We start from the raw sequence: 57671 nt of genomic DNA, 5'->3' as shown, positions 1-57671 counted from the left end.
CTCTGAATTGTTCAAGTAGTTGTGCGCTGTTTAACGTTTGCTCTCGAGTCATCTCCAATAACAGTGGCAGCAATTCTATGCCTGGCATCTGCAAGTGGGCGAGTGCGGGTTGTGGGGGTAAGCCCATACCCAGTTTAGGATGTTGTACTAGCAGTGCGATGGCGAGTCGCAATGGTGTACCGCGTCCTTTTAATCCATTATTTGCCATTGGTTTAGCTTGTTTCACGCTAAAGCCTAGCTTCTTTTTCATATCTTCTGAGCTGTTCATTCCTAACTTGTGAGCTAAGTTCTCAAGCAGTAAGTTTTGCAGCACAGTGTCTTGAATTTTTTCAATTAAGATAAAAGCTTGTTTCGCTAAGTTGCCTTTATCTATACCGTATTTTGTCGCTAATGTATCAAACAGAAACTCGGGTAGTGCTATGGCTGAATCCATTAAGGTTTCAAATGCATCTTTACCAATTTTACGTACCATAGAATCAGGATCTTCGGCCTGAGGCAGGAACATAAATCGCACTTGATCGCCTGGCTTTAATAATGGCAATGCCGTTTCTAGTGCGCGCCAAGCCGCTTCAGTACCCGCTCTGTCACCGTCGTAACAGCAAACCACTTCTTTAGCGCTGCGCAGCAAAAGCTGAAATTGCTCCGCTGTAGTCGAAGTGCCTAATGACGCGACGGCATAATCGACACCAAATTGCGCCAATGCCACCACATCCATATAGCCTTCAACGATCAGTACTTTGTCTGGATCGCGATGGCGTTGTTTTAGTTCATAAAGACCATAAAGCTCATTGCCCTTATGAAATATGGGCGTTTCTGGAGAATTCAAGTATTTGGGTGTGCCATCACCTAAAACTCTGCCGCCAAAACCAATGACTCGTCCGCGCCTGTCGCGGATAGGAAACATCAGGCGGTCACGAAACCTGTCGTAACGTTTACCACTGTCGTTACTAATTAACATACCTGCAGTGAGTAATTTATCCTGCGCATCCTGATTCTGACGATAGCGGCCCAATAAGCCGTCCCAACCGTCTGGCGCAAAGCCAATACCAAAATGTTCGACTACATCATCGGATAAACCGCGATAGGCAAGATAATCGATAACTTTTTGTTTATCTTGGTGTTGTCTAAGTTGGTTTTGAAAGTAAAGGCTCGCTTCTTCCATGAGTTGGTATAAGTCACGACTTAAACCGTCATCATGTCGCTTGCCTGTGCCTTGTTCTCTGGGAACCTCTAATCCAAGCTGGCCCGCCAAATCTTCAATGGCATCAATAAAATCGAGTCGGTCATACTCCATCACAAAATCGATGGCATTGCCGTGAGCACCGCAGCCAAAGCAATGATAGAACTGTTTATCACGGCTGACGGTAAACGAAGGTGATTTTTCGCTATGAAAAGGACAACAGGCCGAGTAGTTCTTACCCGCCTTTTTCAAGGGCACCTTACGATCGATAAGTTCGACTATGTCAGTGCGAGCGATTAGCTCATTGATAAAATCACGAGGTATTGCCATTGAGTGCTTAAAATCCCGCCTTGCGCGAATTTAAACAAACAAGCCGCGCATAGGCACGGCTTGTTCATACAGTGAAACGCTAATTATTGCAATTTAGCACGGATCATAGCGCCGATAGCGCCCATGTCTGCACGTCCTTGCACTTTAGATTTCAATGCTCCCATTACTTTGCCCATATCCGCCATGGCGGATGCACCTACTTCTATAATAGTTGCATCGATGAGCGCCGCGACTTCCGCCTCAGTAAGAGGGGTAGGCAGGAAAGCTTCAATAACTTGAATCTCTGCTGCTTCCACGTCGGCCAACTCGTTACGACCCGCTGCTTCAAATTGAGCAATCGAGTCACGACGTTGTTTCACCATTTTGGTTAAGACCGCTATAACCTGTTCATCAGTCAGAGATTCGCGGGTATCCACTTCAATCTGTTTGATGGCGGCTAATGCCATACGAATAGTGCTCAAGCGCGCCTTCTCTTTGGCGATCATGGCCTGCTTCATGTGGTCTTTTAGCTGATCAATTAGGCTCATATGAGATTAATATAAACGTACGCGACGTGCGTTTTCGCGAGAAAGCTTCTTAGCTAAACGTTTAACTGCAGCTGCTTTTGCGCGCTTACGTGCAGTAGTTGGCTTCTCGTAGAATTCACGAGCACGCACGTCGGCTAAAATACCAGCTTTTTCACAAGAGCGCTTGAAACGACGCAGAGCTACGTCGAATGGTTCGTTTTCACGTACTTTAATAATTGGCATACGCCATCACCCCTTAGGTGTAGGTTGTTCTGGTTCAATTACTCGAACCAAGTCTATTTAAAATGGTGCGGAATTTTATACCGAGACACCTAGGCTTGTAAAGCCCTAAAACTGAGCTCAGTCCTATAGTGGACTCAATATGGTCTGCGCGACTGGAGTAATCGAGCGCTTGCAGGTAGAATTAGCACCCTTTTGTTAGCAATTGATGAGACACCATGCGGGTTCTAGGTATTGAAACATCTTGTGACGAGACAGGTATCGCCGTCTATGACGATGAGCTGGGCTTATTGTCGCACACTTTATACAGTCAGGTTAAGCTGCATGCCGACTATGGTGGTGTGGTGCCTGAACTGGCGTCACGTGACCATGTGCGCAAAATTGTGCCGCTTATTCGTCAAGCGCTGAAAGATGCGAATACTGAAATGGCTGATCTCGACGGGATAGCCTACACCAAGGGCCCAGGTTTAATTGGTGCTTTACTTGTCGGCGCCTGTGTGGGGCGGTCACTGGCGTTTGCTTGGGACAAGCCTGCAATCGGTGTGCATCATATGGAAGGACATCTACTGGCGCCTATGCTCGAAGATGACGCGCCTGAGTTCCCCTTTGTGGCCTTATTGGTCTCTGGTGGCCATTCTATGTTGGTTAAAGTCGATGGAATTGGCCGCTATGAAGTATTAGGCGAGTCTGTTGATGATGCCGCGGGTGAAGCATTCGATAAAACAGCTAAGTTAATGGGGCTGGATTATCCCGGCGGTCCGCGCTTAGCGAAACTGGCCGCTAAAGGCTTACCTGCAGGCTATAAGTTCCCGCGTCCTATGACCGACAGACCCGGACTCGATTTTAGCTTTTCGGGTTTAAAAACCTTCACCGCCAATACCATTGCCGCTGAACCTGACGATGAGCAAACGCGCGCCAATATTGCTCGTGCCTTTGAAGAAGCCGTGGTTGATACGCTAGCGATTAAATGTCGCCGTGCGCTGAAGCAAACTGGTTATAACCGCTTAGTAATCGCCGGTGGCGTGAGCGCGAATACACGCTTAAGGGAAACCTTGGCTGAGATGATGAACTCGCTAGGTGGACAAGTATTTTATCCCCGCGGTGAGTTTTGTACCGATAACGGCGCCATGATTGCCTTTGCGGGATTGCAGCGTTTAAAGGCGGGACAATACGAAGATTTAGCGGTAAAAGGTCAACCTCGATGGCCATTAGATACCTTGCCACCTGTGGCATAACACGCCTTTGATGCCGATGTATTGATGCTGAAATAAAAAACTGCGCTTTTAGCGCAGTTTTTTATTGGGGTAATTTTATTGGGCGTAATGTCATCTCAAGATTTTTTAGGACGCTTCTTGCGTGACACTTTAGATTCTTCACCCTTGAGTAAGCGCTGAATATTGTCTTTATGGCGAATGATGATAAGTGTCGACAACATGGCAACGGGAATGGTGAATCTATCGTCTAGCCACCAAGTATAAAGGGGCGCCAGTAAAGCGGTAAGAATGGCGGCAAGGGACGAATAGCGGCTAATTAACAATAGGACGACCCAAGATGCCATTAGGCAAATCGCTAGATCATCACCAATGGGGGCCATAGCACCAAAGGCAGTAGCAACGCCTTTGCCACCTTTGAATCCAAAAAATACCGGATAAATATGTCCAAGACAGGCGGCGATGGCTATGAGCCCGAGTGACACTGCATCTATGCCCATGAGATAAGCTAAATAAGAAGGCACTGCACCTTTCAGCATGTCGAAAAAGAGCACCATGGCAGCCGAACTCGCGCCGCCAATTCGCAGTACATTGGTGGCTCCTGGATTGCCTGAACCTTGCAATCTTGGATCGGGTAGACCTCTCATCCTACAAACCAGCACGGCACTTGAGATTGAACCCGCCAAATAGGCGGCCAAAATCATCAAAAGTGTCTGTGTTAATGGACTCACATTGGTTTCCTTACGCGTCTTAAGGTATTATCGCGCAACAATTTAAAAAGCTGACTCAGTTGTCAATCCCGCTATAGGTTTGTGCGATAACTCGCCTAGTTGGGGCTGAGATATTTTCTGAATGAGCAAATCCTTTTAGGGCGTTATCCTACTGTGGATTGGCTCGAGTAGAAAGTAAATTAGTTATCTGTCAGAAGATTGCGGATTATACAGCTAGGATCGCTTTTAGCTTATCAGACCTCATAGTAGTCAGTTAGTTGGAGAAAGCATGGATAAGGTACTTATACGGCAATTACGCATTGATACTGTGATTGGTGTCTATGAGTGGGAAAAGACAATCCATCAGAGCCTGTTATTAGACTTAGACATGGCGTGGGATAATAAACCTGCCGCAGCGACGGATGATTATCAATATGCGCTGTGCTATGAGACAGTTTCCAATCGATTAACCCAACTTGTTACTGAGCATCCAATCGAGTTAATCGAAACGGTTGCCGAGCGAGTGGCCGATTGCCTACTTCAAGAATTTAACGTGACTTGGGTGAAAGTTGTCGTGATGAAGCCAGGCGCGGTAGCAACTGCAGCTTCGGTTGGCGTCGAGATTGAACGTTCACGTTAGATGAGTACTTGATCAACTGCGCTATTGATTGAGAAATAGTGTTTATCTTCAGATAAATCGGACATTAGCATGGCACGTATTTATATCAGTCTGGGTAGCAATATCGAGCCTGAACAGCATCTGCAAGCAGGATTAACATCGCTGCGAGCGTGTTTCGGGCCGCTGCGCCTCTCTTCTATGTATGAAAGTGAAGCGGTAGGTTTTAGTGGCACTAATTTTTTGAATATGGTTGCTAGCGCTGAAACGGATCTTAATATAGCGGCGGTAGTTGCACAGTTTAAGCAAATCGAGCAGAATCACGGCCGGCTTGCCGGGGCGAAGAAATTTAGCCCAAGAACCTTAGATTTAGACCTGCTGCTTTATGACCATGTGGTATGCCAAACGCCTGTTGTGCTGCCCCGTGCTGAGATAGTCAATAATGCCTTTGTGTTATGGCCATTAGCCGAGTTAGCGCCGGAATTGATTCATCCCGTGGTAGACAAAAGCTATGCACGTTTGTGGCAAGAGTATGACAAAGATTCACAGCGACTTTGGCCTGTGACGTTTGAATGGCCCCCAGGGCTGACGTTTTAATTTATTGATAGGATTGTCATGGATACGTTTCAGGTCATTATTTTAGCGCTTATTCAAGGGCTAACCGAGTTTTTACCTATTTCTAGTTCTGCCCACTTAATTTTACCCGCACAGCTTTTAGGCTGGGAAGATCAAGGTTTATCCTTCGATGTGGCGGTGAATACCGGTTCGTTATTTGCTGTGGTAATTTATTTCAGACACGAGTTATGGACTATGTTTAATGCTTGGATTGCGAGCATTTTCAGAGGTCAACAATCCGAAGACAGCAAGCTGGCGTGGTGGATTATTCTGGCGACCTTGCCAGCGGTGTTTTTTGGTTTTCTGGCAAAGGATTTTATCGCGACTCACCTACGTAATGCTGAGGTCATCGCGGTCACTACCGTCGTATTTGGTTTATTGTTGTGGTGGGCCGATAAGATGTCGCGCCGCGATTTAACGGTTTATCAGACGGGCTGGCGTAAAGCCTTGTTAATTGGTTTCGCGCAGGCATTGGCCTTGATCCCGGGGACTTCGCGCTCTGGTGCCACTATGACAGCGGCGCTAATGTTAGGCTTAAGTCGTGATGCAGCGGCCCGCTTTTCATTCTTAATGTCAGTTCCTGTGAGTTTAGGTGCGGCGATTTTAGTGGGTAAAGATCTGGCGAAAAGTGAGCTTCCGATTGATTATCAAGCGTTAATCCTAGGAACTCTGATTTCGTTTGTAGCCGCTTATGCCTGTATTCATTACTTCTTAAAAATCATCAGCCGCATGGGAATGACCCCGTTTGTGATCTATCGTTTAGCACTCGGTGCAGTCTTGTGTGGATTTATCTTCTTCTAGCCACGCGAGTTTGGTCATCATAGTGAGATAATAAATAATAGAATCGGGTCATGTACCCGATTTTTGTTTTTGGAGCTTCCTCATTTTCTGAAGCTTAACTTATTTTTGGAGCTTTATATGGGTCTCGAATATCAATGTCCAACCTGCGGACTTGCGTTAAAACAACACAAAGCCTCCCAAGGTTTTTATTGTGTCAATAAGCATCACTTCGATCGGAATGAGCAAGGCTATTGGGTTTTTACTAAACCACAACGCCAAAAGCCGACGGGTGATTCGCGCGAGCAAGTTAGAGCTAAGCGTTTTCTGCTCGAATCAGGCATCTTTTCGCCTTTGATCGATAAACTGGCTGAGATAATCACTGGATCTATCAAGCCTGATGCTTGTTTATTGGATTATGAATGCGCTGAGGGCTTCTTCTTGCGTGCTTTAGCTTCCAAGCTGGCTGAGGTCGAAAATCCGCTAAACGTCCAGTACGTGGGCGTAGCGGACGCAGAAAATGCTATTTTTGCTGCAGCGAAGGCGCAGACTCCTGGGATCTTGTGTTTAAGCTCTTCTAAGAAATTACCCTTTATCGATAATTGTGTGGATTTTATTACTGTTATTGATCGGCCGTTAAAGGGAAAAGAGTCTGTTAGGATATTGAAAGATGATGGGACCATGTTACTGGTTATGAATGGGCCACGACACCTATGGCAACTCAGGGAATATATTTATTCTGACTTAGTAGAAAAACCTTTCAAAGTGAATTTGCCCTCTGCATTATCGGTAAAAGACACTCAGGCATTGAGCTTCACTTTATCAGTTACCGGTGAGCAAGCATTAACGCTATTGGATATGGCGCCTTATGCGTGGCGGGCAAATGACAAGATGAAGCACGATATTCAAGCTAATCATTTTGAGTCGCTGGAAATTGACTATGTATTAGTCTTAGCACATAAACGTGTAAGTGAGTTGCTATAGGTTAAAACCTGCAGTTGATGCGGTTAATTTTAAACCAATTCATAGGCTTGGCTCGATGGTTTTGAGATGTCTAATAAGGCAGTTTTACTCAAGTCTATGATTCTGTTTGACGTTTTTATGTTGTTTTTATGTTGGATGGGCTGAAGGTGTTATTATTTTTAACTTTAGGCCTATTTGTTCTGTGACAAATACAACTTTCTTATTGCCTTTGTTTCCCATGTAGCCTCGATTTTTGTCAATAGTTCTTCTTTAGAGGAGCCGTATTATTCTTTTATAAAAAACATTTTTTAAGATAAGCGAGACTGACCTTTAAGAATGCTTAAAAGTTTTAATGAGAAGCTTAGATAAATAACGAAGGTTTTAATTAAAAGATGAATGGGATCCGTTTATAAAGGCGCATACGAACGTTAACTTTTTTAAGGGGATTGGGGGTAGGCTTTAAAGATGCGTTTGGAAATTTAAAGTCAATTTAGCGCTTTTGTATTAGTGGACTGACAATCTAGAGTACCAATGTATTGAATGACAGGTATAAAAAAAGGCTTAGATTGATGTGCTTATCGCTTTCATCTTTCTTAAGCCTTTTGTCTTAACTTACTAAATAGTAAGCTAAATTACCTTTCATTACTTCTTGTAACGAGAAGCAACGTTATCTAAACGGTCGTTTGCGCGTTTAGCTTCTGCTTGTGCGTCCATAGATGCTGCTTTTGCATCTTTAACGTCTGCAGACAGTTTGCTTTGCTCTGATTTCAGAGAACCAACATCAGCTGACAATTGATCAACTTTGTTGCCCAGAGTTGCAACGCTTTCTTCCAGAGCAGTAGTGTTCGCGCAACCACCTAGTAGGGCAGTCATTGCTAAACCAGCAATCATCAGTACTTTTTTGTTCATTGTAAAAAATCCCTTAAAATAGGTTGGATTTGAATGTTTCGTTACTTTGTAAGCGAAACTGCCTAATTATGACATAGCTATTTTAATTTGCTACGAATATTAATGTGTTTAACCACTATAGGCATATAAATTTTTTTTAAAAGCTTTTTTTATATGTTATATCGCCATTTCTAATCGTAAAGGAGGCTATTTTTCACTATAAAGTGATGCGGCACTTACAAAGTCTTTACAAATTATCGTCCATCCTTCCCCAGTGTAGTTTGCACTTTTTGCTTAAACTGACTGACGGCTTCAATTCGCCGTAAATTTAATGCCTGCTTTATCTCTGCGCCTTGGAAACCTGCGGCAATGATAGCGGCGATATCGACATTATTGGCGGCAAGGAAGCATTGAGATAAATACTCGCCTTGAGGATAAGTAGTGTTTTCAAATCCTGTGCGGCCACGCATATCGGCGGTGCAAGTTAATATAAGTTGTGTTAAGCGCTCTGGCTTACGCCAAAAGTCAGCTTTATCGAATATTTTTACGATAGTTTCGGCTCTAAGCTCGAAGGCCTGATGGACGTTCTGATGTTGGTCACTGACCAGTAACGCCAGATCGCGCGTTTCGTTCGGCACTCGTAAACGTGCACAGAGTGCTTTTATCAGTGGCAAGCCCTTTTGGCCGTGACCGTGATGTTTAGGTAAATGCTCTTTTGGGCTGAGGGCTTTTCCTAAATCATGTACGAGAGCGGCAAACCGAACGCTTTTGTCCTCTGTCAGAAGCGCAGCTTGGGCGAGGACCATTAATGTATGCACGCCTGTATCTATTTCAGGATGCCATTTCTCAGGTTGAGGGACGCCAAATAAGGCAAATATCTCGGGAAAGAGCACTTCAAGGGCGCCACATTGGTGCAGGACCTCAAAAAAGATCTCTGGATGAGGTCCGCCTAAACTTTTATCGACTTCTTGCCAGACTCGCTCTGCTGTTAACGCGTTAAGTTCATCGCTTGCGCTAATTTGGCGCATTAGTGCCAGAGTTTCTGCGGCAATGTGAAATCCTAAGGCATGAAACCTTGCGGCAAAACGGGCGACACGCAATACACGAAGTGGATCTTCAACGAAAGCATCCGATACATGGCGCAATAGGCGCGCGTTAATATCCTCAATGCCATTAAAAGGATCGTATAAGTTGCCCTTTTCATCTTGGGCGATAGCATTGATGGTCAGATCTCGGCGTAACAAGTCTTGTTCTAGAGTCACATCGGGACTGGCATGGCAGCTAAAACCACCATAACCTAGTCCAATTTTTCGTTCTGTTCGGGCTAACGCATATTCTTGTTGGTTTTTAGGATGCAGAAATACTGGGAAATCTTTACCGACTTGACGGTATCCCAGTTGCAACATTTGTTCTGGAGTCGCACCAACGACGAGGTAATCTTTGTCCTTGATAGGGAGATTGAGCAGGCTGTCACGCACAGCACCGCCAACGAGAAATATTTTCACAGGCAAGATTCGGCTAATGTGTCATAAACATAGCTTATCATGCCCATTAAGGTGATAGATAAAGTCGTCGCGAGATATTTGCGCACTGATGTGTCACATTGATGTTGCGGATATTTTGACAATAACATTGGGACGCTTTAACGTGGGGCGTTATTTTTAAATTAGGATGATTGGTGGTATGTACAAGGCCTTTTACGGACTCAGCGATAACCCTTTTTCGATTGCACCCAATCCCCATTATTTGTTTTTGAGTGATAGGCATAGAGAGGCGTTGGCCCATTTAACCTACGGGTTGGGGGAAACGGGCGGCTTTGTGTTGCTAACAGGGGAAGTTGGCACGGGTAAAACGACGGTATCTCGCTGTTTACTTGGGCAATTGCCCGATAATACCGACACTGCATTTATCCTTAATCCGTCGCTAACAGAGCTCGAGTTGCTCGCCACGCTTTGCGATGAACTTAAGATTGCCTACGGAGATAATCCCACACTCAAGCAGTTGACCGATCACTTGAGTCGGTTTTTATTGGATAATCACAGCAAAGGCCGAAATACCGTGCTCATCATCGATGAAGCGCAGCATTTACGCCCTGAGGTGCTGGAGCAACTGCGTCTTCTGACTAATCTTGAAACGGACACTAAGAAGTTATTGCAGGTGATTTTAATCGGTCAGCCAGAATTACAGCTGTTATTGAAGCGCCAAGAGCTGCGCCAGTTAGCCCAGCGGATCACCGCTCGCTACCATTTATTACCGCTAAATGAAGATGAAATCGCCCTCTATGTGTTGCATCGTTTGCAAGTCGCGGGACGATTTGAGCCTTTGTTTACCCGCAAGGCTGTTAAGGAGTTGCAGAAGTACAGTGGCGGCATCCCTCGATTAATTAACCTCTTATGTGAACGCTCGCTGATGGCGGGCTATGCGCAATCTCGGGTGCCTATCGATCATCATATGGTGCGACAAGCTGCGGCTGAAGTATTAGGTGAAGAAGAGCCGACTCAGAATCGATATCTTTGGCCGACAGCGACCGCAGCGGCGTTATTTGTCGCTTTTGGTGTTTCCTATTGGCTATTTACCGATAAGCCTGTCAATGCCGCGTCAGCGTCTAGTAGGGGTCTTGAGTCTACGCCAACAAATGTTGCTCCTTTAAACATGCAAACTTTGAGCGCGACCGAAGAAACGAGTAAGTTCGTGCAACCCGCTGATCAGCAAAACAATCAGACGACTCAGTCGTCTATTCCAGATCCTAGCCAGCGTTTACTTAATGATGCGATTAATCAGAGTCGTGATATCGATACCGCCTTTGCGGGTTTGTTTAGCGTGTGGGGCAAAGTACCCTATAAAGGCTTAACCGCCTGTCAGTCTGCGGTTGAGCAAGGATTGTCTTGTTATCAGCAGCAAGGTAACTGGATGTCACTGACTCGGCTTAATTATCCGGCTGTGGTGTATTTGGTTGATGACAACCAACAGGATTTTTATGGCGCTGTGATTGCGGTGGATGGTGAGCAGTTACTGATGCAGTTAGGTGAACAACAACTTTGGGTTGATAGAGCTTGGTTCAATCAACATTTCAGTGGCACCTTCGAAATTTTATGGCAAGCCCCTAATTTGCCTATGATGGATATCAGTCAAAAATCGAGTCCAGGTCAACTGCAGTGGTTAGAGAATGCCTTGGCCCATGTGAATAATCGCAATGCTCGCAGGGTCAATCAATTCGATGTGCAGCTGGAAAACGATCTTAAAAGCTTCCAGAGTCAGCATGGCTTAAAAGCCGATGGTATTGCCGGAAATCAGACATTAGTGAGATTAAATTTGTATTTAAGTCAGCAAGGTCCACGTTTAACCGATAATGGGGTGCGCAGCTGATGTCCATTTTACTCGATGCCGTGACCCGCAATAAACAACAGCAACAATCTCCTTTACCCGATGCTGTGATGACGCCAAGGGCGAATTACCCTCAGCCACGTAAATCAGGCGTGCCGATAGGCAAACTGTCTTTACTTGTCGTCGCAGTCGCCGCCGGAATTGGCGTCGCTTGGGGATTAAGTGTGTGGGACCAAACTCGTCATATTTCAACCGAACAAACTTCAACTCACAATGTGGCGGTGACAAAGGTATTGCCACCAACTGCATCTTCATTAGCCGTAGCGACAGCGGCTAAAAATGCGCTTCAGACTGTCTCGATAGAAACGGTTACTCAGCCGCAACCAGAGGGCAGTGCTACAGCAGGTGTTCGACTCGCAGGAAAAGTGGCGCTGCCTCGGGCACAGACTTTGCCTGAGTTTACTTCCTTATCGCAATATCAGGGCGGGGCGCTAGCAAACTCGCCTCAAGCTTCTAGCGCGAATATGAACAGCAATGCAGCTCAAAGTTACAATGTTACTAACAGCAATGCTGCTCAAAACAGTGACCCTAGCTATAGTGATTCCAGCTACGGGGACTATATGGCAACGTCTGCCCAAGTGGATGCGGCAAGTCGTGAAGTTGCCTCTATGCCTGCGGACACGCAAACACAGCAAACTATGATGTTAGGTGCTAATGCCAATGAGTCGGGTCTTGCGAGCTTGGAGGCGCTGCGTCAGCAAGTGAGTGCGGCGGCGGAAGATGTCGGTTTAGAGACCAACAAAAGTCGCGATGAAGATAAGTTAGTGGCTTCCTTTCAAAATGCGTTAAAGGATGTGGAATACACCAATGCGGCGGAGACAAATGTCACTGAAGCAAAATTAGATCCTATTCCTAAAACGGCTGCAGATGATATCCCCAAATACGGTCAACTACCTGCTGGGCTGCAATTACAAGTGCCTGAATTTAATATTGTCGCCCATGTTTATTCCAGCGATCCGACCCAAAGGTGGCTGAATGTGGACGGTGCAGAGTTACAGGAAGGGGATATGATTGCGGGTAAGCTGAAGATTATCTCTATTCGTCCGCGGGACATAGTGTTAGATATTCAAGGTACCCAGTTTAAAGTACCTGCAATCTAACCAGGTTATACGAAATTGACTCTGGCACTATGAGCAATGCTTGCGGTTATTTGTGCTAGCCATAGCTAAAGAGTAAAAATGAAAAAGGCGCCCTAGGCGCCTTTTTTGATCTTAATGAATCTCTACTTAATTATACAGTCTGTAGGCTAAGAATAAGGTCAATGCGTAACCGACGCTGTAGCAAAGGAAAAGTGCTGGAACGTATTTCAAATAACTCACAAACGTTAGCTCTTTTACTTTACTCATGGCCACAATACCCGATGCTGAACCGATAATCAGCAGTGAACCACCCACGCCGACGCTATAGGTCAAGCCAAGCCATTCAGGAGTATTTAGCACTGGGCTTGCTTTTAACAATGCCGCTGTTAATGGCACGTTATCAATCAAGGCTGAGCCGATACCTGTGACGAAGTTAGAGATGTTTGGATTAAACATAGTATAAGCTTCGGTCAGCATGTCTAAGGTGCCGATTTCTTTAAGCATACCCACGAGCAGTAAAATACCTAAGAAGAACAACAGGGTGTCGTATTCTACTTGGCGAATATACTCAAGGATTTTGATTTCTTCTTTATCGCTACGCGTGGTGTGGCCAATCAAGAACATGATTGACAGACCCGTTAGGAAGGTCAGCACTGGCGGGATACCGAACAATATGTTCAGTAACATGGTCATTAAAATCGTGCAGAAGAACACGAGGGCAATCATGACATCAACGGTTTGATAGGTGTGTTTGATTGGGGTCGTGCTCACCACGCCTTCGGCTTTGAGTGAGAACAGGGTTGCCAACAAAATCACGCTCACGGCCGATGGGATAAACAACATCAGCAGTTCGGACATATGCACATGGCCGCCTAAGAAGATCATCAATGTTGTCACATCGCCGGTGATCAAAGCGACACCGCCTGAGTTCACTGCGAAGATAATCAACACTGCCATTCTGCGGCGCATTTGTTTGTCGAGTTTAAAGGTGGTTAATAAACCTAATGACACTAACGTCGCAGTGACGTTATCACAAAATGCCGAGAGCACGAGTGCAAACAGGGCAACTTGGATCATCAACATGCGCACCGACACTTTCTGCGGGAACAGCTTTTGCACCATGATTTGGATCATGCCTTTAGCGTTCAAATACGCGACGAAGGTCATGGTCGACATCAGAAAGAGCCAGAGTGTGGCAATTTCGAGCAAATTTTCATTGAGTTGATGGGCAACGAGTTTCTCGTGGGCCGGTTCTCCAGCAGCCATAAACAGCGCTACCCAAGAAATACAGCCAAAGAATAAGGTGGTTTTTGCTTTATTAAGGTGGGTCACTTCTTCGAAAATAATACTGAGCAATGCGAGCACGGCCAGTATGATGAGAAAGGTATTTAACATAACTGCAATTCCAACTGCTGTTTTAATGTCGTAGGGCGACTTGAGTCAACCTAAAGATTGAGCATATCAAGGCTGAATTAAGCCAGCCGTGTTAGCGCGTGCGGATCAGAACATAATGGGCTAAAGAACGCAACTGTTAGCTGTGACTCAATTTGCTGCTGCTTTGTGATGTTGATCTCATGCTTTTTGGTAGTAAACTGGTTTTATATATCGCAAGATTTATATTTATCAGTTTTATTAACTGTATTGTTTGATTTGATTACTAGGTTAAAAGTGAGATCTACGATTAAAGTCTAAGCAGTCAGTTTGTCGATCCTTCAATTAATTTTTGTTCAGCAAGATATTCATGAATGCTGCGGCCTGAGTAGTGTTGCTTTTCCACACTTTCCTTTGTTATTGACCTCTAATGGCTTAATGGATTAGCGTGTCACAAAAATGTCTTTGCCAAAATCTTGACTGGATACAAAGTGAGCGCTATCTTGTGGCTGTTTTCTTATCTAGGCACAGTATGTTGTGTTAACACCGGATGTTGTGTTTTTGGAGTAGAGGTAAATGACATTTGTTATTCGGAGCCTTTTGCTTTTGGGCTCAGTGGTTTGGTTAACGTATTCTGGCAAGCAGCTAATAGCGCTGGGCGTGATGAGTCAGCCTGAGCTCGCCATTGAGCATATCAATTTGACCATACAGTTCGTTGTAGCGGCGATCATATTTAAATCGGCTTTAGGTTCTAAAAAGTCTGATAGCTACTAACGACAAACAAAGCAAACTGGATCATAAAGCTAGCTAAATCTCAGTAAAACCAAGGGACGCTATTGCGTCCCTTGGTTATTTTTAAGGTGTAGCAACCCTAAAATCTAGGCTTAGCTTGCCGCTTTCATGCTAGCCAATACGCGATCTGCCGCTTCTAAGGTTAAGCGCATCTCTTCTTCGCCATGGGCCATTGACAGGAAGCCAGCTTCATAGGCACTTGGTGCTAAGTAAACACCTTCATCTAGCATGCCGTGGTAGAAAATACGGAACTGTTCGATGTTGCATTGGGTCACTTGATCGAAACGAGTGATCTTGGGTTGTTCCGTGAAGAAGAAACCGAACATGCCACCAACATAGTTGATCGCCATTGGAATACCGTGCTTATCCGCAGCCGCTTTAAAGCCTTCTGCAATACGTTTGGTTTTCGCGCTCAGCGCTTCGTACAGACCTTCTTCACACAGGGCCTCCATTTGTGCCAGACCCGCTGACATCGCAATGGGGTTACCCGATAACGTACCCGCTTGGTAAACCGGACCCGTAGGGGCGATAAATTGCATCACATCTTTACGGCCGCCGAAAGCCCCCACTGGCATACCGCCACCAATCACTTTACCAAGTGTGGTTAAGTCTGGTGTGACGCCGTAGTAACCTTGAGCGCCACTTAGTGATACGCGAAAACCTGTCATCACTTCATCGATGATCAACAGCGCGCCAAACTCATCACACATATCACGCAGGCCTTGAAGGAAACCTGGGACAGGTGGAATGCAGTTCATGTTGCCAGCAACGGGCTCTATGATGATGCAAGAAATGTCAGTTGGATACTGCTCAAACAGGGTTCTTACAGAATCTAAGTCGTTATACACAGCCGTTAAGGTGTGCTTGGCGAAATCTTCTGGAATACCGGGTGAGCTAGGTTGACCTAACGTTAACGCGCCAGAACCGGCTTTCACTAACAGGCAATCTGCGTGGCCGTGGTAGCAGCCTTCAAATTTTAAGATCTTGTCACGATTGGTAAAACCGCGTGCCAAACGGATAGCACTCATAGTGGCTTCCGTGCCTGAACTCACCATGCGTACTTGCTCGATAGAAGGCACCATAGAGATGACTTTTTCGGCCATTTGCACTTCAAGCTCAGTTGGCGCACCAAAAGATAAGCCATTTTCTACTGCTGCTAATACAGCTGCACGGATTTTAGGATGGTTGTGGCCGAGGATCATCGGGCCCCAAGAACCGACATAGTCGATATAAGCTTTACCATCGGCATCGTAAATATAAGCGCCGTTAGCTTTTTCAATAAACAGGGGCGAACCGCCTACACCATTAAATGCACGAACCGGAGAGTTAACGCCGCCGGGGATGGTTTTTTTAGCCTGTTCAAATAGCGCTTCGGAACGGGTCATGTTTAGTCCTTAAAGTCTGTAGCCAATTAGCGATCGGCTTTACGTGAATACCAATTAACCGGACACTCATATTTTTCGAGTTGATGATCAACGCCGAGTGTCAATGCAAACAAAGCCATGCGAATTAACAGCCCATTATCTGCCTGTCTGAAGATGGCGAGATTGGGATGGCTGTTCAAATCATTATCTAACTCATTGGCTTGCGCGCGTGAATCCCTTGGAAGCGGATGCATAATGACAGTGTTAGATTTGCAATGCTGAGTGTAAATACTGCGATTTAAGCGGAACTTGCCGCGATACTTATTCGCTTCTTCCTGTGAAGGGAAGCGCTCTTCCTGAATGCGAGTGAGATACAGAATATCTGCTTTATCTAAATGGCCTTCAAGCTGGTCGGTTATTTTGATGCTATGGCCAGCATTTTCAATGTCGGAGATCACATAATCAGGCATCGCTAATTCAGCAGGTGAAATCAGTGTGAAACTGATGTTCTTATACATGCAGAGTAAGCGTGATAGTGAATGCACTGTACGGCCAAATTTTAAGTCGCCGACCATAGCGATGTGCATGCCATCGATACCGCGGCCAGCACACTTGAGTTCTTTTTGGATAGTGTATAAATCGAGTAGAGCTTGGGTCGGATGCTCGTTCGAACCATCGCCGCCGTTGATCACAGGGACGCGGCTACCTTCAGCAAACTCTTTTACTGAATAAGAGTCAGGATGGCGCATGGCAATCACATCAGAATAAGTAGATAACACCCGCGCCGTATCGTACAGGGACTCACCCTTAGATAAAGACGATGACGCCATACCTGTGGTTTCACGCACATGGCCGCCGAGCAAGTTAAAGGCACAGCCAAAACTCACGCGGGTACGGGTACTAGGTTCGAAAAACAGGTTACCTAAAATGGCACCATCGAGCACATTATTGCGCTTCTCTCGAAGTGCATAGGGCATCATGCGGCTAGCGACATTAAAAATAGTTTGGATTGAGTCAAGATCTAACTGGTTTACGGAGAGGATATGGGATCCTTCGAACTGATTCATCAGCCTGTTTTCCAATTTGCTAGGGGGCATTTTAAGCTGCGGTATCGCGCTTATCTGCCCTGATGTTATGTAGGGTGGCTGAGGCGCGATTGTAGCAGAAGCACTGGGGCAACGAAATAGCCACATTGCCACTGTGTTAGATTTTTGCGATGAAGCCCAAAGCTTTTAATCTGCCGCCTCAGGTTTGGCATCAATATAAGATTCTGCATCACTATCAGATTTTAAATTGATATCAGGTTTTAAATCGATGTCATTAATTGGCACTAGGCTTGGCCTAAGCGAATTTCCTGTTGCAGGTTCGACCAACTGATCACCCCGACCACGTTATCGGGCGTATCTTGATAGATAAACACCTCACCGCTGCGCTTGGGTGACAAGAGCAAATAGGCTTCATTGAGCGTAGTGCTGTCGCTTAAGCCTTGCATGGGATGGCGCGATAGCGTGGTACTGTCATCGTAGGATTGCATTTCAAGGCTGAGCATTTCGATAACGCCATCGGCGTTACGCACTAACACAGGGCGACCTTCGGCGCGTTTTAGCACTTCGAGTAACAATTCATCGTTGTTATTGACGATAACAAAGCGTTTATCCATCAAGGCTCGCACACCTTTTTTCTGCAGGGCTAAATTTACTGGTGCAACTTTATAGCCTAGCCCCATGATTTCTAATTGTTTAAAGAAAATAGAGTTAGTCTTAAAACCTTGATAGGCAATCAAAAAGGCTGGAATAGTCACAAACATCGCTGGCAGGATAATACTGGCATCATTGGTCATTTCTAGCAGGGCGACTAATGCCGCCAGCGGCGCGCTTAAACACACGCCCATCATGGCTGTCATGCCGATCACAGTGTAAAGCCCTACATAAGGGGCGATTGACGGGAATAAGATGGCGCTGATCAGCGCCAAAATCGCGCCTAGCAGCGCGCCGATACCATAGAGTGGACCAATCAAACCACCTGGAATACCTAAGCCAATCGCCGCAATAGTGGCAATGATTTTGGCAAATAACAGGGCGATTAACAGCAACAGGCTTGGATGTTGGCTAATGGCTTCGCTAATGGCGAGATCGCCCGTGCCAAGGGCTTGCGGTAATACTAGACCGATTAGCGTGGTCACGCTGCCCGCCAATAATAGTCGGTAAATCAGTGGCCAGTTTTGTCCCGTCGCGGTGACTTTTAAGAGTGAGTAATTAAACAGCGCCGCAGCGCAGCCTAATACCACGCCGCCGATGGCGAGAATAGGGTAGTGATCTAAGGGAATGTGGATCACTTGAATACGGTCAAATTCGTGCACATTACCAAACACTAATTGGCTTGAAACCGCGCCACAAATTGCGGAGAGCATAATCGGGAAGAAGTAATGGACTTTATATTCGCGGACAATCACTTCGAGAACAAAAATCACTGCCGCCAAGGGCGCGTTAAAGGTCGCGGCAATCCCTGCGGCAATGCCACTGGCGCACATAATGCGCACACTGTTATCGGGAAGATTGAATTTTTCGGCGAGAAAGCTGGCACTGACAGCACCCAGATGAATGGCTGGACCTTCACGGCCGACGGAGAAATTTGTGCCGAGGGCGAATAATGCTTGAAAAAATTGCCCTACGGCAGATTGCAACGGAATTTTACCGTAGTGCAGTTTAACTCTATGTAACACATAGGCTATTCCCATGCGCTTATAACGTTTGGAGCCCAGCTTAGCCACAATCCAAATTAATATTGCGCCTAAAAGTGGTAACAGGGCTCGCCAGTCGGCGACGTTCCCCGTAAAATCCAGCGCCTGTATTTGGGTGTAATGATTGGCCCAAACGAGCAAGAGTCGAAACAGTAAGATCACGCAGGATGCGAAAATGGCAAACAGCAGTGCCAGTATGCACAGTTGCGCACTGATCCTCGCTTGGGATAAATGGTCACGTAGCTCATTGGTTAAATACTTTTTGGCTGTGACTATGGCATGTTGAATAGCGACTTTATTTATCGTTAATTGCACTGCATTGGCCTGAGTTGTATTGTATCGAACTCGTTCTTGAGTTGATTGTATTTTATATAAGGGGCTGTTACCTAATGCCAAATTATCATCGTTGGCTAGATCGGCTGCAAGTGATGGATCTCAAGTATCGTCCATCTTCAGTGTATTTATCGCTTTTAGTGTTAGTTTCTATTCTTTTTGGGGCTTGGATAAGTTTTCTGCTACTAAGCAGTGATGAGCCCGTGGTTAAACACATCAGCAGCAAAGCCCAACGTTTGAGTGCTGAATTAGAAACACAGACCCAATTGCTAGCGACCCGAAATTTAGAGCTGTCCGTCGAGCGTGAGGCTAACGCCCAAATGCAAGATATGTTTGGCCAGCAGATGAAAAAGCAAAAAGAATTGGAACATGAGCTGGCGTTTTACCGTAGCATTATGACACCGGATGATAATGCCGAAGGTGTCGCCATCCACGAACTTGAAATGACGCCGGGCGTTTTAGCTGATGAGTATAATCTCAAACTGGTATTAACTCAGCTGCAAAAGCGCAAGCAAGCGATTCAAGGTCGAGTCGAATTGACATTAATTGGCGTGCAGGAGGGTAAATCCGTTAGCTTGAGTGTGAACAAACTCACGGGTTCTAAGTTGGAATTTGATTTTCGCTATTTTCAGGTCATAGATACCAAGGTCACTGTTCCTGCAGGTTTTAGTTTACAGCAAGTGAAAGTCAAAGTGCTTGTGCCTTCGAGCCGCTGGACCAAGAATTCGCAGACAGAACATGTCTATAGTGCCCCTGAGTTATTACAGGGTGAAAAAGAACCACGGGTAATACTTGAACAAAACAGTCAGGTAAAGGATAATTTGCCCCAGAAAACTGATGTAAGAGGTAGTAATGACTGATCAAGCTGATACAGCAATGCCAATCCAATTTACCGATGCGGCAGCCGCTAAGGTGAAAGGTTTGCTGGAAGAAGAGCAAAATCCTGCACTTAAGCTACGAGTCTATGTGACTGGTGGTGGTTGTTCTGGATTTCAGTACGGCTTTACCTTTGATGAAAAGGTCAATGACGGCGATTTTACGATAGAAAAACAAGGCGTCCTCTTAGTTGTCGATCCTATGAGCCTACAATATTTAGTCGGTGGTGAAGTGGATTACACTTCAGGACTCGAAGGTTCTCGCTTCTTTGTGAAAAACCCTAACGCAACCACAACTTGTGGCTGTGGTGCCAGTTTCTCTGTGTAAAGAGTTTCTCTATAAAGACTGCTCACTTAGCGCCTTTAAGGTGTGAAGTGAGAGCAAAAAAGCCGTCGCAATGACGGCTTTTTGTTGGGCAAAATTCAGTATGCCACGAACTTAACTCATGATGTTCAGGTTAAGCTTAGGTTTAAACCACGCCTTTACCTTTTTATCAAAAGCGACCCAGACTTGCAGTAATGACAAGATGATTAACGCGATAAAAATCACATAGTCAGGCAGTTTGCCCTGCCATTCACCTAAATGCACCGTCGTCGGGCCTACCACTAAATTGCCGGGATCGTACATGATCACTGGCAGCATGCTAATCAAGCCAAGCTGCACGACTGTGTAGCCACGCAGCATGATAAGCGCCGCCTTTTGTCGACCAATAATGGCAATCACCATCAAGAGTGTCAGTAGACAAAATAACACGCCTTGTTTAGCGACTAAGCCGCTCACGGACGCAACAACATACACTAGCAGCAGGGCAATCAGTCGTTTGGGTAAACGTGAACTCACGGCCGCGTCAGCCTTAGGTGTCGGTATAGCCGATTCTTGCTCGCTCATAGACATTCTCGCTTAGCGATTGAGATTAATGGCTTTGCTTAGGTGCTAATCGTTGATCTAACTCATAAGGTGGGATAACCACACCTAAATCATCTAATACTGGGAACACGGCAACGAACAGGTCGTCATCTTCCATGCCTGGCACCCATCTTTCGTGAAATTCATCGAATGGGATCGCTAATGTTTGGCAATCGCTCCATTCATCCACAGCCCAAGATTCAGCCGCTTCTTCGGTTGGCCACATTGGAATGCAATCTTCTTCTTCAGTGGTCAGCATTACGCAACCGTCTTGGTCTTGTAATGTCCAAAGAACTTTATGTTCTTTGACTTGCTCAACGAGGTAATCGTAACGGGCTTCTGGTGTCATTGCTGCTGTCTCAGCGAGGGTTTTAACAGTCTTGCTCATGAAAAATATCTCTTTTGCTTGAATAGGGCGAAGCCTGTTGTGTCTCTAATGTAAAAACCTAGGGCACAGCAAATTCACCAGTTGGCTAAATGGTAACATTAGAGCGGGATTAGAAAAAGAACAACAGCGCCAAGAGGGCGCTGTTGTGTTAGATCTTGGGTGTTTATTCTGCCGGGCGGAAGTAGCGATAGATAAAGCCTGCCAAAATGGCGCCGACAATCGGGGCTACCCAGAATAACCAGAGCTGCGATACCGCCCAGTCACCGACAAACAACGCAGGACCTGTACTGCGAGCAGGATTTACCGAAGTATTGGACACTGGAATACTGATAAGGTGGATCAAGGTTAAGCCTAGACCTATGGCAATCGGGGCAAACCCTTTTGGCGCGCGTTCATCGGTGGCACCTAAAATAATGATCAAAAAGAACAGTGTCATAACGATTTCGCAAATCATGACCGACAGCATGCTGTAGCCACCCGGTGAATGTTCACCAAAACCGTTAGAGGCAAATCCACCCGCAAGTGAAAATCCTTCCTGACCAGAAGCAATAAGATACAAGATACCCGCGCCTGCAATCCCGCCCGCGACTTGGGCTATGATATAGGGCAATAATTCTGCCGCTGGAAAACGTCCGCCAGCCCAAAGGCCGAATGACACCGCTGGGTTAAGGTGGCAACCTGAAATATGGCCAATCGCAAAGGCCATAGTGAGAACTGTTAAGCCAAATGCGAGCGCGACACCGAGTAAGCCTATGCCCACCTCGGGAAATGCAGCGGCAATTACCGCACTGCCACAGCCTCCAAGGACTAACCATAAGGTGCCAAGAAATTCCGCCGCCATTTTTTGTGACATATTCATTGATTGATTTCCTATTATGTTAAAGACACTTGTTTGTCAACGAGTGCGTCTTTATTCCTTATTTACCTGTCTATTGGCGGATTTTGTCTGAGTGAGCAAAATCGCGCGCGTGACATGAGTTCCCTTAACAGCAGTTTTTTGTCGAACGCTTGTGAGGCAATGACCAAGTGTTTGAGTTGTTTTAGAGCAATATTCAGCATCAGTTTCAATATAGTGAGATTTGATTAAGCTTCAGTGACGGAGTTGTTTACTCACACTCTGTTGCTACCACTATCTGTCATTAATAATAGATGGCTTTAAATGGGTTGCTGATTTTCTTGATTAATTTAGGCAGGAAGAGGAGAAATCGATACGTTGAGGCGTAAATACAGCAAGAGCTTCATGTAGAAGCTCTTGTTTAGGTTATCGCTTGATATTTTGAGAAGGCAAATTACTTAGCGCTAAATCTTCCACCGAGTACAGCTTCGCGGGAGGCGCCTGTGACAGCAGGGAGGTTGGCGGGTAAGCCTAAGTGGTTACGCATGGCGAGCCACGCGAAGGCGATGCCTTCGGCCCACTTAGGGTCGACGCCAAGGGCCGAGGTAGTATCCAGCTTATAACCTGGTAATAAGGCGGCAAGACGTTGCATCAGTTGGCCGTTGAACGCGCCACCACCACAGACGAACAATTCCCCTTCATTGGATAGTTTAATAATGTCTTGGGCTATGCTGTGGCAGGTTAAATCCAATAACGTCGATTGGATATCTTCTTCATCTAAATGATTAAAAGGCGATAATTGCTGTTCTAACCAAGCTTGGTTAAATAGCTCTCGCCCAGTGCTTTTAGGGTAAGCAAGGGAGAAATACGGGTGCGAAAGCAGTTGCGTTAACAGGCCTTGGTCGGTTTTGCCCGATGCCGCCCATTCGCCATCTCTATCGAAGGGCTCACTTTTCACCTGCTGGATCCAAGCATCTATCAAGGTATTGCCAGGTCCCGTGTCGAAGCCCAGCACTTGGTCACTGTTGCCCGGTAAATAAGTAATGTTGGCTATGCCGCCAATATTTAAAATGATGCGTTTCTTGCCAACTTCAGCAAAAGTCTGCTGGTGGAATGCGGGCACTAAGGGCGCGCCTTGGCCACCTAGGGCAATATCTTTACGGCGAAAATCGGCAATCACATCAATACCGGTTTCAGTTGCTATAGTGTTTGGATCGCCAATTTGCAGGGTAAAACCCACTTCAAGGTTTGGCATGTGGCGCACGGTTTGGCCGTGGCTTCCAACGGCGATAACCTCTTCTTTGGCAATGGCGCATTTGGTCAGCAGGTTATTGACTGCTAAGGCAAACAGTTCACCCACATTACGGTCTAAACGGCCGAGGCGGTTAATTTCATCTGTACTGGGTAAGCAAAGGCGCTGTAGGCCTTTGAGCAAATGGCTCGGTATGGCTTCGGTATGGCTGGCGATAAGCTGCGGCTGCGTGCCTGAAAAGTCGACCAATACGGCATCGACACCGTCCATGCTGGTGCCTGACATAAGTCCAATATAATAAGCGTTTTTCATTGGGAGGAATCCGTCCGTCGTTATTGCATTGCCAATTGCGTTTGCTTGTTTTGCGAAAGTGTAGTCATCAATTGCTGACTAAGTGCATCGAATTGATTTTTTTCTTTTCTCGCAATCGATTCGGCTTTAGGTAGCGTTATGGTTCTTGGGTTGCGGTGGACGCCATTGACGATAAATTCGTAATGTAAATGTGCACCCGTGACGCGCCCCGTTTTACCTAAAGTACCTATGATTTGCCCTTGCTTAACGCTGGCTCCTTTGCTGACGTTGCGCTTAGTGAGGTGAAGATATTTGGTGGTATAGGTATCGTTGTGTTTGATAAACACATAGTTACCGTTGAATTGATTGTAGCCCGCCTCTATGACGCGTCCGCTACCCGCCGCTTTAATGGGTGTGCCAATGGCGGCGACGTAGTCCACACCACGATGGGCTTTGACTTGGCCCGTTACTGGATGCAAACGTCTTGGATTGAAGTTTGAGCTGACATATTTAAAATCGACTGGTGAGCGCAAGAAGGCTTTACGCATGCTAGTGCCATTCTCGGAATAATAGTTACCGTCGGTATAGCGAATGGCAGTATAGCGCTCATCTTGGTTAACAAATTCTGCGGCTAAGATATTGCCGTTACGCAAAAATTCACCATCGGCATATTCTTGCTCATAAATAATGGCAAAGCTGTCGCCTTCGCGTAAATCTAAGGCGAAGTCGATGTCCCAGCCAAATACGGTCGATAATTGCATGATCTGATTTGCACTCATACCTGCATCGACGGCGGCGTTCCAGAAGTTGCTCTTAATCTTAGCACTGGTGAAATGGCTGCGAATTTCCACATCCTTCTCAGAGATTTTTTCTTGGTATTGCTCTTGATTCTTAGTAATTACTAAGGTTGAAATTGCATTGACGCGATAACGCACTTCGGTCAAATCACCATTTATATCTTTCGAAATCACGATTTCTTCGCCCGGCATAATCTTAAGTAAATTTTGCTTGGCTAAGGGGAGTTGGGTGATCTCATACACGTCTTTACTGGTTAATCCTGCGCGATCAAATACTGCGGCTAAGGTGTCACCGTTTTTCACGTTAAAATGTTCGACGTCCCTGTGATGGGCACTTTCGAGGGATTCTGTCGCTGGATTATTAGCATCACCCGCGGCAAGCGCGTCGGTTGATGCTAATTGCGCAGCATTGGTGGGCGCATTGTCTGTTTGGCCCTCTAATAACTCTGGACGTTCAGGCGAGCGAAACGCTAAAGGCACATCATAACGGGTGTTGATTTGAGCTTGGTCATCAATGCTAGTGGTTTGTCTTGAAGCTTGCGCTTCTTCAGAAGGGAGTAGCATGGTTATCATAGTGATAACTGAAAGAATGCTGAGGAGAATTTGATGCTTTTTAGGCAACAATTTAAATAACGTTATAACCTTTCCCATTGACGCCGATACCGATAACCAGAGACTTAAATAATCCCGTTAGTGTACACACTTTCAATTGTGGTGGCTAACAAGTAACATAAGTCTCTTCATTTTATGATCATGGCCTTAGGAGTCCCTGCCGAGATGGCTGATTTAGACCAAGTATTAGCAGAAATTAGACGTGGTACCGATGAGATTTTACTCGAAGCGGATCTGCTTGAAAAACTCAAAGAAGGACGTCCACTCCGTATTAAGTTGGGCGCCGATCCTACCGCTCCGGACATCCATCTTGGACACACAGTAATCTTAAATAAATTAAGGTTATTCCAAGAGTTAGGTCATGAAGTCATTTTCTTGATCGGTGACTTTACCGGTATGGTGGGTGATCCAAGCGGAAAAAACAGTACGCGTCCACCGTTAACCCGTGAGCAAGTATTAGCGAACGCGGAAACCTATAAAGAACAGGTTTATAAGATACTTGATCCGGTTAAAACCCGTATCGAATTTAACTCAAGCTGGTTAGAGCCATTGGGCGCAGCGGGAATGATCCGCCTTGCTTCGAAGCAAACTGTGGCTCGTATGATGGAGCGCGATGACTTTAAGAAGCGCTATGCCTCGGGTCAATCTATTGCGATTCATGAGTTTATGTATCCGCTGCTGCAAGGTTACGACTCAGTTGCGCTGCAGGCCGATGTTGAGCTGGGTGGTACAGATCAAAAGTTCAACCTGTTAATGGGCCGTGAACTGCAAAAAGCGGAAGGCCAAAAGCCACAAGCTGTGATCATGATGCCGCTGCTCGAAGGTTTAGACGGCGTGAAGAAAATGTCTAAATCGGCACACAACTATATTGGCGTGAGCGAACCTGCTAATGAAATGTTTGGCAAGCTGATGTCGATTTCGGACGATTTAATGTGGCGCTACTTTGAGCTGTTGTCATTCCGCCCACTGGCTGAAATTGAGCAGTTTAAGCAAGATGTGGCAAATGGGTCTAACCCACGCGACATTAAAATTGCCTTGGCGAAGGAAATCATCTCACGTTTCCACGATGAAGCGTCTGCAGAAAGCGCGCATCAAGCTTTTGTTGACCGTGCTAAGGGCATGATCCCTGACGATATCGAAGAAATCGAGTTAGTGGCGGGTGAAGGTATTGCGATTGCAAATCTGTTGAAAGATGCTGATTTAGTAGCATCGACTTCAGAAGCGATGCGGATGATCAAGCAAGGCGCGGTGAAGATGGACGGCGAAAAGCTAGACGATAGCCGTATGACTTTGTCTGCTGGTACTGTTGCGGTATTCCAAGTCGGTAAACGTAAGTTTGCCAAAGTGACTTTGGTTTAAGCCATTGTCTGTTAAATGAAAAGTCGTTAATCGAACAAAAAGAGCGCCTTAGGGCGCTCTTTTTTTTAAATCTGTTTCCCCCTGCAGATTAAGGCGCTGTGTTGGCTTCATGCTCGGCGATATTACATCTGTCTGTGCCAAAGTGTTGCCCATCGCTGCATTTCCACGCCAGTTGCGCCGAACTTACCTGCCATTGTTTTGCATTCTGCTTTAAGGAAATAATCAACAGCATTTGTGGATGTTGCTTGGAGAGCTCGCTCACCTGATAGGTCAAAATGCTGTCTTTATTGGTTTGGGTCCGCACTAAGGTAAATTTGTTGCCTGCGTATTGGCTGCTGATCTGACTTGGGTCTTCCGACCAAGGTTGATGTTGCGCCTGAGCGACACGCAGCTGCTGATTAAAATGACTGACGGGCTGAACGGCGTAGGATACGATAATGGGCTGTAAGGCCTGTGCTTTGGGTGCCAGCATTAAGCCATTAAGGGCGAGTAGGGCTATCAATCCAAAAAACTTCATACAAACCTCATTGAAACGAAACGACTCAGTCAACCTAGCTAAGGTGAAATACGCAGTGGTATTGACTCATTGTTAGTTTCGACCCGTTTTTAGGGATCAAGTTTCAAAGACGGGGAAATTTTGTGACTACTGCATCGCTAATTGATCAGACATGGTCTGGTAATCGATAAGATCCACATGCTCAGTCACCCTATGGTTGAGCATATCGAGTTTAAGGCTAGTGACGCCAGGAATAGCGATGTCGATGATTTTGCCAGGTTTGCCGAATTGCTCGCCCGGCCCTTTGAAGTGATAGTTACCTATCATTACTACCAAAGAGCCAGCGTTATACATATGTTCTATGTTGAAGTCGTACTCGAGTACGCCCTCATGGGCGCGCTCGAGAAAGTCGATGATGAAGCGGCCGCCGGTGTATTTACGGTTAGCGGTTTTGTCGAAGAAGATACTGTCGCGGTTATAGAATTTTCGTAGTGTCTTATAGTCGTGTTCGGTTAGTGCATTCATATACTTTACGGCTAACAGCTGTTCTTGCGGCATTTCACCTGAGTTGGCTTGCGCCGCTGCAGGATTGAGGGCTGGAACAAAAATGAGGCACAAAATAAGACACAATATTCGCAAACTATTCCCTCTTGGTTTTGAGATCAAAGGCCGGTAACGACAGATGCCACTTGATGGCGCTTAAGCGGATAAATAGGGCACTGGTCATCGCCAGAAACAGCGCCGTTTTCTCGCCCATACCGTAGGCTAAACTCACGGTATAGCCGATACCACCAATGATTGAAGCTGTGGCATAGACTTCTGTACGTAACACCATAGGAACTTGTCTGCACAGTAAGTCTCGAATAATGCCTCCTCCCACGCCTGTGATCAAGCCCATAACCACGGCAATCATGCCACTCAAGCCCATATTGAGGGCTTTTTCGGCACCAATCACAGTAAACAAGGCTAATCCAAAGGCATCGGCGACCGGCAAAATATATTCAGGCACCTTACGAGGCCGACGCACTAACAGCAAACAGGCGAGCACAGTTGCGAGAATCACTATGATGTAATTGGGATCGCGGATCCAAAACACAGGTGTTGCGCCAATTAAGGCATCCCGAATACTGCCGCCGCCCACAGCGGTGACCGAGGCGAGCACTATGACGCCAAAGGGGTCCATTCTATGACGCCCTGCGGCGAGTGCGCCAGATAGCGCAAATACAGCGGTACCCCATAAATCAAAAAAGTAGATCCACTGGCTCATTTACTCATCTCTTTGATATGGATATTTAATGCGTCAACAGAGATGCGGATTTCAATCACAGATAAAATCAGTGAATAGAGCAGCAGTAGCAGGCTAGCGCCGAAGATCACTGAGCCGGTTTTATTAAAGCCAACATAGATGAAAATCATGCACAGTACGCACAGGGCAAAGCTCGATACGCCCGCTTCTTGCATACGACGAATAATGGTAATGCGCTGGCTCAGGTTTTTGATTTGATCTTTATGTACGGGTTTTTCACCACTGCTCAAGTTTCGGATTAATGCCGCGAGGGCAAAAAATCGATTGGTATAAGCAAGTAGTAACAATGAGATAGCAGGAAATAACAACGCAGGGGTTGTTAATGAAACATGCATGTTTTCGAGCAAGATAGTCAGCCTTTAACTTCACGTTGAGATAATGCGGCATCATATCACAGGCTATGTAACCAACGTAAACCTGCCCATAACAAGGGCAGGATAATGATAAAGCTAAACCAGATGGCACAGGCGCGTGATGTCAGCTTGATTGCAGGGGCGATGGCATCACTGGTCGGCTGCGGACCATAACCTAGTTTGTCCACATTGATACGCACGCCATTAAACTTTTGAGGTCCACCGAGTTCGATGCGTAAAATACTCGCCACCAGATTCACACTGAGGATATAGCCTCGAATCGCGGGATGATTTTTTGGCGTACGAAATAGCTTAGCGAATGCCTTAGGGCCGCCTTGAATGGCAATTGATAGACTCCACAGCCAAGCGGGGATCGCTAGTAATATGGTCGATACGCCATTCACAGTACTGCAAAAATGTTGATACTTAGGCTGAATGGGCGGCCAGCTTAATTCGAGTTGTTTGAGCATTCGCACCGCCAGCACTAGCGGTGCTCCGGCGATAGCGAAAAAGAAAATGGTCAATGCTGTGCCGTAAATAGGCGCTGTGGCGAGTTTTTCTATGGTGGCTTTGGCTAGGCCGATTTCCGACAAACTATCGGTATCGCGCAGCACCCAAGGCTGTAACAGCTTTTTTGCGCTGGCATTGTCTCCACGTTTTAAGGCCTTAGCGATTTCATCGGCAACTTGGCTAAACCCTGCATCGGTTAAACACAGATAAAGCACTAAAAATTCGAAAAACCATGGAAAGGCGGCCAGTTCGAGCAAAAAGGTGATAATGGCCCAAAACGGGAACAGTAACAGCAACATAGCTAAAAAGCCTGCTGTGGCTTGTTGGCTTGGAGATCGTTCAGGGCGATTCACTTTGGCTGCGAGTTGCTTGGCTAAATGGCTAAACCAAATAAGCGGCTGCATTTCCCGTGGCAATGGCGCTAACCGCGCCAATAACAAAGCAAAAAAAAGTACCAAAAAGCCTTCAAACAAAGCGCCATCTATCTCGACAAGTTGTTGATAAAAAGAGGTGTGCATTCGGTACTTTCCGCTTAAGTGATTATTTTACTGAGTCAGGATTCAGTTGCTCAAGTAGCAGCATCACCATCAGCGCTGAGTGGTAACCCGCTTTGACAATATAAGAATCAAAATCGACTGGTGAGTCATTGTTGGCGTTATCCGATAAAGAGCGGATCACCACAAATGGCACACCAAATTGATGACAAACTTGAGCGATTGCCGCGCCTTCCATTTCACAGGCGGCCATCGTTGGGAAGTTTTTCAACATGGCTTGGGTGCGAACAGGATCGCAAATAAAGCTATCACCAGTACAGATCAACCCTTCAATCGCTTTGACTTCGCCTAGTTGAGCAATGGCCTTGTTGGCGGCTTCAACTAAATGAGCGGCTGGGATAAACGCAGCAGGTTGCTGCGCCATTTGGCCAATTTCGTAGCCAAAGGCGGTGACATCCACATCGTGGTGACGCACTTCAGAAGAAATCACGATATCGCCAATGGCCAGCGTATCGACAAAACCACCGGCAGAACCTGTGTTGATCACGGCATCCGGCGCATATTTTTCGATGAGCAGTGTGGTCGCAATACTTGCGGCCACTTTACCTATGCCAGAGCGAGTTACGACAACGTCTTTACCCGCAAGAGTGCCAGCAATAAATTCAATACCAGCAATAGTTTGCGATGTCGCATTTGTCATGGCGGCGATCAGGTGAGCGACTTCTGGCTCCATTGCGCCAATAATTCCAATTTTCATGGGAGACCTTTTTGATTCAACACTTAAGAGTGGGACACGAGAATGATGGCTAATATACCACACAGTTTTGTGCTGTCGTTATGGTGAGATTGGGATTGCTTGATAATGGCAGGGTAAAAAGCGGGAAGGGTTAAAGAAAAAAGTGCACTCCTAAGAGGTGCACTTTTATCTATTTATTTCATCTGTCTATTTTACTTATCTATTTTTCCATCAACCGATGGCGACAAATCACAAACAAATGGCTGGACTTGTTTGCCTAAGTCCAGCCATTGCAGTGCTTGTTAAATGACAGCGGTAAAACAGTTTTTTAGCGACAGAACAAACACATTGGCGTTTAAGCTATAGCACTTAGTCTAAGTAGTTAAGAATACCTTGGGCGGCATCGCGACCTTCTGCAATGGCTGTCACGACTAAGTCAGAACCGCGCACCATATCACCACCGGCAAACACTTTCGGGTTTGTGGTTTGGAATGGATTTTCGTCTAACTTACTCGCTTTAACTCGGCCCCATTGATCGAGCTCGATGCCATGGTCGGCAAACCAAGGTGCTGGGCTAGGCTGGAAACCAAAGGCAATAATTATCGCATCGGCTTCGAGCAACTGTTCGCTACCCGCAATCGCTTCGGCCCGTTGACGACCGCTGGCATCGGCTTTACCCATGGCGGTTTCGACGCATTCAATGCCGACTACTTTGCCATCTTGGGTTTTAATCGCCACAGGTTGACGGTTAAACAGGAAATTAACGCCTTCCTCCCGCGCATTTTGCACTTCGCGGCGTGAACCCGGCATGTTGGCCTCATCACGGCGGTAAGCACAGACTACGCTGCTGGCACCTTGTCTAACGGCTGTGCGCACGCAATCCATCGCAGTATCACCACCGCCTAATACCACCACACGTTTACCTTCAAGGTTCAGGTAGGGCGTTTGCGCATCTTGCGTGCCCATTAAATGATGGGTGTTACCAATCAAATAGGGCAGGGCTTGGTATACGCCTTGGGCATCTTCGCCCTCAAGGCCCGCTTTCATCGCGGTGTAGGTGCCCATACCGAGGAAGACGGCATCGTATTCTTCGAGCAGTTTAGTAAATGGGATGTCTTTACCGACAGTAACCCCGAGTTTGAACTCAATGCCCATGCCTTCTAATACACTGCGACGGGTCGCCATGACGGCCTTGTCGAGTTTAAAAGACGGAATACCGTAGGTGAGTAGGCCACCAATTTGTGGATATTTATCAAAGACTACGGCTTTAACACCGTTGCGAGACAGAATATCCGCGCAGCCTAAACCCGCAGGACCCGCACCGACAATCGCCACTCGTTCAGGGCGTGGTGTGACCTTGCTCATATCGGGGCGCCAGCCTTGGGCGATCGCTGTGTCGGTAATGTATTTTTCGACATTACCGATAGTGACAGCGCCAAAGTCGTCGTTCAGAGTACAAGCGCCTTCGCAGAGTCTGTCCTGTGGGCAAACACGGCCGCAGATTTCGGGTAGCGTGTTGGTCTCATGCACTAAATCTGCCGCTTCCATGATGCGACCTTGCTCCGCTAGCTTGAGCCAGTTAGGAATATAATTGTGTAGTGGGCACTTCCACTCACAATATGGATTGCCGCAATCTAAACAGCGATCCGCTTGCTGTGCCACTTCAGGCTGAGCAAAAGGCTGATAAATCTCAATAAACTGAGTCGCACGTTTAGCCGCAGGGTGTTTGGTGGGGTCTTTGCGACCCACTTCAATAAATTGAAAATCGTTACTCATGCGCCATTACCCCGCTTTTACAACTAATTCTGGGCTCGATTTCTCTAACTTGAGCAGATCGGCCACGGCAATATTTTTAGGTTTCACTAATACGAAGCAATCTAGCCAGTTACCAAAATCACTTAAGATCATCTTGGCATGTTCGCTGCCCGTTTCGGCCACGTGGGCTTCAATCAGACCTTTCAAATGTTGTTGATGAATGGGTGATTCGAGTTTTTGAGTATCGACAAGCTCAGTGTTCACACGGCGATTGAAACGGCCAAATTGATCGAACACATAGGCAAAGCCGCCTGTCATACCTGCGCCGAAGTTCACCCCTGTTTTACCAAGGACAACCACTATGCCGCTGGTCATGTATTCACAGCCGTTATCACCGAGTCCTTCGACCACAGCAATCGCCCCTGAGTTACGGACCGCAAAACGCTCGCCCGCTTGACCCGCGGCGAAGAACTTGCCGCCTGTCGCGCCGTAAAGGCAGGTGTTACCGACAATGGCGCTGCGTTCACTCTGGAACGGGCTGCCAATAGGCGGATAAATCACTATTTGGCCGCCAGACATACCTTTACCTACATAGTCGTTGGCATCGCCGCAGAGTTTTAACTCCAGGCCTGGGCTGTTCCACACGCCAAAGCTTTGGCCGGCACTGCCGTTAAAGCTCAGTTTGACCGGCGCTATGGTGCCTTTCACGCCGAGCGTGCTCGCGATATAGCCTGACAAGGTCGCGCCAACGGAGCGGTCGGTGTTGTTGATGCTGTAAGCGGCATCGAAACACTCGCCCTTATCGACGGCGCTTTGGCACTCGTTTAATAAATGTTGGTTAAGCAACCCTAAATCCGCTGGTGGATTGGTTTCTTGCCAAGTGCGTGACGAGGTTGCCGGCACTTTGGGTTGATACAAAATCGGTGACAGATCTAAACCTTGTTGCTTAGCGGTTTGGCCTTCGAGGGCATATAACCATTCGCTGCGACCGACTAAGTCTTCAAACTTGCTCACCCCTAAGGTCGCCATCCATTCACGGACTTCCTCGGCGACAAACTCAAAGTAAGTCATCACTCGCTCTGGCAGACCATGGTAATGGTTGTCACGCAGGTTTTTATCTTGCGTTGCTACGCCTGTCGCACAGTTGTTCAAGTGGCAAATACGCAGGTATTTACAACCTAGGGCGATCATAGGCACAGTACCAAAACCAAAGCTTTCGGCGCCTAATAACGCGGCTTTAATCACATCGGTACCCGTTTTTAAGCCGCCATCGACCTGCAGGCGAATTTTATGGCGTAGACCGTTTTCCACGAGCGATTGATGCACTTCGGCTAACCCTAGCTCCCATGGACTGCCCGCATATTTCACTGAGGTAATTGGGCTAGCACCTGTGCCGCCGTCATACCCTGAAATCGTGATCATGTCCGCATAGGCTTTGGCCACACCGGTGGCGATAGTGCCCACACCGGGTTCTGACACAAGTTTGACTGAAATCAGCGCTTTCGTGTTGATTTGCTTCAAGTCGAAAATCAGCTGGGCTAAATCTTCGATAGAGTAAATATCGTGGTGCGGCGGCGGTGAAATCAATGTCACACCTGGGCGCGCATGACGCAGTCCGGCGATTTCAACACTCACTTTATGGCCGGGTAACTGACCACCTTCACCGGGTTTTGCTCCTTGGGCGACTTTAATCTGCAACACATCGGCATTGACTAAGTAATGCGCCGTAACGCCAAAGCGTGCCGAGGCAATCTGTTTAATTGCAGAGTTGCGTTCAGTATTAAAGCGGCGAGCATCTTCACCACCTTCACCTGAGTTCGAGCGGCCGCCTAAGCGGTTCATTGCAATAGCCAGCGCTTCATGGGCTTCGGGGCTGAGGGCGCCGATACTCATGGCTGCGCTGTCAAAGCGTTGATACAAGCCCGCTGCGCCTTCGACGTTAGCGACATCAATCGATGCTTGTGCACCCTTGATACCGATTAAGTCACGTAGCGTGGCCACCGGACGATTGTCGACGAGGTCGGCAAACTTTTTATAGGTTGCGAAGTTTTTGTCAATTAATGACGCCTGCAAAGTGTTGACCACATCAGGGTTGAAGCAGTGATACTCACCCCCTTCAACGTATTTCAGCAGGCCACCTTGCGGCAATGGCACATGGGCACGGTAGGCGGCTTTGTGCAGAATCGCTTGGTCTTGGGCTATTTCAGCAAAACTGACGCCTTCGATACGGCTGATCACGCCTTTAAAGCACAGTTCAATTACATCACTGGCAATACCGATAGCTTCAAACTGTTGGCTACAACGATAGGAGCCGACAGTACTGATGCCCATTTTGGACATGATCTTACGCAAACCTTTTTCGATGCCGTAACGGAAGTTCAGCATCAGTGCTGTTGTGTCTGTTAACTGGTGACGTTTTGCCAGTTCAGAGATTGATTCATACACTAAGTATGGATAAATCGCGGTGGCACCAAAGCCAAGTAATACGGCAAAGTGATGTGGATCTCGTGCCGATGCGGTTTCAACTATGATGTTGGTGTCGCAGCGCAGGCTCTTATTCACCAGCATTTGTTGCACAGAACCGACCGCCATGGCCGCAGGGATCACTTGCGCTGTTTTACCTATCGCGCGATCCGAGAGGATAAGCAAAGTCGTACCGCTGCGGGCTAAACGCTCGGCTTCGGCAGTGATGCGGCGAATGGCGCTTTCTAACCCTTCTTGTGGCTCGTAATTCAAATCCACAATGTTGGCGCGGTAGTAAGTGCTATCTAATCCCAGTAACTGATTAAAATCACTGAACAATAAGATGGGGGAGTTGAACATGACGCGGTAGGCATTACCGGTCGTTTCATTAAAGAGGTTCTGCTCACGACCAATACAAGTGGTCAACGACATAACGTGTTTTTCACGTAATGGGTCTATGGGTGGGTTAGTCACTTGAGCAAATTTTTGCCTAAAATAGTCATACAGTGAACGTGACTTTTTCGACAACACCGCCATAGGCGTATCGTCGCCCATAGAACCTGTGGCTTCTTCACCTTGTTTTGCCAGTACCCAAATGACTTGCTCTAATTCTTCACGGGTATAGCCAAATTGTTTTTGGTATTGCAACAAAAGCTCAGGGCTTAACTCGCTGGCACCATGTTGTTCAGAGGCTAAATCTTCCGCTGGCGTTAAAGTACGGCTGTTCTTCGCCATCCACTCTTTGTAAGGGTGGCGACGTTTCAAGTCGTTATCAATTTCAAAGGATTGGTACAGGCGGCCGTTCAAGGTATCGAGTACCAGCAGCTCACCGGGCCCAACTCTGCCTTTTTCAATCACTTCATCGGCGGCGTAATCCCAAATGCCGACTTCGGAGGCCAAGGTCAAAATACGATCTTTTGTGATCACATAACGTGATGGACGCAGACCATTACGGTCAACGGCGCAGGCGGCATGGCGACCGTTGGTCATCACAATACCTGCCGGACCATCCCAAGGCTCCATGTGCATGGAGTTAAAGTCGTAGAAGGCTTTTAGTTCGTCATCCATTTCTGGATTACTTTGCCAAGCAGGCGGGATCAATAGACGCATGGCACGGTATAAGTCCATGCCACCGGATAACAGCATTTCCAGCATGTTATCTAAGGAAGAAGAATCTGAGCCTGTTTCATTCACAAAGGGAGCGGCCTGCTGCAAATCAGGCAGTAGCGGTGAATTAAACTTATAGGCACGGGCGCGGGCCCATTGACGGTTACCCGTAATCGTATTGATTTCGCCGTTATGGGCTAAATATCTAAACGGCTGAGCTAATGGCCATTTAGGAGAAGTATTCGTTGAGAAACGTTGATGGAATAGGCAGATAGAGCTTTTTAAGCGAATGTCCGCGAGATCGGGATAAAACGCGGGCAAGTCTACAGGCATCATCAAGCCTTTATAGACGATAACTTGGCCAGACAAACTCGCGACATAGAAGTCTTTGTCGTCGGTGATTTGCTGCTCTAAGCGGCGACGCGCCATATAAAGGCGGCGTTCCAAGTCTTTTTCACGCCAGCCAATGGGGGCGTTGATCAGCACTTGGTAAATTTGTGGCAGGCTAGCCTTGCCAATTTCACCTAATACATCGGGATTGACCGGCACTTTGCGCCAGCCTGCAATACTTAAGGTTTCACGCTCGAGTTCGCGCTCAAGAATAAACTTGGCTTGTTCGGCCAGTTCATCATCTTGACTTAAAAACAGCATACCTACGGCAAATTTACGGCTCAAATGCCAATCATTTTCCGCGGCAATCGCTTCAAAAAATTGCACTGGCAATTGCATTAATAAACCACAGCCGTCGCCAGTGCGACCGTCGGAGGCAATGCCACCGCGGTGCTTCATGCGATCTAGACCATGGATTGCCGTGCGCACTATACGGTGGCTGGCTTCGCCATCCATCTGTGCTATCAACCCAAAACCACAATTGTCCCGCTCAAAACTGGGATGATATAAGCTCATACAAAAACCTCCCTAGACCTCAACTGATTACTACTCGGGGAGAAAATGTAAAGACTTTCTATAGATATGCACCCGAACCACCCAAATTAGCCTGAGATTCAATAAAGGTCAAACCAAAAATTTGCATAAAACATGGGTATTAATTCATGTTTCATACACAAATCATAATTGCTTTACGTTAACGTCAACAGTAAAAAGTGCTGTATAACATTATGAATAAAAAGAATTTTAAAAATGAGGAAACTATGGGTTTACTAAAGTGTAACATGTTAGCGGGATTGTTTTTGATTTAGAAATAGTGATTTTTATTGCAAACACAGTAAATAAATAAAAAATTAAAATTGTTGAATTATTATTCATTTTGATGTGAGCGATATCTCAATGGTAAGCGCGTTAATTTGAGGATGCGCACATTTCTGACAATAAGGGTATGGGTCAGGCGGGAATTTGATGTAGCGCCAAGAAACCTCTCGCTACCTTGTTTACACTAAGCTTTTTCTTCTATTTGTTCACGTATTTTCTTTTCTATTTGTGATTTTATCTTGGTTATTCTAAATGAAGCGATATGAAATTTGGTGGGTGCTCTGATGGGGCTTGATGCATATGTGAACACCTTTGGTGCCGTTTGCAAGGCGCGATATGGTACGCGACTGCGAAAACTCACCATAGATGCCAAGTTTACTTGCCCCAACCGTGATGGCACCTTGGGGCGTGGAGGTTGTACTTTCTGCAATGTGGCCTCATTTAGCCACCAAGCTGCTGATGTGCTGAGTATTACCGAGCAGCTCGAACAGGGTAAGAGTCGTTATCGTGAGGCGAAACCTCAGGCGCAAGCAGATAAATTTATAGCGTATTTTCAGGCTTACACTAGCACTTATGATGAGTATCAGGTGTTAATGGCTAAGTACGATGAAGCCGTTAAAGATGGCGAGATAGTGGGTTTGTGTGTAGGAACTCGCCCCGATTGTGTGCCAGATAATGTACTGGATTTACTGGCAAGTTATCAGGCAAACGGTGTTGATGTGTGGTTAGAACTTGGGTTGCAAACCGCTAAAGATGAAACGCTGTGCAAGATCAATCGCGGCCATGATTTCGCCTGTTATTGTGACACAGTGTCGAGGGCGAGAGCTCGCGGTCTTAAGGTTTGCACTCATCTTATTCTTGGCTTACCCGATGAAACCCATAGCGATTATATGGCGACCTTAGCCGCGGTATTACAGCAGGGTGTTGATGGCTTGAAGCTGCATCCTTTGCATGTCGTCGAAGGCAGCACTATGGCCAAGGCGTGGCGAAGTGGGCGCTTACCTTTACTGAGTCTTGAAGATTATGCTCGCAGTGTCGGCGAGATGATCCGCCATACACCCGCGGAAGTGATTTTCCACCGCGTCACCGCTTATGCGAAAAAACCTATGCTATTAGCACCAGATTGGTGTGCCTATCGATGGGATGGATTGGTGGCAATTGTGGATAATTTACAGCTTTATGGTGGACAAGGGCACGTATTAGCGCAACGATAGAGGTAAGTTAGTGGGATACATTTCCTCCTTAAATGCTATGTCGTCGCTATTATTTTGTAAGTGTTTACTTACGACTATTAGTTTGTTTTTTGTTAATTTTAATCTGAATTTGACCATGGATATCGCTATAAGTTGCACAGACAATTTTAGTGGGTATCATGTGATAAATTCGTTTTAAGCATTGGACCACTTAAGGGAGGCCTCATGGCCACAGTTGAATTAGAAGTAATCCTAGATCTCAATACTCTCGAACAGTACTGTAGCGCCATTGGTGCCGGTACTTTACTTAAGAGTGTGGTGTTATTTGAGCAGTTAATGCCTGAATATGTAGGAAATCTAGTGAAGGCTAACGACGCTGCAGATAGAGATACCTTATGTTCAGAAGCGCATAAATTTAAAGGTGCCGCAGGTTCGGTAGGTTTAAAACGCATTCAGCAAATCGCCCAGTTATTACAACACGGTGAAGAGCCAAGATGGGATGCTGAACACGGCGCTTGGGTTGCTGAGATCGTCGAACATGCGAGTGCGGATCTACAACAGTTAAAGTTGTTCCTCCAAGCTAAAGCATAAGATATTGATACGCTAAGGCGCAGCAATAACGTCTGTTGTTGCGCCCAATTGAGTGAATGATTGCGTTAGATATTGCGTTAGTTTGACGGCTGAGTTTGTTGCCTTTTACGTTTCCCCGCGAGTGCTTTTCTCCTCTTTGTTTGTTACTCCCACTTAAGTTTTACAGCTAATCGGTTGAATGTCGATTCGGCTCACACTCTTGAAATCTAATGCCGCGTTATTGGCTTTCAGTTATGCTAGAGTAGATTTAATTTCTTAATTCATAACCTTAATGGCAATCGAGAAAATGAAAAGTTTACCTAGCTTAAAAAACTTATTCTATTTGGTGAATCTCCATCAAGAGCAGAATTTTAACCGCGCGGCTAAGGTGTGTTTTGTCAGCCAATCGACGCTTTCGAGTGGGATCCAAAACTTAGAAGAGCAGTTAGGGCATCAGTTGATTGAGCGAGACCATAAGTCGTTTATGTTTACCGCTATTGGTGAAGAAGTGGTGCAGCGCGCCCGTAAAATTCTCACCGATGTGGATGATTTGGTTGAATTGGTGAAAAACCAAGGCGAGCCGATGACAGGCGATATTCGTTTAGGGTGTATTCCTACGATTGCGCCTTTCCTATTGAGCCGTGTTATTCGTCAATGCCAGCAATCTTATCCAGCGATGAGTTTATTACTGAAAGAAGATACCACTGAGCGTTTGCTGGATGCCTTAGGTAAGGGCGAGTTGGATTTATTGATCCTTGCTTTGCCTGTGGATACCAGCGGTTATCACAGTATGAAAGTGGGTAAAGATCCATTCAAAATGGTGATCCATAAGGATTTAGCCGGAGAAATCCATCAGCCGATCGATTACCAAGCCTTACCAGACGAGAGTATTTTCCTGCTGCAAAGCGAGCATTGCATTACGGGGCATGCCATCACTGCCTGTCAGCTTGGGGATAGCGCGAAAGTGAATCCGTTTGCTGCCACCAGTTTGCATACCTTAGTGCAGATGGTGAACAGTAAGCTGGGCACCACATTCCTGCCGCAAATGGCAATCGATGCGGGTATTTTGAATGACACTGATTTGGTGGTGATGACGCCGCCGGGTGAAGCGCCTTACCGTGATATCGGCCTTGTCTGGCGTCAAACGACCAGCCGGATCTTAACCTTCCGTACCTTAGGTTTAATGATCCAAAAGTTATTAACCAAAGAAGCACAATAAGCTCGCTGCAACAGCACAAAGTGTCACAGCAAAAAGTGTTACTGCAATTCAACGCTTAAATATGATGAGAAATTAGAGTGGGGAAACGCCAAACACTTCGATGGAGTGTTGTTTCCCTTTGAGTTTGACTGGGCCTAGATTCGATAGGTGATATTGCGTGTTGGGATTATCTAAACGTCCCGCGAGTGCGCCCGAGATCAACATGCGTTGCCCCAAGGGATTACACTGATCTTGCAGTCTCGCTAGGGTATTGAGCACATCACTAAAGAAACTAATCTCCTGTTTCTGCACGCCAACAACCGCTGCTACGACTTGGCCACAATGGGCCGCAGCTTTAAACTTAGGCACAAAGCCATAGTGTTCTTCAAAGTAACGTCTTTGCCAATTAAGCTGCTGACTAAATTCAAAATAGATATTCATGCAGCGGTCGTGGACTATCCCTTCTTCTAAAGGCCAGTGGATCAACACGGCATCGCCCATATAGCGATAAATCTCGGCTTCGTTGTTGGTCACAGTATCAGACAGCAAACTAAAGCTATCTTGGATCAAGCGACTAAAACGGTAATCCCCAAGTGATTCGGCGTGTGTGGTCGAGGCGACCATGTCTAAGTAAAGGAATAATCGCTGCTCGTACCTTGGCTTGTGGTATTTACCGAGGCCAATGTTGAGCAGAATACGTGGGCCGACTAACAGCGCCATTTGCTCGACGAAGGCTAAACTGACTCGCACGACCACCAGATAGACGATCAATGCTTGGAATGAAGGACTGTAGAGAATGTGCGCCGTCAGCATTTGTCTTAGGGTCGACATGTGATTTTCGATGGCCCACATATTCAAAAATTGGGTCATGTAAGCTAATGTTGTCGCTCCCAGTAATAAAAACAAGCCTTTAAAGATGACAGAAAACACATAGGGGAGGCGATTGATAGCACTGAAATCAGCAATAACGTTCGACATCCAATGCAGGCTGCCAAAAATTATCCCCATATAGATAGCAAGTGTCGCGAGATCGGCCGAACCTACCGCCCATTGGGGCAGTTCTGGTGATTGGGCATATCGAAAAAACACGAATGCAGCCATGGCAATCGCCCAAGCTAAAATCGCAAAAAGGAGTTTTTTCGCTTGTCTACGTGCTCTCACTGCGTGATGGGTATCCGAATACGGCGGTGATTTCAGAATGCCGTAGTTTATAGAAAAGAGTCACCTTAGTGCCAGTGAAATTTGTGATCTGGATCAATCTAAGTCTATATCGTCACTAAATATTAACCAAAAACCTTATTAAGTATCATGGCGGTGAAACTGGTCTTTAAATAAAAGCCCCTAGGGTTGGTCATTTTGAGGCTGCCATCTTCGGCAATGCTTTGCGTTAATGCTTTACTGTTGGCGGCTTTGGGACGTAATTGCAGTACTTCGCCGTGGCGTGCGGTGAGTTTTTCGACTTTGCCTAGGGCGATAAGCTCCATGATCTCTTCCCAATCCTGTTGCAGTAATTGCAACTCCTGTGGATCAGGCTCCCACAATATCGGGGTGCCAATACGGCGCTCTCCCACAGGAATATGCCTCTCACCTTCAACGGGTACCCAAAGGACGCGCTGTAACTTATGGCAGACTAAGCTGTTTTGCCAGGTTAACCCTTGGATATTCGACAGCGGCGCCACGCAGACATAAGTGGTCTCCAATGGTCGCCCCTGTGAATCGATGGGGATAGTTTTAAGCTCAACACCTAAGTGCAGAAAATCTTGCTCAGGTTTAGAGCCTGCCGTCGCGCCCAGTTCCATTTCGATTAATTGGCCGACCCAGCCTTTATCCCGCTTAAGATCCTTGGGGACACTTAGGCCTCTTTGGGCTGCAATTTGCGCCAAACTCACGCCAGCCATCATATGGGCGCGTTCGAGTAGCTCAGGGAGATTTTCGGGGGGAATTATTCGATTCATGGCTGGATTTTACTTAAAAATAACCGCTTAGCAATGGCGGTTAAAAAATGAACTCCGCAATTTGAGTAAACTTGTACCGAATATTTTTATTCTAAGTAACTGATTTTAAATTTTATATCCGAGTTACCCCCCGTTTTGCAAAAAAGTGTTCAAAGTTACTCTCTGCTTTCCCTTGCGTTCCCCACATACTTATCCACAGATATTATGGATAACTCAGTAAAATGCGTCCCTTAACCTAATAAAAACCCCAAGTCAATGCGAATAAGGGGCATTTATTCCGGCTTTTGTGGACAGTTGTGGACACTATTTGTGTATAAAGTTGAGTAATATCGTGAGAACCATAGAAATAGCCCTGGCTGGTCAAATAATGAGCTTTATTGCTTTTTTTGCCATTAATAAATTATAGTTATCATTCAAGTTATTGAATTTGTTTTAGATAAAGTTTTAACTCTAAATTAATCAAATGACGCTAAATAGATGTTTTTTGAGCGTTATAACAAGTTTACCTGAGTTTCAAACAGAGATATCCACAGAAAATGTGGATATCCCCGCATTTCATCCCCTAGCTTTGTTGATAAATGTCTTTTAAGTGTGATTTTATCCAAGACCTAGGGTGAAATAGAGGTTTGCTGAGAGACTAGCTTTATGAAACAATCAGTTTATTAAAATTTAATGTGATTTGGAGTCCATGTGATTGATAGCGACGGCTTTCGCGCAAATGTGGGCATTATAATTTGTAACAGATATGGCCAAGTCATGTGGGCCAGACGCTTCGGTCAACACTCATGGCAATTTCCTCAAGGTGGTGTCGATGATGGCGAGACAGCAGAAGAGGCAATGTACCGTGAGTTATATGAAGAAGTGGGCCTAAGACCCGAACACGTGCATATCCTAACCTCGACCCGTTCTTGGTTACGCTATCGTTTGCCAAAGCGTTTAGTCAGGCAAGACAGTAAACCTGTGTGCATTGGGCAAAAACAAAAGTGGTTTCTGTTACAACTGAAAAGCCAAGATAGTGCGATTAATTTGAGTTCCTCTGGGCATCCTGAATTTGACGATTGGCGCTGGGTAAGTTATTGGTATCCTGTGCGGCAAGTCGTGTCATTTAAGCGTGATGTTTATCGTAAGGTGATGAAAGAGTTTGCGGTAACGGCATTGTCATTCCAGACCCTAGAAATACCTAGGAAACGGGGAAGGCAAAAAACAACGGGCTGATTTTCAAAAGAGGATTGAAAACAGTGTTAAATACGCTTAGGGATATTACTCAGGCTGTGGCATCTGCCCACAGTTTGGAAACCGCATTAGAAGTCTTAGTCTCATCGACTAAAGCGGCGATGGAAACCCAATGTTGCTCCATCTATATCCTAGAAGAGCAAGAACTGGTGTTATCTGCAACCGACGGTCTTGAAAAAAGCGCCGTTGGTCGGGTACGTATGCCACTGACCGAAGGTTTAGTTGGACTCGCAGCCCAGCGGGAAGAGGCCGTTAACCTAGCGGATGCAAGGCTTCATCCCAGATTCAAACTTTTCCCTGAAGTCGCCGAAGAAGAGTACCGCGCCTTTCTAGCCGTACCTATCATCTACCAGAAAGCCGTGGTCGGGGTGATAGTGGTTCAGCAGGCGAGTGCGCGCCAATTTAGTGAAGGCGAAGAAGCCTTCCTGATGACGCTCGCCGCCCAGTTAGCGATGGCGGTGCGCGGCTTAAAACAAAAAGCCCAAGTCAGTTCCCATCATCAACAAATTCTATTTCAAGGTACGTCGGCGTCAAACGGTATCGCCATTGCGTATGCCTTTGTACTCGGTGGAGAAATCCCCCTTGAGCAGCCCGACGTGCGCTCTGACGACATTACCTACGAGTCCAGCCGCTTAACGACGGCTATGGTGCGTTGTAAAGAAGCGATTGGCGCTTTGTCTCAGCGGTTTGACCGCGAGCAAGATGACGAAGTCGTCTCTATTTTCAATGCATTACAGCTATTACTTGATGACGCCAGTTTAGGCGGAGAGTATGCCCGCGAGGTGCAATTAGGTTGGGCTGCTGAATCGGCGGTAAGCCGAGTGTCCTTGCGTTATATTCAGCAATTTTTGGCGATGGAAGATCCTTATCTTAAGGAGCGGGCAAGCGATATCCGCGACTTAGGCCAAAAAGTATTGCGCCAGCTGATTGAGCCAGAGCGTTTAGAGCTTGAACCCGATAAACCTGTCATTTTAATTACCCGCGAAGCCGATGCGACTATGCTGGCTGAGTTCCCAAGGCAGAAACTTGCGGGGATTGTCACTGAGCTTGGCGGCGTAAACTCCCATGCCGCTATTTTAGCCCGCGCCTTAGGTGTGCCGGCCATTACCGGTGTAGAACAACTGTTATCCGCCAATATTGATCAAAAACTCTTAGTGGTGAACGCCAGCCGTGGCCAGCTATTGGTGTCGCCTTCCCCTGCGATTGTTGGTGAGTATCGCAGCTTAATTTCGGCGCAAAAAGCGCTGCAACGCCAGTATGCTCAAGAATTAGCACTGCCTTCTGTTACCTTAGATGGCTCACGTATTCGTTTGTATTTAAATGCGGGCTTACTCAGCGGCGTGGCCTCTGAAATTGCCGAAGGCGCCGACGGGATTGGACTGTATCGCACCGAAATTCCTTTTATGCTGCAACAACGTTTCCCGAGTGAATCTGAGCAAGTCAAAGTGTATCAACAGGTCTTGTCGGCGGCGTCTGGTCGACCAGTGGTGATGCGCACTTTGGATGTTGGCGGTGATAAACCTTTGCCGTATTTCCCGATTAAAGAAGACAATCCTTTCCTCGGTTGGCGTGGGATCCGTTTGTCGCTGGATCATCCTGAGCTATTTTTGGTGCAGTTACGGGCCATGTTGCAGGCGGGTGGCGATGGTAAGCAATTAAGTATTTTACTGCCCATGGTCAGTAACTTAGATGAAATCGATCAATCCTTAGAATATCTGCAGCAAGCTTATGTCGAACTTAAAAACGATGTAAACAGCAACATAGTGATGCCACGCATCGGCATTATGCTCGAAGTACCGGCTATGTTGTATCAATTGGATGATGTGGCAAAACGGGTGGATTTTGTCTCCGTTGGCAGTAATGACTTAACCCAGTATTTGCTTGCGGTTGACCGAAACAATCCGCGGGTGAGCTCGTTATTTGACAGTTATCATCCGGGAATACTGCGGGCTTTGCATCAGGCTCACTTAGATTGTCGATATCATAAGCTCGATATCAGTATTTGTGGCGAGTTAGCGGGCGAGCCTATGGGCGCCATTTTGTTGGTGGCTATGGGATACGATCAATTGAGTATGAATCAGGGCAGTTTAGCGCGGATCAATTATCTATTGCGCCGTGTCGCACGGGCCGATTTAGATCAATTGCTCGCTCAAGCCTTGAGCCTATCAAACGGCTTTCAAGTGCGCGAGCTAGTTAAAGAATATTTAAACCAGCAAGGTCTCTCAACAATTCTTAATTAACTAATGTCGTCTTTTGCTTTAAGCTAAGGCCCTCAATTTATCACGCTGTAGGTACTCGTGTGGATAGTTTGTTGTCGGTGTTTTTTATTTGCTTAGCTTTAGGCGCATTTGTCGGCTTTATGGCAGGGTTATTAGGTATCGGTGGCGGCTTGATTGTAGTGCCTGCACTGCTCTATATTCTGCCCTCGGTCGGTATTAGTTCTGCTCAGTTACCCCATATTGCGATTGCCACTTCGCTGGCGGCCATTATTCTCACTTCTATCTCATCGACGCGAGCGCACCATAAGCGTGGAAATATTCCTTGGGATTTATTCAAGACGATGTTGCCTGGGATTATTCTTGGAGCATTAACCTCAGGTTTTATTGCCGAACGTATCTCCGCTGCCGCTTTGCAGCAGGGCTTTGCGATATTTGTGGTGTTGATGTCGATTCAGATGGCGTATCCCTTTAAAGCTGAATCGAATCGTGAGCTACCCAGCGCGCCGATATTATTTGTTGTGGCCGCGTTAGTTGCGATGATCGCAGGACTGATGGGCATAGGCGGCGGGGTATTGTTAGTGCCGTTTTTAACCTTCTTTGGCTTGCAGATGCGTTACGCCGTTGGGTTTTCGGCGGCGACGGGTTTGTTGATCTCCCTATCGGGCAGTTTAGGCTATATCATCGCGGGCTTTAATGCGCCCGAGTTGCCCTACGGTACCTTAGGTTTTATCTATTTACCCGCCTTGTTTGGTTTAGTGATCACTTCTGTCCTGATGGCGCCTGTGGGCGTAAAAGCGGCGAGCACTTGGCCAACATCGGTACTTAAAAAGATATTTGCACTGTTACTTCTGTGTGTCGGCCTTAAGTTAATTCTGACCTAGTTTTTATGTTTACCTCTGTTTGAGGCTGCTAATGGATGTGTTATGGCGTTGAGTTTCCCCAATATCGATCCCGTGATCGTATCATTTGGACCCTTTAATCTGTTTGGACAAACCTTTGAACCTGCGCTGCGTTGGTATGGTTTTACCTATTTAGTCGGATTTGTCGCGGCAATGTGGTTGTTGAACCGTCAAGCCGACCGCTCCAAGGGAGTGTGGTCGCGGGAGCAAGTGTCAGATTTACTCTTTTATGGTTTTCTTGGGGTGATATTGGGCGGGCGTGTCGGTTATGTGCTTTTTTATCATTTCGATTATTTCCTCGCCAGCCCTATGTATTTATTTAAAATCTCCGAAGGCGGCATGTCCTTCCACGGCGGTTTGATGGGCGTGATAGCGGCGATGATTTATATTGCCTGGAAACAAAAGCGCACCTTCTTTGCAGTAGCCGATATGGTGGCACCTGTTGTGCCTATCGGTTTAGGCGCAGGACGAATTGGTAACTTTATTAATGGTGAACTCTGGGGCCGAACCACAGACGTCCCATGGGGCATGGTGTTTCCAACTGGAGGCCCCGAACCGCGCCATCCTTCCCAGTTGTACCAATTTGCACTTGAAGGTGTGGCGTTATTTCTTTTACTTTACTGGTTTAGTAAACGTACCGATAAAGTTGGTGCCGTCTCTGGTATGTTCTTAGTCGGTTACGGTATTTTCCGTATTATGGTAGAAACGGTGAGACAACCCGATGCACAGTTGGGACTCTACTGGGGATTGATGACCATGGGGCAGATACTGTCTATCCCTATGGTGTTAATCGGTTTGTACTTGATTTTTCGTAAGCAAGGTAAGCAGCAATGAAACAGTATTTAGACTTAATGAAGCACATCTTAGCCGAAGGTGTGGATAAATCGGATCGCACAGGTACGGGGACTCGCTCAGTATTTGGCTATCAAATGCGCTTCGATTTGAGCAAAGGTTTTCCTTTGGTAAGCACCAAGAAATGCCACATGCGCTCTATCATCCACGAATTGCTGTGGTTCCTGAAGGGTGAAACTAACGTTGCCTATTTACGTGAAAACAAGGTCAGTATTTGGGATGAATGGGCCGATGAAAATGGCGATTTAGGGCCGGTTTATGGTGCCCAGTGGCGTAGCTGGCCAACCCAGAGTGGCGATGCTATCGATCAGATTTCACAAGTTATTGCCCAGATAAAATCTCAGCCTGATTCTCGCCGTCTTATCGTTTCTGCGTGGAACGTGGGCGAGCTGGATAAAATGGCCTTGGCGCCGTGCCATGCGTTTTTCCAGTTTTATGTGGCTGATGGCAAATTATCTTGTCAGCTGTATCAGCGCAGCTGTGATGTGTTTTTAGGTTTGCCATTTAACATTGCCAGTTATGCTTTGTTAACTATGATGGTGGCCCAGCAATGTGACTTGGCCTTAGGTGATTTTGTGTGGACCGGTGGTGATACCCATTTATATTCAAACCATATGGAACAAACGGCATTGCAGTTAAGCCGTGAGCCAATGCCGTTGCCAACCATGACGATTTTACGTAAACCTGAATCAATTTTTGATTATCAATTCGATGATTTTGAGCTAACAAACTACGCTCCACATCCCCATATCAAAGCACCTGTCGCCGTGTAACGTGCATTTTTTCGACCAATACCTCGGAATAACCGAGGTTTTAGGTCGAAACTTACGATTATATTTGTTGTTACAATTCGTCTACACTCAATTCATTATGATTTTTAGGAGTGCACGATGGAAAAAGCAATTAGAAATTTTCTGAGCCAAGAATCGGCTGGCGGTATCCTATTATTGGTTGCTGTTGCCTTAGCTATGCTGATGGCCAACTCCCCTTTATCTGGACTTTATCAAGGCTTTTTAGGCACTGATGTACAAGTTAAAATTGGCGAGCTCGATATTCATAAGCCGTTAATTCTGTGGATCAACGATGGCCTGATGGCCGTATTCTTTTTGCTTATTGGTTTAGAAGTTAAACGTGAGTTACTCGAAGGCGCCTTATCGAGTGTCGCTCAAGCCTCTCTGCCTACCTTTGCAGCCATTGGCGGCATGTTAGTCCCTGCTGGGGTGTACTTACTGTTTAACTATGGCGATCCGGTCACACAAGCGGGCTGGGCGATTCCTGCCGCGACGGATATTGCGTTTGCTTTAGGTATTATGGCGCTGCTTGGGAGCCGCGTTCCCGTTTCACTGAAAGTCTTCTTACTTGCTTTAGCGATTATCGATGACTTAGGTGTCATAGTGATTATCGCGCTGTTCTACAGCACCGACCTATCAACCATCAGTTTAGTGATTGCCAGTTTAGCGATTGCGGGCTTGGTTGGGTTAAATCGCAAAGGCGTTACCTCACTTTTACCCTATGGCATCTTAGGATTGATCCTTTGGGTCGCCGTACTGAAGTCTGGAGTGCATGCGACTCTGGCTGGCGTCATCATCGCTTTCTGCATTCCATTACGGGCAAAGGATGGCAGCTCACCTTCAGAAGGCTTAGAGCACAGTTTGCACCCTTGGAGCACCTTCTTCATTCTGCCTGTGTTCGCTTTCGCCAATGCGGGTGTTTATGTCGGCAATATGAATTTGGAGACGTTAATTTCTCCGGTACCTGTCGGTATTGCACTGGGCCTGATGTTAGGTAAGCCCATTGGTGTGATGGTGTTTAGCTATATTGCGGTGAAACTTAAATTGGCTCAGTTACCCGATGGCATAGGTTGGAAGCAAATTGCCCCAGTCGCGGCCATGTGCGGTATTGGTTTTACTATGTCTATGTTTATTGCGTCGTTAGCCTTTGAACATGCAGATCCTATGTACGGTGACTTAGCGCGCCTCGGAACCTTAATCGGTTCGATTATGGCGGCGTTAGTCGGGTATTTCTGGTTATCAAAAGTGTTACCTAATAAAGGAGTATAACTATGATAAAGTTGAAATTAATGGGAATGGCAACACTCTTATGTCTATCGACAACCGCAACGGCATCACAAATAGCGGCCTGTAATCAGGATGCGAACTCTCAGACTTGCCAAAGCTATCTTGAAGGGATAGTGGATGGCGCTCTGATGTTTAAATCTGATTCCTTAGGGGCGAGATTAGAAACCAATGGTTATGAATCAAGGGCGCTTAAATATCGCGGCGGTAAACGTTTCCAAGAGGCGAATCGGACCTATTGCGCTGAACGTATCCCTGAACGTCATGTTTTAGTGTCAGGTGTCACTGAAGCGGTAAGTCTGGGTAATGCGACTGATTTGGAGCAATTACAAGGCATAGTCACAAACTTGCTTGATTGCCAGCGTTTGCAATAAACTGATTTAAAACAATAGATTTATAATCCCTCTGCGCCTTGGGCGTATGAGGGGCGATTCAAAACGGATGAGCATGCTGCACTTGAATTACAACCACCTGTATTATTTTTGGATGATTAAGAAAAAGGGCTCGGTTGCTAAGGCGGCTGAAGCCCTCTGTTTAACGCCGCAAACGATAACAGGGCAAATTCGTGCCCTAGAAGACAGGTTGAATGGCAGTTTATTCAAGCGAGTAGGGCGGACACTGGAAGCCACTGAGTTAGGTGAGTTGGTATTTCGCTACGCAGATAAGATGTTTAGTCTTAGCTATGAAATGCTCGATTTACTTAACTATCAAAAAGATGATGCCATGCTTTTCGAAGTGGGTATCGCCGATGCCTTGTCTAAAGCCTTAGTCAGCCGTGTCTTGTTATCCGTAGTCCCCAATGACAGTTCTATGCATTTAGCTTGCTATGAGGCGACCCACGAAAGCCTGATGGCGCGTTTACGTGAGCATAAATTGGATATGATCCTCTCCGATTGCGCCGGTGAATCGCTGAAGTATCCCGAAATCTTATCTAAAAAGTTGGGCGAGTGTGGTGTGAGTTTTTTCTCCGCTGATACCTATAGCGCTGATTTCCCCGCCTGTTTAGAGCAAGGTCAGCTATTAATCCCCGGCCGCAGAACCTCACTTGGACAGCAGTTATATCGCTGGTTTGACGAGCAAAATCTTAAAGTCAGTATCTTGGGTGAGTTCGACGATGCGGCCATGATGAAGGCCTTTGGTTACCTTAAACGGGGGATTTTTGTCACGCCGTCGATTTATCGCCAAGAAGTGATTTCCCATGGGATGAATTTGCTCGGTGAAACCACGGATGTGAAAGAGGAATACCATGTGATGTTTGCCGAACGTATGATCCAACATCCTGCGGTAAAGCGCTTGTTGGACACAGATTTCAGCGATCTCTTTGCGGGACGCGATATGCAAGTCCAACAATGCTAATTTTGTGAGCCAATGTGAAGGGTTAATCGACACTTTAGTCACTGAACTGATAGACTAATGCCAAATCTGTGTTGGGAGAAATACCTTGGAATTAATGAACATCGCAAGGGTTCGCTGGGCATGTCGCCGCGGGATGCTGGAATTAGACGTTTTGTTTCAACCTTTTGTTGAAAACTTCTATCAAGAAATGTCCGATGGAGATAAAACCGTGTTTATCCGTTTGTTGGAATGTGAAGATCCCGAATTGTTTGCATGGTTTATGGGCCATGAAGTGTGCCCTGATGCTGAGCTTGCGCGCATGGTAGTGAAAGTCCGTGGAAGACCGGCACCATAGTTTCAGTGTAAAAGCCTCCTTCGACCAACGACTCTCGTTGGTCGTTTTTATTTGTGTCTGTTCTAGCTCATTTTTGCTCTGGCCTCAAAGCGACAATCTCGCCTTATCCCTGCTTAAATATCTGTTTATCGCGCTGGTTTGTTTCTTCTTGCTATCGCAGTTGTGGCGACTGCAGCATTGGCGTTTAGACTTTGTGCTTAGTGATAAAGGCGAGGGACGTTTGTCAGCGGGTGAGCACTTTCAGGTATTAAAGCGAACTTGGGTTACACCCTTTGTTTGCTTGATGTATATCGAAGTGGATACTCAGTTGCGGCTCTTGATGGTTTGGGCGGATATGCTAGACGATACTGACTATCGGCATTTATGTCGGCTGTTGCTGCGGGCTAAAATAAAACAGACTAAACCTCATACCGAGATTTAGTCTGTTTTCAGCAAGCCAAATAAGAACCTAAGCCTATAAACACATAAGAACTTAATCGGTTACTTTTCTGGTAGTAATATAGTCGGGCGCGGCGCGTCTAATTTCTCTGGGTGATCGATATTAAAATGCAGACCACGGCTTTCTTTACGCTCCATGGCACAGCGAATAATCAACTCGGCCACTTGCACTAAGTTACGTAATTCGAGCAAGTTATTGCTGACTTTGAAGTTACTGTAATACTCCTGAATTTCTTGCTGTAACATCAGGCAGCGACGCAGAGCGCGTTCCAGACGTTTATCCGAGCGCACGATCCCAACGTAGTCCCACATGAATAACCGCAGTTCGTGCCAGTTATGGGCGATGACCACTTCTTCGTCCGAGTTAGAGACTTTGCTTTCATCCCATGCGGGAATTTGTCCCGGCATTTGAATTTTATACAGCTGGCTCTCTATATCATGTGACGCCGCACGGGCAAACACTAAACATTCGAGTAGCGAGTTACTCGCCAGACGATTCGCGCCATGTAAGCCCGTATAGGCCACTTCACCAATGGCATAGAGGCCATTGAGATCGGTTTGACCGTGCATATCTGTCATCACACCACCGCAGGTATAGTGCGCGGCAGGGACCACAGGGATTGCATCTTTAGTGATATCAATTCCCAGCTCTAAGCAACGGCTATAGATGGTCGGGAAATGCTTCATCACAAAGTCAGCATCTTTATGGCTGATATCCAGATACACGCAATCGGCACCGAGTCGTTTCATCTCATAGTCGATGGCACGGGCAACGATGTCACGGGGGGCGAGTTCAGCGCGTTCATCAAAGTCCGGCATAAAACGGCTGCCATCTGGACGACGCAGATAAGCACCTTCACCACGCAGGGCTTCGGTGAGTAAGAAGTTGCGCGCATCGGCATGGTACAAACACGTCGGGTGGAATTGGTTGAACTCCATATTCGCCACGCGGCAACCTGCACGCCATGCCATGGCAATACCATCGCCGCTAGCAACATCGGGGTTTGAGGTATATTGATAAACCTTAGAGCTACCGCCTGTTGCTAACGCAACAAACTTGGCCTTGACGGTTTCGACGTGTTCTTCGTTGCGATTCCACACATAAGCGCCTAACACACGATTACCTGGGCGATTTAACTTACGGGTGGTGATGAGGTCGATGGCGTTATAGCGTTCTAAAACTTGAATGTTGGGGTGGGCGAGTGCGCGCTCTTGCAGCGTTGTTTGCACTTCTTTACCTGTGGCATCGGCAGCGTGCAGAATACGCCTGTGGCTATGGCCGCCTTCACGGGTTAAATGGTAAGGTGCGTCTTTTGCATTACCGTCAGTGGTTTCTTCTTTATCGAAGGCAACACCACATTCGATAAGCCATTGCATCGCACTCTTAGCATTTTCAGCGGTAAAAGTGACGACGTCTTTGTCGCATAAACCCGCACCTGCGATTAATGTGTCTGCAACATGGGATTCGATAGTGTCACTTTCGTCGAAGACGGAGGCGATACCGCCTTGGGCGTAGTAAGTCGACCCTTCCGAGAGTGGGCCTTTTGAAAGCAGAATTACTTTTGCTTTTTCAGCAAGATGCAAAGCTAGTGTCAGACCTGCGGCACCGCTACCTATGACTAATATGTCAGATTGGTGTTCAACTACTTGTTTCATCGGGTATCATGATGTGACTTGAGAGTGCCATCTATGGTAAACCAACTCACGGATTATGGGTACTTTCCTTTTAACCTTACTTTTTTTATATAATTTCAGAACTTTTTCAAAGTACGCGAGTCTACTTAAGTGAATATGATTCGAGCGACTGAGAAATCAGCATTTTAGATTTAGGAGAAGTCGGCTCGGATGAGTGGACAATTAAGTGATCAACAATTAGTTGAGCGCGTACAACAAGGTGATAAAAACGCTTTTAACCTGTTAGTGCTTAAATATCAAAGTAAAGTCATTAGCTTGATATCCCGTTATGTACGGAACCAAGCGGACGTTGCCGATGTCGCACAGGAAGCGTTTATCAAAGCTTATCGAGCTTTGCCAAACTTTCGCGGTGAAAGTGCATTTTATACTTGGTTGTACCGCATCGCAGTAAACACTGCGAAGAATTATCTCGTATCACAGGGGCGTAGAGCGCCCGCGAATGATGTTGATGCTGAAGATGCCGAATATTATGAAGGTAGTGATGCGCTTAAGGAGTTCGCCTCCCCAGAACGGCTCATGTTATCGGATGAAATCAAAAAAGTGATTTTCGATACCTTAGAGACACTGCCTGAAGAATTACGAATGGCTATCTCGTTGCGTGAACTCGATGGTATGAGTTACGAAGATATCGCCATAGTCATGGATTGCCCCGTAGGGACCGTAAGATCGCGTATCTTCCGAGCTCGAGAAGCAATCGATAAAAAGCTCCAGCCGTTGCTGGAAGCCTAAATTCTTATTTTAAGAAACCCTTATATTTAGACAGGTGAAAAATGGATAAATTAGGTCAAGAATGGGTATCTGCCGCAGTCGATGGAGAGACTGATGCGCAGACCATGGCAGAGTTATCTGCTGATACACATTCACATGATAAATGGCATAACTATCATATGATAGGCGATGCCATGCGTGGCGAATTGCCACAGAATATTGTGTTAGATCTTTCTGCTAGTATTGCTGCCGCTATTGAGCTTGAGCCTGCGATAGTTGCACCTAAGCATCAGGCGTCACCTGTTACGCCGCAAATTGCCGCCAATGCGCAGCAAAGCCGCGTTGTACCTTTGTTTAAGCAATTTGGTCAATATGCCATTGCTGCGACGGTTGCAATGTTTGCGATTGTGGGGGTGCAGAATTACAATCAGAGCGCCGATGATGCCGCGTCACCATCGCCCGTATTGATTACCAGACCGCTCATTGGTAGCGCATCACCTGTGAGTCTACAAACGGGTCCAGTTCAACAGAATCAAGGTTATACCAATGATCAGGTGAACGAGCAGCGTCGCCGAATTAATACTTATATTCAAGATCATATGTTGCAACAACGATTGAATACCGGTGCGGTTGTAGAGGACAATACCGAGGTCGTACCCGTTCCGGTCAATCAATAACGAGGAGTTAGCTTGCGTCTAATCCTGTTGGCTTTATTAGCCTTGGTCTTTCCTGCGATGGCACAGGAAGATATGCCTGCCAAAGTCTGGCTCGAGAAAATGAGTCAGGCTTTACGAGAGAAAGAGTTTAAAGCATCGATTATTCAACTTCAGGCCGATCATATTCGGCCTTTGGTTTACCTGCACGGTAAGGTGAATAATCAAGAAGTTGCCTTTCTAGAATACCTTAACGGTCCACCTAAAAATGCTGTGCGTGTCGGCAATCGTGTCACCTTTATTGAGCACGACGAGCCTGCATACAGTATTGTTTCTAATCATATCCAAGGTGTTTGGCCTGCCGCTTTTTCTGCCAATATGGCGGATTTAGAAGTGGGGTATCAATTTGTGCTTGGTGGTCGCACCCGTATTGCTGGGCGCCCTGGGCAAATGATCCGCCTGTTGCCCAATGATGAATTCCGTTATGGCTTTCAAATTTGGCTCGATATGGAAACTTATCTGCCGCTGCGATACGACATGCTGACTCAAGATAAGCAATTGCTTGAGCAGATCATGGTGATTGAACTCATCGAATTCAGCGAGCCGCCAGCTATCTTGCAAGAAGCCTATAAGCAAGAATGGCCGGCAGTTATCGATCAAGCCGAGCGACAAGACGGTCAAAACTGGCAATTTGCTTGGTTACCCGCAGGGTTTACTGTGGTCGTGCGTGATCACCATAGATTGATTGGTAGCCATGAGGCGGTGGAATACATAGCACTGACCGATGGGCTAGCGAGTATCTCCGTTTATGTTGCGAGAGCAAGTACAAGTCCATTGCCTGAGGAGTTAATCACCCGTAATGGTTTGTCGCTAGTTTCAGAAAAAGTGGGTAATGCCGAAGTGGTTGCTGTGGGTAAAGTGCCGACAGAAACTCTAACGCGCATTGCTAAAAGTCTGACGCTAGAATAGGACGCCGATTATGATGGAAGAAATTGCCCGAGTCGTCGCCAGTGATAGCCAAGGCTGGTTGACGGTTGAAGTCGAACTTAAGAGTACCTGCAAGAGCTGCAGTAACAGTGAGTCTTGCGGGACTTCTGCTGTGGCTCAGGCTTTTTCCTCGAAAACCCAGCAATTTTCGATTCAGAGTGACCGCCGCTGCGAGGCGGGTGAGTTACTCAAACTAGGACTTCCCGAGAGCGTGATCCTCAAAGCAGCGGCATTAATCTATTTAATGCCGCTGTTTGGTTTGTTTGTTGGCGCGGCGTTAGGCCAATTTTTAGGCCAGTTGCTTGAGTTTAATCCTAACCTCGGTGCCATGGGCTTTGCGGCCGTTGGTGCCTTGCTTGCGTGGTCTTTTGGTAAGCAACAGGCCAAACGCTTAGAAGTCGATGCTCAACCTGTGATTTTGGCCTATTTGGGCATGAGCATCAATTTACAAGAATTAGCTCAATAATTTCAATGTGTTATTTTTTATTAAATAACAGCTAACTGCGGTTTTGGGCGTTGTTTTATCGGCCTGTCCTAAGTAGGAGTGAATGTGATTGGTATTGAAACCGCAATCAGGTACAATTTCGCTCCTTTGAACCGTATCCATTTTCAGTATTAGTCATTGCAGCATAATGAAACAAATTAGAAACTTCTCAATTATTGCCCATATCGACCATGGTAAATCGACGCTATCAGATCGTCTTATTCAGGTTTGTGGCGGTTTAACCGACCGTGAAATGGATGCTCAAGTTTTAGATTCTATGGATCTAGAACGTGAGCGTGGTATTACGATTAAGGCACAAAGTGTCACTTTGGATTACAAAGCCAAAGATGGCCTTGTCTATCAACTCAACTTTATTGATACCCCTGGTCACGTTGACTTCTCCTATGAGGTCTCGCGCTCATTAGCTGCCTGTGAAGGCGCTTTGCTGGTGGTTGATGCGGGTCAGGGCGTTGAAGCTCAGACACTGGCAAACTGTTATACCGCGCTGGATATGAATCTAGATGTGGTACCTATTTTAAACAAGATTGACTTACCACAAGCCGATCCAGAACGTGTTGCTGCCGAGATTGAAGATATCGTCGGTATCGATGCCATGGATGCTGTGCGTTGTTCGGCTAAAACCGGTGTCGGTGTCGACGAGGTTTTAGAAGTCATTGTTGCCAAAATCCCACCGCCAGAAGGCGATCCTAACGCACCATTGCAAGCCTTGATCATCGATTCTTGGTTTGATAACTACCTAGGCGTAGTGTCTTTAGTGCGAATTAAACACGGTAGCCTGAAAAAAGGTGACAAGTTTAAGGTAATGTCTACTGGACAAAACCACACTGCGGATCGCGTCGGTATTTTCACCCCAAAACAAACTGATAAAACCGAGCTTAAAACCGGTGAAGTAGGCTTTGTGATTGCGGGTCTGAAAGAAATTCACGGCGCGCCTGTGGGCGATACATTAACTTTGGCCAAAAACGGTGCAGAAAAGCCGTTACCTGGTTTTAAGAAAGTGAAGCCTCAGGTATACGCTGGCGTATTCCCGATTTCTACCGACGAATATGAAAACTTCCGTGATGCGCTGAACAAACTCAGCCTGAACGATGCGTCATTATTCTTCGAACCAGAAAGTTCATCGGCACTCGGTTTTGGTTTCCGCATTGGCTATTTAGGCCTGCTGCACATGGAAATCGTCCAAGAGCGTTTAGAGCGTGAATACAACCTAGAGTTGATCACTACTGCGCCAACCGTAGTGTACGAAGTGGTGATGACCAACGGTGAAACGATTTACGTTGATAACCCGTCTGATTTGCCAGCGATTAACAACATCGAAGAAATGCGTGAGCCGATTGTTGAGGCCAACATTTTAGTGCCAAAAGAATACTTAGGTAACGTGATTACCCTATGTATTGAAAAACGTGGCACGCAAGTGAACATGGTTTACCACGGTAACCAAGTGGCTGTGACGTATCATCTGCCAATGGCGGAAGTGGTTATGGACTTCTTCGACCGTTTGAAATCCACTAGCCGTGGCTATGCATCACTCGAATATAACTTTATTCGTTTCGATCCTGCAGACATGGTGCGTTTAGATATTCTCATCAACGGCGACAGAGTCGATGCCTTGGCTATGGTTATCCATAGATCCAACATTCGTCACCGTGGTTTAGCCTTAGTCGATAAGATGAAAGAGCTGATCCCGCGTCAGATGTTTGATATCGCGATTCAAGCGGCTGTGGGCAGTCAAATTATTGCTCGTTCAACCGTGAAAGCCCTGCGTAAAGACGTAACGGCTAAATGTTATGGCGGCGACGTTTCTCGTAAGAAAAAACTCTTAAATAAACAAAAAGAGGGTAAGAAACGGATGAAGCAAGTGGGTAACGTTGAGGTGCCACAGGAGGCATTCTTAGCGGTACTTAAGCTAAACGAGTAATCGTTAGCATAAGAAATGACCATTTAGTTGACTATTGCG

55 protein-coding genes (1 of these 55 cut by a window edge) are annotated in these 57671 nt (G+C 46.5%); 29 read left to right on the top strand and 26 right to left on the bottom strand.

Annotated elements, in window-relative coordinates:
- The 3 genes from dnaG to rpsU form a co-directional block, all read right to left on the bottom strand.
- A protein-coding gene (dnaG, locus tag NE536_RS04525) for a DNA primase (protein ID WP_261271914.1) crosses the window boundary here: on the bottom strand, nucleotides 1–1510 show its 5' portion. It extends 215 nt beyond the left edge of the window; the window shows 1510 of its 1725 coding nt (coding positions 1–1510); the start codon lies at nucleotides 1508–1510; the stop codon falls past the left edge of the window.
- 83 nt (nucleotides 1511–1593) lie between these two features.
- Complete coding sequence (locus NE536_RS04520; RefSeq protein ID WP_261271913.1) at nucleotides 1594–2037, bottom strand: GatB/YqeY domain-containing protein; 444 nt, start codon at nucleotides 2035–2037, stop codon at nucleotides 1594–1596.
- 6 nt (nucleotides 2038–2043) lie between these two features.
- Complete coding sequence (gene rpsU, locus NE536_RS04515; RefSeq protein ID WP_006080725.1) at nucleotides 2044–2259, bottom strand: 30S ribosomal protein S21; 216 nt, start codon at nucleotides 2257–2259, stop codon at nucleotides 2044–2046.
- Nucleotides 2260–2474: 215 nt separating this feature from the next.
- On the opposite strand from rpsU, the gene tsaD reads away from it, so the two are divergent.
- Complete coding sequence (gene tsaD / locus NE536_RS04510; RefSeq protein ID WP_006080726.1) at nucleotides 2475–3491, top strand: tRNA (adenosine(37)-N6)-threonylcarbamoyltransferase complex transferase subunit TsaD; 1017 nt, start codon at nucleotides 2475–2477, stop codon at nucleotides 3489–3491.
- A gap of 95 nt (nucleotides 3492–3586) precedes the next feature.
- On the opposite strand, the gene plsY is transcribed toward tsaD, so the two are convergent.
- A complete protein-coding gene (gene plsY, locus NE536_RS04505) occupies nucleotides 3587–4198 on the bottom strand; it encodes a glycerol-3-phosphate 1-O-acyltransferase PlsY (protein WP_006080727.1) in 612 nt (203 codons plus the stop codon).
- Between the two features lie 268 nt (nucleotides 4199–4466).
- Between plsY and folB the strand changes: the two genes are divergently transcribed.
- From folB to NE536_RS04485, 4 genes are all read left to right on the top strand, one after another.
- Nucleotides 4467–4817 (top strand): dihydroneopterin aldolase, encoded by a 351-nt coding sequence (folB, locus tag NE536_RS04500; RefSeq protein WP_006085037.1) that lies wholly within the window; start codon nucleotides 4467–4469, stop codon nucleotides 4815–4817.
- Between the two features lie 69 nt (nucleotides 4818–4886).
- Nucleotides 4887–5390, top strand: coding sequence for a 2-amino-4-hydroxy-6-hydroxymethyldihydropteridine diphosphokinase (folK, locus tag NE536_RS04495; protein WP_259524484.1), 504 nt, complete (start codon nucleotides 4887–4889; stop codon nucleotides 5388–5390).
- Between the two features lie 18 nt (nucleotides 5391–5408).
- A complete protein-coding gene (locus NE536_RS04490) occupies nucleotides 5409–6209 on the top strand; it encodes an undecaprenyl-diphosphate phosphatase (protein ID WP_006080730.1) in 801 nt (266 codons plus the stop codon).
- 117 nt (nucleotides 6210–6326) lie between these two features.
- Nucleotides 6327–7169: a putative RNA methyltransferase gene (locus tag NE536_RS04485; protein WP_261271920.1), complete on the top strand. Its 843-nt coding sequence runs from the start codon at nucleotides 6327–6329 to the stop codon at nucleotides 7167–7169.
- Nucleotides 7170–7790: 621 nt separating this feature from the next.
- On the opposite strand, the gene NE536_RS04480 is transcribed toward NE536_RS04485, so the two are convergent.
- Nucleotides 7791–8057 (bottom strand): Lpp/OprI family alanine-zipper lipoprotein, encoded by a 267-nt coding sequence (locus NE536_RS04480; protein ID WP_006080732.1) that lies wholly within the window; start codon nucleotides 8055–8057, stop codon nucleotides 7791–7793.
- A 233-nt stretch (nucleotides 8058–8290) separates the two neighbouring features.
- Entirely contained in the window at nucleotides 8291–9541 is a 1251-nt protein-coding gene (locus tag NE536_RS04475; RefSeq protein ID WP_106651786.1) for a multifunctional CCA addition/repair protein, read from the bottom strand.
- A 178-nt stretch (nucleotides 9542–9719) separates the two neighbouring features.
- Here NE536_RS04475 and NE536_RS04470 point away from each other — a divergent pair, with 178 nt between their 5' ends.
- Together NE536_RS04470 and NE536_RS04465 are read left to right on the top strand one after the other, a co-directional pair.
- Complete coding sequence (locus NE536_RS04470) at nucleotides 9720–11402, top strand: ExeA family protein (protein WP_261271912.1); 1683 nt, start codon at nucleotides 9720–9722, stop codon at nucleotides 11400–11402.
- Nucleotides 11402–12520, top strand: a complete 1119-nt coding sequence (locus NE536_RS04465; protein WP_261271911.1) for a general secretion pathway protein GspB — start codon at nucleotides 11402–11404, stop codon at nucleotides 12518–12520. Before NE536_RS04470 ends, NE536_RS04465 begins: the two co-directional genes overlap by 1 nt.
- A 126-nt stretch (nucleotides 12521–12646) precedes the next feature.
- Here the strand turns inward: NE536_RS04465 and nhaD are convergent, their stop codons facing one another.
- The gene (nhaD, locus tag NE536_RS04460; RefSeq protein WP_220777543.1) at nucleotides 12647–13894 is read right to left on the bottom strand and encodes a sodium:proton antiporter NhaD; all 1248 of its coding nucleotides are present in this window, start codon (nucleotides 13892–13894) and stop codon (nucleotides 12647–12649) included.
- Nucleotides 13895–14446: 552 nt separating this feature from the next.
- On the opposite strand from nhaD, the gene NE536_RS04455 reads away from it, so the two are divergent.
- Entirely contained in the window at nucleotides 14447–14644 is a 198-nt protein-coding gene (locus NE536_RS04455; protein ID WP_220592311.1) for a hypothetical protein, read from the top strand.
- A gap of 110 nt (nucleotides 14645–14754) precedes the next feature.
- Here NE536_RS04455 and hemL read toward each other — a convergent pair whose 3' ends face one another.
- The 3 genes from hemL to NE536_RS04440 all read right to left on the bottom strand — a co-directional run bounded on the left by hemL (nucleotide 14755) and on the right by NE536_RS04440 (nucleotide 19081).
- Entirely contained in the window at nucleotides 14755–16047 is a 1293-nt protein-coding gene (gene hemL, locus NE536_RS04450; protein ID WP_261271910.1) for a glutamate-1-semialdehyde 2,1-aminomutase, read from the bottom strand.
- A gap of 26 nt (nucleotides 16048–16073) precedes the next feature.
- Entirely contained in the window at nucleotides 16074–17093 is a 1020-nt protein-coding gene (locus NE536_RS04445) for an aspartate carbamoyltransferase (protein WP_006080739.1), read from the bottom strand.
- Between the two features lie 263 nt (nucleotides 17094–17356).
- On the bottom strand, nucleotides 17357–19081 hold the full coding sequence (locus NE536_RS04440; RefSeq protein WP_006080740.1) for a chloride channel protein: 1725 nt from the start codon (nucleotides 19079–19081) through the stop codon (nucleotides 17357–17359).
- 74 nt (nucleotides 19082–19155) lie between these two features.
- On the opposite strand from NE536_RS04440, the gene NE536_RS04435 reads away from it, so the two are divergent.
- The gene (locus tag NE536_RS04435; protein WP_261271909.1) at nucleotides 19156–19959 is read left to right on the top strand and encodes a DUF6776 family protein; all 804 of its coding nucleotides are present in this window, start codon (nucleotides 19156–19158) and stop codon (nucleotides 19957–19959) included.
- Nucleotides 19952–20302: an iron-sulfur cluster insertion protein ErpA gene (erpA, locus tag NE536_RS04430; RefSeq protein ID WP_006080742.1), complete on the top strand. Its 351-nt coding sequence runs from the start codon at nucleotides 19952–19954 to the stop codon at nucleotides 20300–20302. The genes NE536_RS04435 and erpA overlap by 8 nt, the downstream gene beginning before the upstream one ends.
- Before the next feature lie 111 nt (nucleotides 20303–20413).
- Here the strand turns inward: erpA and NE536_RS04425 are convergent, their stop codons facing one another.
- The 5 genes from NE536_RS04425 to NE536_RS04405 form a co-directional block, all read right to left on the bottom strand.
- Nucleotides 20414–20863 carry a hypothetical protein gene (locus NE536_RS04425; protein ID WP_006080743.1) on the bottom strand — a complete coding sequence of 150 codons (450 nt, stop codon included), beginning with the start codon at nucleotides 20861–20863 and terminating at the stop codon, nucleotides 20414–20416.
- Between the two features lie 25 nt (nucleotides 20864–20888).
- A complete protein-coding gene (locus NE536_RS04420) occupies nucleotides 20889–21269 on the bottom strand; it encodes a DUF2750 domain-containing protein (RefSeq protein WP_006080744.1) in 381 nt (126 codons plus the stop codon).
- A gap of 163 nt (nucleotides 21270–21432) precedes the next feature.
- A complete protein-coding gene (gene aqpZ / locus NE536_RS04415) occupies nucleotides 21433–22128 on the bottom strand; it encodes an aquaporin Z (RefSeq protein WP_261271908.1) in 696 nt (231 codons plus the stop codon).
- Nucleotides 22129–22558: 430 nt separating this feature from the next.
- On the bottom strand, nucleotides 22559–23668 hold the full coding sequence (locus NE536_RS04410) for an anhydro-N-acetylmuramic acid kinase (RefSeq protein ID WP_261271907.1): 1110 nt from the start codon (nucleotides 23666–23668) through the stop codon (nucleotides 22559–22561).
- A gap of 20 nt (nucleotides 23669–23688) precedes the next feature.
- Nucleotides 23689–25095 (bottom strand): peptidoglycan DD-metalloendopeptidase family protein, encoded by a 1407-nt coding sequence (locus NE536_RS04405; RefSeq protein ID WP_261271906.1) that lies wholly within the window; start codon nucleotides 25093–25095, stop codon nucleotides 23689–23691.
- A gap of 126 nt (nucleotides 25096–25221) precedes the next feature.
- On the opposite strand from NE536_RS04405, the gene tyrS reads away from it, so the two are divergent.
- The gene (gene tyrS, locus NE536_RS04400) at nucleotides 25222–26415 is read left to right on the top strand and encodes a tyrosine--tRNA ligase (protein ID WP_261271905.1); all 1194 of its coding nucleotides are present in this window, start codon (nucleotides 25222–25224) and stop codon (nucleotides 26413–26415) included.
- Nucleotides 26416–26503: 88 nt separating this feature from the next.
- Here the strand turns inward: tyrS and NE536_RS04395 are convergent, their stop codons facing one another.
- The 8 genes from NE536_RS04395 to gltB form a co-directional block, all read right to left on the bottom strand.
- A complete protein-coding gene (locus tag NE536_RS04395; RefSeq protein WP_012088588.1) occupies nucleotides 26504–26932 on the bottom strand; it encodes a hypothetical protein in 429 nt (142 codons plus the stop codon).
- 126 nt (nucleotides 26933–27058) lie between these two features.
- Entirely contained in the window at nucleotides 27059–27550 is a 492-nt protein-coding gene (locus NE536_RS04390) for a nuclear transport factor 2 family protein (protein WP_012088589.1), read from the bottom strand.
- Nucleotide 27551: 1 nt separating this feature from the next.
- Nucleotides 27552–28178 carry a trimeric intracellular cation channel family protein gene (locus NE536_RS04385; protein WP_006080751.1) on the bottom strand — a complete coding sequence of 209 codons (627 nt, stop codon included), beginning with the start codon at nucleotides 28176–28178 and terminating at the stop codon, nucleotides 27552–27554.
- Nucleotides 28175–28552, bottom strand: coding sequence for a DUF2721 domain-containing protein (locus tag NE536_RS04380; protein ID WP_006085052.1), 378 nt, complete (start codon nucleotides 28550–28552; stop codon nucleotides 28175–28177). The genes NE536_RS04385 and NE536_RS04380 overlap by 4 nt, the downstream gene beginning before the upstream one ends.
- Nucleotides 28553–28608: 56 nt before the next feature.
- Nucleotides 28609–29598, bottom strand: coding sequence for a cobalamin biosynthesis protein CobD/CbiB (locus NE536_RS04375; RefSeq protein WP_261271904.1), 990 nt, complete (start codon nucleotides 29596–29598; stop codon nucleotides 28609–28611).
- A gap of 22 nt (nucleotides 29599–29620) precedes the next feature.
- Entirely contained in the window at nucleotides 29621–30331 is a 711-nt protein-coding gene (locus NE536_RS04370; RefSeq protein WP_259582913.1) for a 5'-methylthioadenosine/adenosylhomocysteine nucleosidase, read from the bottom strand.
- Nucleotides 30332–30679: 348 nt separating this feature from the next.
- Nucleotides 30680–32086 carry an FAD-dependent oxidoreductase gene (locus tag NE536_RS04365; RefSeq protein ID WP_261271903.1) on the bottom strand — a complete coding sequence of 469 codons (1407 nt, stop codon included), beginning with the start codon at nucleotides 32084–32086 and terminating at the stop codon, nucleotides 30680–30682.
- Nucleotides 32087–32092: 6 nt separating this feature from the next.
- The gene (gene gltB, locus NE536_RS04360) at nucleotides 32093–36541 is read right to left on the bottom strand and encodes a glutamate synthase large subunit (RefSeq protein WP_261271902.1); all 4449 of its coding nucleotides are present in this window, start codon (nucleotides 36539–36541) and stop codon (nucleotides 32093–32095) included.
- 587 nt (nucleotides 36542–37128) lie between these two features.
- On the opposite strand from gltB, the gene mnmL reads away from it, so the two are divergent.
- The 3 genes from mnmL (at nucleotide 37129) to oxyR (ending at nucleotide 39826) form a co-directional block, all read left to right on the top strand.
- Nucleotides 37129–38058, top strand: a complete 930-nt coding sequence (gene mnmL, locus NE536_RS04355) for a tRNA modification radical SAM protein MnmL/YtqA (RefSeq protein WP_261271901.1) — start codon at nucleotides 37129–37131, stop codon at nucleotides 38056–38058.
- A 204-nt stretch (nucleotides 38059–38262) separates the two neighbouring features.
- Nucleotides 38263–38628: an Hpt domain-containing protein gene (locus NE536_RS04350; protein WP_006080758.1), complete on the top strand. Its 366-nt coding sequence runs from the start codon at nucleotides 38263–38265 to the stop codon at nucleotides 38626–38628.
- A 286-nt stretch (nucleotides 38629–38914) separates the two neighbouring features.
- Entirely contained in the window at nucleotides 38915–39826 is a 912-nt protein-coding gene (gene oxyR, locus NE536_RS04345; RefSeq protein WP_086010628.1) for a hydrogen peroxide-inducible genes transcriptional activator OxyR, read from the top strand.
- Between the two features lie 72 nt (nucleotides 39827–39898).
- Here the strand turns inward: oxyR and NE536_RS04340 are convergent, their stop codons facing one another.
- Together NE536_RS04340 and mutH are read right to left on the bottom strand one after the other, a co-directional pair.
- The gene (locus tag NE536_RS04340; RefSeq protein ID WP_006080760.1) at nucleotides 39899–40966 is read right to left on the bottom strand and encodes an adenylate/guanylate cyclase domain-containing protein; all 1068 of its coding nucleotides are present in this window, start codon (nucleotides 40964–40966) and stop codon (nucleotides 39899–39901) included.
- 122 nt (nucleotides 40967–41088) lie between these two features.
- Nucleotides 41089–41760 carry a DNA mismatch repair endonuclease MutH gene (gene mutH, locus NE536_RS04335; protein WP_107402370.1) on the bottom strand — a complete coding sequence of 224 codons (672 nt, stop codon included), beginning with the start codon at nucleotides 41758–41760 and terminating at the stop codon, nucleotides 41089–41091.
- 690 nt (nucleotides 41761–42450) lie between these two features.
- On the opposite strand from mutH, the gene rppH reads away from it, so the two are divergent.
- The 10 genes from rppH to NE536_RS04285 all read left to right on the top strand — a co-directional run bounded on the left by rppH (nucleotide 42451) and on the right by NE536_RS04285 (nucleotide 51149).
- Nucleotides 42451–42975, top strand: a complete 525-nt coding sequence (gene rppH / locus NE536_RS04330; RefSeq protein WP_006080762.1) for an RNA pyrophosphohydrolase — start codon at nucleotides 42451–42453, stop codon at nucleotides 42973–42975.
- 23 nt (nucleotides 42976–42998) lie between these two features.
- The gene (gene ptsP, locus NE536_RS04325; RefSeq protein ID WP_261271900.1) at nucleotides 42999–45233 is read left to right on the top strand and encodes a phosphoenolpyruvate--protein phosphotransferase; all 2235 of its coding nucleotides are present in this window, start codon (nucleotides 42999–43001) and stop codon (nucleotides 45231–45233) included.
- A 59-nt stretch (nucleotides 45234–45292) separates the two neighbouring features.
- On the top strand, nucleotides 45293–46093 hold the full coding sequence (locus NE536_RS04320; protein WP_006080764.1) for a sulfite exporter TauE/SafE family protein: 801 nt from the start codon (nucleotides 45293–45295) through the stop codon (nucleotides 46091–46093).
- A gap of 42 nt (nucleotides 46094–46135) precedes the next feature.
- Nucleotides 46136–46945, top strand: coding sequence for a prolipoprotein diacylglyceryl transferase (gene lgt / locus NE536_RS04315; protein WP_006080765.1), 810 nt, complete (start codon nucleotides 46136–46138; stop codon nucleotides 46943–46945).
- The gene (thyA, locus tag NE536_RS04310) at nucleotides 46942–47736 is read left to right on the top strand and encodes a thymidylate synthase (RefSeq protein WP_259566324.1); all 795 of its coding nucleotides are present in this window, start codon (nucleotides 46942–46944) and stop codon (nucleotides 47734–47736) included. The genes lgt and thyA overlap by 4 nt, the downstream gene beginning before the upstream one ends.
- Before the next feature lie 117 nt (nucleotides 47737–47853).
- The gene (nhaA, locus tag NE536_RS04305) at nucleotides 47854–49023 is read left to right on the top strand and encodes a Na+/H+ antiporter NhaA (protein ID WP_006085063.1); all 1170 of its coding nucleotides are present in this window, start codon (nucleotides 47854–47856) and stop codon (nucleotides 49021–49023) included.
- Nucleotides 49024–49025: 2 nt separating this feature from the next.
- Entirely contained in the window at nucleotides 49026–49412 is a 387-nt protein-coding gene (locus NE536_RS04300) for a hypothetical protein (protein WP_220592329.1), read from the top strand.
- A gap of 73 nt (nucleotides 49413–49485) precedes the next feature.
- The gene (gene nhaR, locus NE536_RS04295; protein WP_006085064.1) at nucleotides 49486–50394 is read left to right on the top strand and encodes a transcriptional activator NhaR; all 909 of its coding nucleotides are present in this window, start codon (nucleotides 49486–49488) and stop codon (nucleotides 50392–50394) included.
- Between the two features lie 85 nt (nucleotides 50395–50479).
- On the top strand, nucleotides 50480–50728 hold the full coding sequence (locus NE536_RS04290; RefSeq protein WP_259527069.1) for an FAD assembly factor SdhE: 249 nt from the start codon (nucleotides 50480–50482) through the stop codon (nucleotides 50726–50728).
- Nucleotides 50709–51149: a protein YgfX gene (locus tag NE536_RS04285; RefSeq protein WP_261271899.1), complete on the top strand. Its 441-nt coding sequence runs from the start codon at nucleotides 50709–50711 to the stop codon at nucleotides 51147–51149. Before NE536_RS04290 ends, NE536_RS04285 begins: the two co-directional genes overlap by 20 nt.
- Nucleotides 51150–51208: 59 nt before the next feature.
- Here NE536_RS04285 and nadB read toward each other — a convergent pair whose 3' ends face one another.
- Entirely contained in the window at nucleotides 51209–52822 is a 1614-nt protein-coding gene (nadB, locus tag NE536_RS04280; RefSeq protein WP_261271898.1) for an L-aspartate oxidase, read from the bottom strand.
- Between the two features lie 189 nt (nucleotides 52823–53011).
- Here nadB and rpoE point away from each other — a divergent pair, with 189 nt between their 5' ends.
- The 5 genes from rpoE to lepA all read left to right on the top strand — a co-directional run bounded on the left by rpoE (nucleotide 53012) and on the right by lepA (nucleotide 57632).
- Nucleotides 53012–53590, top strand: a complete 579-nt coding sequence (gene rpoE / locus NE536_RS04275; protein WP_106649852.1) for an RNA polymerase sigma factor RpoE — start codon at nucleotides 53012–53014, stop codon at nucleotides 53588–53590.
- Between the two features lie 41 nt (nucleotides 53591–53631).
- Nucleotides 53632–54246: a sigma-E factor negative regulatory protein gene (locus NE536_RS04270; RefSeq protein ID WP_107946833.1), complete on the top strand. Its 615-nt coding sequence runs from the start codon at nucleotides 53632–53634 to the stop codon at nucleotides 54244–54246.
- 12 nt (nucleotides 54247–54258) lie between these two features.
- On the top strand, nucleotides 54259–55191 hold the full coding sequence (locus NE536_RS04265) for a MucB/RseB C-terminal domain-containing protein (RefSeq protein WP_006080775.1): 933 nt from the start codon (nucleotides 54259–54261) through the stop codon (nucleotides 55189–55191).
- 10 nt (nucleotides 55192–55201) lie between these two features.
- Complete coding sequence (locus NE536_RS04260; protein ID WP_011846168.1) at nucleotides 55202–55675, top strand: SoxR reducing system RseC family protein; 474 nt, start codon at nucleotides 55202–55204, stop codon at nucleotides 55673–55675.
- 166 nt (nucleotides 55676–55841) lie between these two features.
- Nucleotides 55842–57632 (top strand): translation elongation factor 4, encoded by a 1791-nt coding sequence (gene lepA / locus NE536_RS04255; protein WP_220592334.1) that lies wholly within the window; start codon nucleotides 55842–55844, stop codon nucleotides 57630–57632.
- Nucleotides 57633–57671: the final 39 nt, after the last annotated feature.

It is taken from the genome of Shewanella septentrionalis (assembly GCF_025370265.1).
Classification (GTDB): Bacteria; Pseudomonadota; Gammaproteobacteria; order Enterobacterales; family Shewanellaceae; genus Shewanella; species Shewanella hafniensis.
This window is presented reverse-complemented; position numbering and strand designations above follow the sequence as displayed.

Excerpts from the sequence above, each read along its gene's own strand:
- mutH (WP_107402370.1), bottom strand. The coding sequence starts at position 41,760 with ATGAATCGAATAATTCCCCCCGAAAATCTCCCTGAGCTACTCGAACGC.
- NE536_RS04465 (WP_261271911.1), top strand. The coding sequence starts at position 11,402 with ATGTCCATTTTACTCGATGCCGTGACCCGCAATAAACAACAGCAACAA.
- NE536_RS04490 (WP_006080730.1), top strand. The coding sequence starts at position 5,409 with ATGGATACGTTTCAGGTCATTATTTTAGCGCTTATTCAAGGGCTAACC.
- NE536_RS04380 (WP_006085052.1), bottom strand. The coding sequence starts at position 28,552 with ATGCATGTTTCATTAACAACCCCTGCGTTGTTATTTCCTGCTATCTCA.
- folB (WP_006085037.1), top strand. The coding sequence starts at position 4,467 with ATGGATAAGGTACTTATACGGCAATTACGCATTGATACTGTGATTGGT.
- aqpZ (WP_261271908.1), bottom strand. The coding sequence starts at position 22,128 with ATGAATATGTCACAAAAAATGGCGGCGGAATTTCTTGGCACCTTATGG.
- NE536_RS04480 (WP_006080732.1), bottom strand. The coding sequence starts at position 8,057 with ATGAACAAAAAAGTACTGATGATTGCTGGTTTAGCAATGACTGCCCTA.
- NE536_RS04455 (WP_220592311.1), top strand. The coding sequence starts at position 14,447 with ATGACATTTGTTATTCGGAGCCTTTTGCTTTTGGGCTCAGTGGTTTGG.
- rpoE (WP_106649852.1), top strand. The coding sequence starts at position 53,012 with ATGAGTGGACAATTAAGTGATCAACAATTAGTTGAGCGCGTACAACAA.
- NE536_RS04410 (WP_261271907.1), bottom strand. The coding sequence starts at position 23,668 with ATGAAAAACGCTTATTATATTGGACTTATGTCAGGCACCAGCATGGAC.
- lepA (WP_220592334.1), top strand. The coding sequence starts at position 55,842 with ATGAAACAAATTAGAAACTTCTCAATTATTGCCCATATCGACCATGGT.
- tsaD (WP_006080726.1), top strand. The coding sequence starts at position 2,475 with ATGCGGGTTCTAGGTATTGAAACATCTTGTGACGAGACAGGTATCGCC.
- thyA (WP_259566324.1), top strand. The coding sequence starts at position 46,942 with ATGAAACAGTATTTAGACTTAATGAAGCACATCTTAGCCGAAGGTGTG.
- NE536_RS04435 (WP_261271909.1), top strand. The coding sequence starts at position 19,156 with ATGCCAAATTATCATCGTTGGCTAGATCGGCTGCAAGTGATGGATCTC.
- NE536_RS04385 (WP_006080751.1), bottom strand. The coding sequence starts at position 28,178 with ATGAGCCAGTGGATCTACTTTTTTGATTTATGGGGTACCGCTGTATTT.
- nhaA (WP_006085063.1), top strand. The coding sequence starts at position 47,854 with ATGGAAAAAGCAATTAGAAATTTTCTGAGCCAAGAATCGGCTGGCGGT.
- NE536_RS04350 (WP_006080758.1), top strand. The coding sequence starts at position 38,263 with ATGGCCACAGTTGAATTAGAAGTAATCCTAGATCTCAATACTCTCGAA.
- NE536_RS04375 (WP_261271904.1), bottom strand. The coding sequence starts at position 29,598 with ATGCACACCTCTTTTTATCAACAACTTGTCGAGATAGATGGCGCTTTG.
- NE536_RS04485 (WP_261271920.1), top strand. The coding sequence starts at position 6,327 with ATGGGTCTCGAATATCAATGTCCAACCTGCGGACTTGCGTTAAAACAA.
- NE536_RS04260 (WP_011846168.1), top strand. The coding sequence starts at position 55,202 with ATGATGGAAGAAATTGCCCGAGTCGTCGCCAGTGATAGCCAAGGCTGG.
- rpsU (WP_006080725.1), bottom strand. The coding sequence starts at position 2,259 with ATGCCAATTATTAAAGTACGTGAAAACGAACCATTCGACGTAGCTCTG.
- NE536_RS04405 (WP_261271906.1), bottom strand. The coding sequence starts at position 25,095 with ATGGGAAAGGTTATAACGTTATTTAAATTGTTGCCTAAAAAGCATCAA.
- lgt (WP_006080765.1), top strand. The coding sequence starts at position 46,136 with ATGGCGTTGAGTTTCCCCAATATCGATCCCGTGATCGTATCATTTGGA.
- erpA (WP_006080742.1), top strand. The coding sequence starts at position 19,952 with ATGACTGATCAAGCTGATACAGCAATGCCAATCCAATTTACCGATGCG.
- NE536_RS04420 (WP_006080744.1), bottom strand. The coding sequence starts at position 21,269 with ATGAGCAAGACTGTTAAAACCCTCGCTGAGACAGCAGCAATGACACCA.
- nadB (WP_261271898.1), bottom strand. The coding sequence starts at position 52,822 with ATGAAACAAGTAGTTGAACACCAATCTGACATATTAGTCATAGGTAGC.
- NE536_RS04520 (WP_261271913.1), bottom strand. The coding sequence starts at position 2,037 with ATGAGCCTAATTGATCAGCTAAAAGACCACATGAAGCAGGCCATGATC.
- NE536_RS04470 (WP_261271912.1), top strand. The coding sequence starts at position 9,720 with ATGTACAAGGCCTTTTACGGACTCAGCGATAACCCTTTTTCGATTGCA.
- gltB (WP_261271902.1), bottom strand. The coding sequence starts at position 36,541 with ATGAGCTTATATCATCCCAGTTTTGAGCGGGACAATTGTGGTTTTGGG.
- hemL (WP_261271910.1), bottom strand. The coding sequence starts at position 16,047 with ATGACCCGTTCCGAAGCGCTATTTGAACAGGCTAAAAAAACCATCCCC.
- NE536_RS04425 (WP_006080743.1), bottom strand. The coding sequence starts at position 20,863 with ATGAGCGAGCAAGAATCGGCTATACCGACACCTAAGGCTGACGCGGCC.
- NE536_RS04270 (WP_107946833.1), top strand. The coding sequence starts at position 53,632 with ATGGATAAATTAGGTCAAGAATGGGTATCTGCCGCAGTCGATGGAGAG.
- mnmL (WP_261271901.1), top strand. The coding sequence starts at position 37,129 with ATGGGGCTTGATGCATATGTGAACACCTTTGGTGCCGTTTGCAAGGCG.
- NE536_RS04370 (WP_259582913.1), bottom strand. The coding sequence starts at position 30,331 with ATGAAAATTGGAATTATTGGCGCAATGGAGCCAGAAGTCGCTCACCTG.
- NE536_RS04445 (WP_006080739.1), bottom strand. The coding sequence starts at position 17,093 with ATGAATCAGTTCGAAGGATCCCATATCCTCTCCGTAAACCAGTTAGAT.
- NE536_RS04395 (WP_012088588.1), bottom strand. The coding sequence starts at position 26,932 with ATGAAGTTTTTTGGATTGATAGCCCTACTCGCCCTTAATGGCTTAATG.
- oxyR (WP_086010628.1), top strand. The coding sequence starts at position 38,915 with ATGAAAAGTTTACCTAGCTTAAAAAACTTATTCTATTTGGTGAATCTC.
- NE536_RS04300 (WP_220592329.1), top strand. The coding sequence starts at position 49,026 with ATGATAAAGTTGAAATTAATGGGAATGGCAACACTCTTATGTCTATCG.
- nhaR (WP_006085064.1), top strand. The coding sequence starts at position 49,486 with ATGCTGCACTTGAATTACAACCACCTGTATTATTTTTGGATGATTAAG.
- tyrS (WP_261271905.1), top strand. The coding sequence starts at position 25,222 with ATGGCTGATTTAGACCAAGTATTAGCAGAAATTAGACGTGGTACCGAT.
- NE536_RS04365 (WP_261271903.1), bottom strand. The coding sequence starts at position 32,086 with ATGAGTAACGATTTTCAATTTATTGAAGTGGGTCGCAAAGACCCCACC.
- nhaD (WP_220777543.1), bottom strand. The coding sequence starts at position 13,894 with ATGTTAAATACCTTTCTCATCATACTGGCCGTGCTCGCATTGCTCAGT.
- folK (WP_259524484.1), top strand. The coding sequence starts at position 4,887 with ATGGCACGTATTTATATCAGTCTGGGTAGCAATATCGAGCCTGAACAG.